The following is a 43,095-nucleotide window of genomic DNA, read 5'->3' as shown; positions in this document are numbered from 1 at the left end:
ATCTGCTCTTCCGTAAAACGCGAACGCTTCATATCCCACCTCAATGTTAGGTAGAATCCTATCACAAAATGGAGGAAGTTATGGGGAGCAGGTCAACCTTAAGGTTGTTGACAAACTCAACCACTTTGCGGTGGAGCTTGTCATTTCGTGTCTTAAAAATGGTTAGAAAAAATCCATGTTTACTACGGCAAATCAAACAACAGCACATTCACGTGAGTTTAGGCCTCAAGAATGATTGAGCTTTCGTTTTCGATCGCAAAACGGCGTTGTTACATAATAGAATATTCTTGCAGATCAAGCGGTAAAAACGCACATTTATCGCGTTAAGGCACGCAACTTTCTGCGAGAAAACTCTGGTTTAGTGTCGTATAATTCTATTATGCAACAACGCCATATTTATTCAACTACTCTATCTTCCTGTCATAACTCTGAACAACAGTAACCGTCCGGTAAAACCGCCACCACAAATTTGGAGTTCGTCCCTGATCCCGGACAGTTCGATTAAACGCGTTATGCCGTCATTTTCCAAGCCCTTTGTTCCAATGGTACTGTCAGCTTGTTCTTTCCATTGATTGATCTGGTTCGCGTGAACATCAAAGTCTTGAGCTAACTCACTCAAGGCTTTCTCGCCGCGAATAGCAGCAAGCGCCACTTTCGCTTTAAAAGCCGGGCTATGGTTCCGACGGGGACGTCTGCTCATGGTGTTCTCCTGTTGGTGGCATCATGCCAGTTTCAGGAGCTAAATCCACTTATACTACCTGTCCCAAAAAACCTGAGCCACCTCTCTTCGAGCATGGCTTAAAGTGGCAGACACCTCACACTCCGACAACAATATCAAATCGCTTTATCGCAACTGCCCCACACTTTTGGGCACTCTCCCTCTCGCCGACATACTCAAGTTAACGTGTCAACTCCGACTGAAGGGTAAAATTGAGAGAGCATCCGCGTAAGCGAACAGCGAGGGTGTTCCACCGGTATTGAGAAAAATAACGTTATCATCATTTTTCCAATGTCCGGTACGGATCAGGGCAATTAGGCCGGCCATTCCCTTTGCGGAATACACTGGATCAAGCGTCAAGGCTTCAAATCGCCCGGCGATCTGAAGCGCGTGGATCGTCGCGTCATTGGGAATCCCGTATGCAGGGCCTGCATGTCCTGCAATGACTTCGATTTGACTAGCATCGAACGGAATTCCTAAAAGTGCTGCCCCTCCGATTGCGTATTCGATAACGTCTCCTTTGACACGCTCCGGCTCCGCGTCAATGTCGATCCCTACAATCTTGCAATCCGGTAAGGCTGATTGTGCGCCCATGGCAAGACCCGCCTGGGTTGCGCCGCTTCCAGTGCAATGAACAACTGAGGTAGGTGTGAACCCATTTTGGGCAGATTGGGCTGCTATTTCGGCAATAGCACTTGAGTACCCTACCGCGCCGAGAGCGTCCGAAACGCCATAGGGAACCACGAAGGGACGCTTCCCTTCCGCCAGCAGTTCTTGGGCAAGTGCTTGGACAGGACCGTTTCTATCACCGGTCCAGGTCTTAGGATGCAGTGTGGCTCCATAGAGGTGGTTGAGGAGGGCATTCCCTGAAGTATTGTATTGAGCAGTCGGCGGGGTTACCCGGCCGTGATAGACCGCAAGATGGCAGTCCAGGCCTAAAATGGCGGCTGCGGCAGCTACCTGCCGCTGACTGTTTGATTGAACAACACCACCCGAGACTAGAGTATCTGCGCCGTCTTGAACTGCGCGATGCAGAACGCGATCCAGCTTTCGCAGCTTGTTGCCACCCATTCCCTGCCCGGTCACGTCCTCGCGTTTTTCCCAGATCATTGGACCGCCGAGATGCTGGGACAGATTTTTGAGAGGTCTCAGCGGCGTCGGAAGATCGCAGAGGCCAACGGTAGGGAACCTTTCTAAGCGGCTCAATAGCAATTCAAGGCTCATTGACAAAGATCCTTTAACAATTGATCTGCTTTATGGACGAGCATGGCGGCATCTAGGGGCAAGGGCAAGATCTGTCAAAAATCGTACGGTAAGACAGACAAACAGAGAACGTTGGAATGTTCAAAAGGATATCTACCTATTTTATGGCCAAGTAATTTATCCCTATCCGTAAACGGACATATTAGGCACCTTACTGACTATAAAAGATAAATTGCTTAGCGTACGCCTGCGAGCAAAACTTGTTCTGGCCCCGAGATGGCAGCGCGTCTGGGCGCTGTTGCACAATTCGAAATTAGCTTGCAGCCTGCCCAATCGCATGCATCTGATCATGCAGAGACCTTCTCGAACGTGGCGCGTCCGAGGGCCTTCATTGTGTTGAGGACAGCGACGCCAAGTTTTGCCTCTGTCCTTTGATTGTTCAACTTTCGTGACCTGAGCGTGGTCCCTATCACTTGCTTAAAGCGGCCCATCAAGGATTCGCCTCGAGACCTTCGGCCATATCCGGTTTGCTTTTGCCAAGACATCCTGCCGTTCTTTTGAATGGCAAGAATATCCCGGTCGCGAGCACTGGGAGCGGTCGCAGCCTCAGGGCTGGGAACAGCTGTTTTGGGAGTTGGAATGATGATTTCAACACCGTCATAACGCTTTGCTATTTCCTGTCGGGTCGTGAAGCCATCATAAGCACCATCACCAAGGAATGTGGCAACCGGACCCTCAATCTGGTCCAGCATATCCGGCACAACGGTTGGATCGGCAACCGTATCCTCAGTCAGTTCAGAGTATACGATTTCGCAGGTATTCAGATCAAGGCCAAGGTGAAGTTTGCGCCAAGTTCTGCGCTTTATCCTGGTTCCATGCTTGGTTTCCTGCCATTCTCCGGCACCAAAGATCTTAACGCCTGTACGATCGATTACCAGCGCTACTGGTTCACAGTTCCTTCGCGGTTTGGGATTTGAAAGTCTCAAGCCATCTGCGCGGCGCGACAGGGTTGAAAAGTCAGGAACCGGTAAAACCAACTCCATCAAATGGAACACAGACCTCACAAACCCTTGTGTCTGCCTCAAAGCAAGACCGAATACGGCCCGGATCTGCAAACAGGTTTCAATGGCAAGCTCTGAAAACTTGGCGGGCCGTCCACGTCGTTGGTTCTGGGGGGCAAACCAAGCCTTGGCAGTGCTCTCTTCAATCCAAACCGTGACATCGCCGCGACGACGCAAGCTTTCATTATACTTCGACCAGTTCGTTACTTTGTATTTGGCTTTGGCAAACTTATGGCGGCGATCAGCATTGGCTTTAAACGGCATTAACTGAATCTTCACTGAAGGAAATATCAGCCCGAATATACGCCTGAAGCGTATTTATGCAACAGCGCCCATTTCAAGTGCCAGCTCTCCAGCTCGACATGTAGCCCTGTCCATATCTCAATTGGCGTAAAAGCTTGATCTTTATGCATTACCAGATCACTTGACAGGAGGTATAAACCATAGGGATTGGCGTTCGTGCGGTCAGCTGTATATTCTGAAACGCGGACCAATCCACAAAATGCAATGAAACTACTCTAGCCCAAATTCTTGCATGAGTTCACGATCATGAAAGTCCCCATCCAATCCTATACGTAGGCAGAGTTCATCATCACTGCAATCAAACGGAAACCGTGCAATTGAGCCATATTCGTCCACAAAAATCAGTTTCCCATCAAGATCTGGCAAATTTTTCCGGAGTTGGTCACAAATATAGTATGCAGCCTCTAAGTTACATGATGGGTCTGAAAAATGCAGGCAATTGCTATCGTCCAAGGTAATCTTGAAAAACAAAATAGGATCAACCAAGCTCTTTAACTGGTAATGACATCCCTTACTTCCATTATTATAAGTTTTGTTTCTTTTATTTACTATTTCCCATTTCTTATCAATCCATTGCTCAAAATGCTCTACTGTTGGGAATATCTTAAGACTCTCCTCGATTACCAGCAGCATAGCTGGATCAAGCTCTCGATTGTATTTCTCAAAATCTATCATTGTAACTCGGTCCCGAAATTTTCATTAAGCTATGTCACCATATTCTGATGGGACATAGTTCCACCAATCGTCTTTGGGATTAATCCTTGGTGGACGTGCCGGTTCATCATCTCCAAATCCCGTTTGTGCCTTGCAAGCATCGCGCATGGGCACGTATTCGATTTTCCCCTCAATATCTTCTGAGCTGTATAAATCTTTGTAAAAAGGAAGGAGAGCGGGGTGAATGATCGCAGTATACAAACCGATGTTCCAACAAGCCTTGCCCGGTGCATCTGGATCTTTCGTTACGATGCCATATCTTTCGTATTCGTTCTCAACCGTTGCTCTAATCTTGGCTGGGATAAAGAAATCAGAAAACGTTCCATCTGGATCGGCCACAAAAGGCCCAATGTGTAGGTCGCTGCGAAAACGGCCACCAGCGAGAACAAACATGAAACAGACCGCAGTTTCTGCGATGATTTGGGAGTTTTATGCTTCTGGTGTTTGTCGCACTACACCTTCTTGCGCACAAACCTGTTGCTTTTAACTCAGATTTTGCAACAGGTTTGTGATTGGATTAAGCCTTTGTTTTATCGAAATATATGGTCTCGTTGCACAAATGATCGTTTGTGTAGCTACGCTCTCAATTTACAGCTTGGCCAAGATCGCAGCGACGCTCACACTGGGCCTGGCAGCTGTTTTTGCTAAGGTGGATTGCGACTCAGTGCGATTCTATGCGCGATTCATGTGGTCTTGTCTCAGATGCTCCCTGCGATTAAACCGTTAAATCGGTATTTGATCGATTTTTACACAAAAACCGTCATCACGAAATTCAAATAGTTATTGGAATAAATCCACGGCGCGCGCTAAGAATGTGTGCCACGGGGATGAAGATATTGCTGTAAATACGGGTGGTTACGCAACATCTGGTATATTGGGTTGTATTTGGCCCGATGTTTCGTCCATGGACGTTAATGAACTCTTAATATTGGTTAATTTGCGTTAACTATAAAGGTGTTGACGCCTCAAATAAATCAGAGAAGGATGCGCTGTGACGGATTATTCGCGCTCTGCACTTCAAAACCGTCATATAGGGTAAGAGGCAATATGCTGCTCGCTGCTGAACATGATGAAACTTCTGCTGAAAAGATTGCACGCCATTCTGACTTGTTGTCACGGCAACTGCAATCCTTAAGGGAGAAGATGTATCCGCCTGAAGCTATGAAAAAGCTGAAGACGTTTTCTTCGCGCGAGGTTGCGGGCCTTTTGGGCATCGCCGAATCGAGTTTGCGGCAGCTTTCGCTCAATGGCGAAGCAGTTATCCCCGAACGGCTGGACAACGGCAGACGCATTTACACCCTTTCGCAAATCAACGAATTACGCCGTTATCTGGCGGAAAAACGCCCTGCAGATTCATTGCGGCTTGATCCGCGCCGACGCCATGGCGAAAAGATGCAGGTTCTTGCGGTGGCCAACTTTAAAGGCGGCTCTGCAAAGACCACCACAACGGTACATTTGGCGCACTATCTTGCGCTTCAGGGCCTGCGCGTGCTTGCGATTGATCTTGATCCGCAAGCCTCGCTATCTGCCATGTTTGGCTATCAGCCAGAGTTTGACGTGGACGAGAACCAGACGCTCTACGCTGCCATTCGTTATGATGACGATGAGCGCGTGCCGTTGAGCCATGTTATCCGCAAAACTTACTTTGATGGACTCGATCTTGTTCCCGGTAACCTGGAACTGATGGAATATGAGCACGAAACACCCCAAGCGATTGCGCAGGGGCTGTCTCGCGGCGACGGAATGTTCTTCCGCCGCATGTCAACCGTGCTCAAAGAGGTCGAAAATGATTATGACGTGGTTTTGGTGGATGCACCGCCGCAACTTGGGTACCTCACCCTTGGTGCGTTGTATGCGGCAACTGGCATCGTCATTACCGTTCACCCAGCGATGCTGGATGTGTCGTCGATGAACCAGTTCCTGTCCATGACATCTGAGCTGTTGGCGGTGATTGAAGAGGCTGGGGGCACGCTGAGCCATGATTTCGTGCGTTACCTGCTCACACGCCATACACCCCATGATGTGCCACAGGTGAACGTTGCAGCGCTTTTGCGCGGTCTTTTTGGAGAGGATGTCCTGGCAGCCTCCATTGTGGAGACCACAGCCATTGCCAATGCTGGCCTTGAAAAGAAGAGCCTTTATGAGGTTGAGCGCGGGAATATGACCCGCGATACCCTTAATCGTGCTCTGGAATCGGTCGATGCAGCTAATACGGAAGTGTTCCAACTGATTAAACAGGTATGGGGTCGTCCATGAACAAAGCAACTGATCGTTCTAAAAAGATGCGTGCGATGTTTGGTGGAGTTGACCCTGCAGAGCTGTCCAAGTCCAGCACACCAGCTCCGTCCATGACGACTGCGACGAAGCAGCGTGTGTCATCGGGTGCGATCAAATCTATGCGCAATACGTTTTCCAACGTTGAGAAGGAAAATGAAAAACTGCGTCAGATGATGCAGGAGGGCAGTGTCGCGCACGAGTTTGATACCGCTGAGCTGGACCCCTCCTTTGTTGCCGATCGCATGATCGTGGCAAATGACCAGGATTTTGAGACGCTTAAAGCCTCAATCTCGACAAGCGGACAGCAGGTTCCAATTCTGGTGCGTCCGCACCCAGAAGCTGATGGTCGCTACCAGATTGCGTTTGGACACCGCAGATGGCGCGCCTGTAAGGATCTTGGTATTCCCGTGCGCGGGTTTATCAAAGACCTGTCAGATGAGGCTCTGCTCATTGCTCAAGGTCAGGAAAACCATGAGCGTAAAAACCTGTCCTTTATCGAAACCGCTTTGTTTGCCTCACGCTTGGCAAAGAGTTTTCCGCAGACTGTTATCTCAAAAGCGATCGGCAAGGATGCGACCACGGTTTCTAAATTGTTGAAGCTGATAAACGCCCTGCCCGAAGACTTTATCCGCGAGATCGGCCCTGCTCCCAAGATTGGGCGCCCCCGCTGGGAAGAGCTTGCCGGACATTTTGTAAATGGCCAGCTGCCAGACCCATTCAAGGCGCGTGTGAATGCGGTCACAATTACGGCAGACTTTGAGCTGTCCGGCAGTGATGAGCGCTTCTCTTCGATCCTGTCTGCTTGTAAATCAGCTGAAACGACGACGACGGCAGCAACTGGCTCGGTTGCCACAGCGGCAAAGAGCTGGCTCGGCAATCGTCAGATCCTGATGAAAGATGGTCCCAATGCGCTGAGCTTTCAAATTGATGCGCGCAAAGACCCGGAACTGGCAGCTTTCTTGAAAAAGCGCCTTCCGGACCTGATGGATGAATTTCGCTCTGACTACCTGAAGGAGGATGCATGACGGTATAACGTCTCTCCCAAAGAAAAACGGCCCTGCTGACGGCAATCAGCAAGACCGAAATCTCTAGGGTACAAACAAACGATAGCGCTCGATGTAACCAGATTTTGCATTTTCAAATTACTTCGAGACGCAGCGCGAATCAACCCTTACCCAAGGTGTTGGAGCGTCTTTCTGCGTGCAATTCGTCGATTTGTACCGTTTATCCTCAGTTTGGGGAGGGCTTTGTACGCCCAGACCCTTGAGAACACCTACTACACTTAGTGGGTGAACGGTGAAGGTATGCAACCAGTTGGTTCCGTCGCGTCCTTTAGAAAGTTGACGCCGGCGATGGTCGCCAGCCAAAAGCTGGCAATGGCCAATGACATTGTGAAGACCACAAAATCCGAAGTTGCGATGGCTTTGAAGAAGGCTGCTCCTGCTTTGGGGATTGATGGTACCACCTACCATATCCTTGATATTCTGATTGGCCTGACTGCGGCGGAAGATTGGGGACAGAACCGGCGTCCGCTGGTGGCAATTTCAAACGAAAAACTTGCCGAATATGTCTGCCGCTCCACACGGACGGTCGTGCGCTCCCTGCGAAAACTGGTTGAAGCTGGTGTGCTGGCTTACAAAGACAGCCCAACCGGGCGCCGCTTTATCTATCGTGCAGGTGAAAAGCGCGAGATTGAGCGCGGATATGGCCTGGATTTCTCACCTTCTCGTCAGCGTGTAGCCGAACTCAAAAAATTGGGTGCTGACTTTGCTGCGCGCCTGGCAAAGGAAAAAGAGGCAAAACGGACTGTAAGCCGTTTGTCCCGAGCCATTGAAGACCTGATCCGCCTTGCTGCTTATGAGCAAATGGATATTGAAGAGATCATCGATGCTGTTGGTTTGTTGAGTGATCAGGCGATGGGGATTGTCGAACGTGCAGAGGCTATGACCATGCTTCATGAGCTTCTGGTAGGTAAGTTTGAAGGGATGGGGTCGGGTGCTGAAGAGGGCCAGCAGGAAATGTCAGAAGTTGATGTTTTTTTTGACAGAAATGAAGAAATGTCATGCGCACCGGACACAGACGTCACCCCATATAATAATACAACCAATCAAGACTCTTGGAAAACTAGTAACAAACATCGGAATGCATCTAACGATGCATTCTTAATCATGACAAAATCCGACAAAGCCGGATTAAATTTGGCTCTTGAAGAAGAAACAAAAAGCGAAACTCGTGCCAGGGCATCAACGCCTAAGCAAGCAGATCCATCCCAATGGAACGAACATTTGCAACCGCAAAAGGCAGAGCAGCTCTCCCCAATGTTGTCGGAGGTCTCGCTGGGTTTGATTTGCGAGGCAACTACTCAGGTGCAACACACTTTGGGATTGGAGCTGAACAGTTGGACGAGTTTAGTTGAATCTGCCGATGATTTGCGAATGTTAATCGGCCTATCCCCGAAAGGCTGGCAAGAAGCCCGTGGACGCGTTGGCGATTATATGGCGGCGGCCGTTTTAATCACGACCGTTGAAAAAGCCTTGCGCGATCCTGAAAATATTGCGCGACCAGCCGGATATTTTCGAGCTTGCATTGACCGTGCGGTTGATGGCAAGCTGGCCTTACATCGCACGCTCTTTGGGCTGAGTGCTTCAAATGGTTTGCGGAGAGAGAACTGAGGGGGGAAACAGGAATGCATGTAGCGTCTTCAACGCGCAAAGATGTTTTAATTGAGCGGTTTAGGGAGAGTGATCGGGATGCGCTTCGCCTTTTTCTCGCAACAGCATGGGAAGTTACGTATTCGCGTGAACTCGGCGATGAGCTGACAAAACAACTTGTAGCACGGTTGGACTCTGACGATCTGGCCGGGGTTGTTCCTGGCAAAGACGAACAGGTCTGGTTGTTACGGTGTCATGGTGAAATTGTTGGATCTCTTGTTTGTGCCCACAGAGCTGAAGTCCTCTATATCTGGGCGTGTTATTTGGCGCGTGATTTTCAACGGGTAGGGCTTGGGCGAATGATCATGAAAGCCGCGGTTGCGGACTACGCAAAAGACTTAGTGGCCTGTGTGCATGTCCTTTCTGTCAGTACTGCGGCGCAGGCGTTTTATAAAAAACTGGGATTTATAGACTGCGGGGTCACGGAGTTCGAAGTCGTGACAGATTCCTTCACACCAGCGCGTATCATGCAGGCCCGGATCGGTCGTCTCATCTTTTAAACGCAGCCAGTTAACGAGTGCTGCTCTAATTTGCTCCTCAGCCGGTTTCAAACTTTCCTTAATAAACGCCCGAAAACGGAGTGCGCAGTTACCGGTGGTGAGCTAAAACAAATTATGCTTTTTGATCTGCCAGAAACTGATGTGCTTTATGAAGCACTTTTGAACCGAGACCCGGCTTATGATGGCCGCGCTTATGTGGGTGTGCGTTCTACCGGCGTTTTTTGCCGCCTCACCTGCCCTGCCCGCAAGCCAAAGCTGGAAAACTGTTGTTTCTTTGAAACGATTGGTGACTGCTTCGATGCTGGCTTTCGTCCCTGCAAACGATGCCACCCTGTTGGTACCTCCGCTGATAATGACGAGACGGTGAAAACATTGCTCACCTGCCTTGAAGAGCGGCCAAACTACAAATGGACAGAGAGCGAGATCGTCAGGTTAGGCTTTGAGCCTTCAACCGTGCGCAGAAGCTTTAAACGACAGTTCGGGATTACGTTTTTGGAAATGGCCCGCCAATCGCGGTTGCGTGATGGCTTTGAGATCTTGTCTGAGGGCGGACGAGTTATTGACGCTCAACTTGCCTCAGGCTTTTCCTCTCCTGGCGCCTTTCGCGAGGCATTTGCCAAGTTGCTTGGTTGCGCTCCCGGTGAATTAAAACAAGACGGATACTTGAAGGCCGATTGGTTCGACACGCCCTTAGGCGCGATGATTGCGGTGAGCGATAAATCCTCGCTGCATCTTTTGGAATTTGCAGACCGCAAAGCCTTGCCGACAGAACTTAGCCGGTTGCGCAAACAGGTAAAGGGTGACCTTGGGCTGGGTCGAACGCAACCTACTGACCAGATGGAAACTGAGCTCCACGAGTTCTTTGACGGAAAGCGATTGGATTTTGAAGTGCCGCTTGCTCTGCATGGAACCGAGTTCACCAAGGATGTCTGGCGTGAATTGCGGCGCATACCTGTCGGTGAGACCCGCAGCTATAGTGAACTGGCAAAACTACTGGGCAACCCAAATTCTACACGTGCTGTGGCGCGGGCAAATGGGGCAAACCAAATTGCCGTCGTCATTCCTTGCCACCGCGTAGTGGGCCTTGATGGGTCGTTGACCGGATATGGCGGCGGATTATGGCGCAAACAAAAACTCATTGATCTTGAATTGAAAATCGCGAAAGCGAGAGGGAATTATTGATGTCTCAGCTTGAGATGGCAAAGCGTTTTGCTAAGCTTCATGTGAAGGGGGAACCACTCGTTCTCTATAATATTTGGGATGCAGCTACAGCGCGCGCGGTTGCAAAGGCAGGCGCAAAAGCGCTTGCCACGGGCAGTGCCTCGGTTGCCATTGCGCATGGGTATGATGACGGTGAGCATATTCCTCTGGAATTGGTTGAAACCATTGCATCGCGTATCGTGGCGAATATTGACCTTCCCTTTTCGCTCGATTTTGAAGGCGCATATGCCAGTGAGCCCGTTGGGGTAAAAGCCAATGCGGCTAGGATCATTAAAACGGGCGCTGTTGGTGTCAATTTTGAAGATCAGAAAGTAAATGGCAGCGGGCTCTATTCCTGTGATGAACAGTGCAAGAGAATTGCTGCATTTCGCGAAGCTGCGGATGAGGCAGGTGTACCCTTCTTCATCAACGCGCGTACCGATCTATTCTTGCAGGAAGCGGATGCCAGCAAACACAGTGATCTGGTAGAAGAAGCGATCTCACGTGGTCAACGTTATGGCGAAGCCGGCGCCAGCGGGTTTTTCATGCCAGCGTTGGCTGACACGCACATGATCGAGAAAATCTGTAGGAACGTGCCTCTCCCAGTCAATGCCTACATGAAACAAGGGATGCCTGAGATTTCAGAGCTGGCAAAACTTGGCGTGGCGCGTGTGAGCTATGGCCCCACCCCGTTTTTCAAGTCTATGAAAGAGTTGGAGCTAAGCGCTCGCGCTATCTATTAGGTTGGCGGGGAGAAGTGTCTCCCCTGCCCGTTTTACGTTTGATTTGAGTTAGTTGGCTTCTTTGAGCCGGTCCATCATCTTTTGGCGGCGCTTTTCGCGCATTTCCTGCTGCATCTGTCGAAAAGCCGTCATCTGTTCGGGTTTTAGAATCTGGGCCATCTCTTGATCTAGCTTTTCTCTTGATTCCTGCATGGGAACCCGCACTTCGGCCAACTCCTCAAGGGAAGGTCGCTTGCCGCGCTCTATGCCTGCATCCTTCAGGATCGCGCGCCGCTCCTTCATGGTCTCTTTCATGAGGGGGAGCACTTTTTCTTTTTGCTCCTCGGTTAAATTCAGCTTCTCTGCCATCTTCATAAACCGCTGGCCTTTATGCGGCTGCGCATGGGCGGCAAAAGATGTGACGAAGAGAAGTGCAAGAGAAAGGGCGATTGCCTTGAACATGGGGGACCTGTTTATTGTTATTTGGTTCAGGTGGAGAAGGGATATTCGAACGTCTTGTGCAGAGCCTCGAAACTAATGGTGCCGACGCTTTGATAATCTGCGTTTCACCGAGGGCTACACTCCCACTGATCAGTTAAGAAAGCATAGAAATTAGGGGTTGAAGTTACCCCGAATTTTCCTAGGGCGATTGTATGTTCATTGACAGTACGAGCGCATAGAGTGCAACCGGACAACACAGGTTTTGGGAGGAGTGTCCGGTTCAACTTGATGATTTTATGTAGCATCATCGAACTTGGCAGATACCGAGTGGGGTGCCCACGGCTCTTAGCAAGCGTGAGTTGGACACGTGGGAAACTCAGCAAGCCCTTACGTCAATCGTGCAGAAATTGATCTGAATTGAGAGTTGGCAGATGCCAAGTTTTTCTGCCAACTCGCGAAAATCAGTGGGCCTGTTGCACGAGGCAACGATCAAGGATTTCTGTTCCGCCCATCAAGTGTTCGCTCAAAACTTCGCGTTGCGTCGGCTCAAGTTTCGCCCATTCAGCGCAGAGGGTCTCAAGACATTTTTTCTGGTATTTGAATATGTCCTGGGTGAACAAACCTTCCGGAAGAGACGCGGTGAAGGAGCTTTCGCCCTTGTCGATTGCTGCCGAATTTGCCGCCAAAAACGGCAGGTAAGTGTCGCCTGCAATCTTCAAAAGTTCAATTAGTGACGGTGTGAGTTCTGTGATCCACTCTCCGTCAAAGCCAGAGGCATCATCTACATGATCGACCCAGCGTGATGTAAACGGAAATTCCTTATTCATCATTGCAGCGGGTGTTGGGTCGTCTTTGAGTTGGTAAAGTTGGCCGAAGATCGCGACATCCGCAAGTGAGGCGGTATCACCAAATAGGAAATGTTGTTTCGACAGCGCCGCAGTTTCAATAACCTGCAATATCCGTTTGGTGGAAGCTTCGATGATGTCTGCTGTATCAGGCGTACAGCCAACTTTCGACATTCTCCCGATTTGCCGGTTTCCGAATTGTTTGCCCATGGCGTTGATGGTTGCTTTGTCTAAACCCAAACATGCATCATACAGCAATCGGTCAGGAACGACTTTCCGGTCAGCCTCATAGGTCCAGCGGTAATGGAACATTGCCTTAACAAGCCACTCGTCCGCCATGTCTTCGATTAACAAACACGCGAAACGAAGCATTGGGTCCGTTGGGAGGATAGACCTTCCCTCCCCGTTCGCTTCAAGTTCCAGTAGCATCGGAGTTGAATCGTTCTTCCAGTTATCTTCGCCGAATTTCACGACGGGAATAACCGGAACCTTAACGTGCTTGGTTGGACTGGTCGGCCCCATTGGTGCACATAGGTGCCATGTATGTGGAACACGCTTTGCGCGAAACGCCGCTCGCACCTTCATCGAATATGGTGACCCCAAGGCACCGTGAATTTCGTAGTTTGTCATTGTCGCCTCCCCTCAATCCTTTCTTGGCAGGTTTCGGCTTCAAGCCGGCACTCTGCCAAATGCATCTTATGCATCCTGCTTGATGACACCCGCTCCTTGCCAGCTAAGCTTTTTACCCTGCTCCATTTGAACCATCATGTTCAAAATCGCTTCTGGATTTTCCATTGGCATGAAGTGCGTATGATCAGGCACGTGGATGTCGGTTGCATTCGGTAGATTTTCTGCCAATTGCTCCCATGTTGGAGATGGCGAAAAGTCAAATGCCGGTTCATCCGGCCTGCGGCGACGTGCTCTAACGATAGTGGATGGAACTTGTATCTGCCCGAGTAGAGGGTAGATCTGGTCGCCATAACACGTGCGGTAAACTTGAGCCTCAGCATCTGGCGGGCACGCCAGTGTGTAACCCTCACCACTATCTGATGGATGCAAGCCGTGCTGGCAGTAGTCTTCAAGGATGTCAGGGACCCAAGTGTTATATGGCTTGCGGTCTTTAAATTTTTCATACATTTCCCCTGCACTGTCCCAATGGGGCCTTCTCCGCGCAACGGGGTGTTCCTCGCGGCCGAATTGTTCGAACATTGGGAGAAGCGACTTTGGAAAGACAACCGGATCCAGAAGCAAAAGTTCTTTGAAAAGGTCTGGAAACTTGGCAGCTGCCAAGAGTGCCAAGTGTCCACCGCATGAATGACCGACCCCATAAATCTGGTTTAGATTAAGCGCTTCAACAACAGCGTAAAGGTCCTCTCCCAACTCTGTCCAGAGTTGAGGCAACTCGGCATTCTCGCTCAACCCGTGGCTTCTCATATCCCATGCAAGGACGTGGCGGTCAGGAAATCGCTTGATGATATAGTCCCAAATGCGCCCGTGAAATCCGGTCGCGTGCAGAAACAGAAATGTTGGTCCACTTCCTTCCCACTCATGTAGGCATATCTTGTGGGACCCTGTATCGACATACTTTTGGTTTGGCGTATCTGAGCGCATAAGGATTCCTTAGGTGATGATGTAGCTTTGAGTTTACCGCTACCCTAAAGGAGAACAAGCTCTACCAAAGCAGAATACCAAAACTACCGAACTGCAAACTTGGCAGCTGCCAAGTTCTTGCTCTGTTGGTTCAGATCCCGGCAAAGCCTGCACCGAGTGGGACATCGACCGAGGGCATGATATCGGACACTAAGACCGACACGGATGAGCTTGATCCAACACCTTCAGATGGTGTGAAGGTCGCGACGCTTTCCCAACCGTTATCGTCGCCGTTGCCATCAAGATCAACACGTAACTCAAAGCGGCCATCCTCGTTCGTCACCACTTGAATGTACTGTTCGGCGCGTCCGTAAATCTCTATGAAACTATCGTCGCTGTAGTCCGCGAACAGTTTGGAAAGGTCGATTGCGTCAGATGAACCGCTTGAGGATGTGTTTAACTCAAGGTCCGTGATGTGGTCCGCTAGCCCGTCGATGAATTCAAAGACATAAGTGTCAGAGCCTGCACCACCGGTCAGCTCGTTCGCGCCGCGGCCTCCCACCAACTCGTCGTCACCGTCATATCCGTTGATCGTGTCGTCGTTATCTGAGCTTCGCAGTACATCGTCCTGCGAGGTTCCTTCAATCATATTTCGTAGGTCAGGCGGAAGCGTGCCTGATCCTGGTGCCACATGTATCGTGGTAATTGAAGGGGCTGAGCTTTCGTCACCAGCGTGCAAACGCACAGAAAGGTTTCTTGTTTCGAGGCTCTCTGATGAGGATGCGAACTGCACGGTGTTCAATAAATCCTGATAGACCGCGGCATCTGCAGCGCCTGAAATTGTGAGTATCAGCATGCCGTTTCCAGCGTCTTCGAGCGTGCTGGTGAGCCCGTCAGCTGGAGTGTAGAGTAGTTCATCTCCGCTTTGGGCATTGTAAAGGGTGAGCGTCATACCCGTGATTTGTTCCTGCGTGTCATCAATCTGAGCCGACTTGGCAATTGCCAAGCCTTCGCTTCCGAGCTGATAGTTGGCCTCATAATGCTGTTGTTCAAGGGCCTCACTATGATCGACTGAGACCACCACGTCCTCGATCTTCAGGATGTCTGCCGATGTGAGGTCGCCGGGAGCAACCACGCGAATTGTGGTTGCTGAGGATATAAAATCCCGAAGGTCGAGGGACAGTGTCTGGCTCTCTTCCGAGTCGTTGAGGCTAGAGATTTCTGCGATACGATGAACCGAACCATCCGCAAGGGTGACTTCGATATAGAACATCTTATCTGGATGAGGATCGGAAAAGCTCGCTGTATAGGTGAGTTCGATCGCTGCGTTTTCAGCACCAGTAAGATCAAAAGTTTTGCTGATACTTGCGTCATTGTTGTCTCCGTCAGGAGAGGACACAGAGCGATCTGAAAGAATGAGGTGTCCGTTTTCTTCATCTATATAGATGTCTGATGAACCATCTCCGGCGGCGAGCACGTCACCATCATCACCGCTTTCTATCCAGTTATCTGATTGTATCGGATCATCGCCCGAGGAGAGGTAGGATGCTTCGTCAAAATCCCATTGAACTTGGTAAGTGCCAGGTTGGCGGGTGAATAAGTTCAGTTGCATGGGATCTGGTACTGGTTCCGAGCCTTGCGTGACTTCTATGTGGAACTCCTGCGTTGCAGTGGCGCCTTGCTCATCTTTTACAAGAATAGCGATCTCGTAGGTATTGTCGCCGTCTTCATCTAACGGCGTGTCATAAGAGACGCTGTCTTTCCAGGTGACTTCGCCGGTTTGTTCGTTGATGTTGAAATGGGCCTGATCAGACCCTTGGAGAAAAAAACGCAAAGGCTCGCCCTCAGCGTCACTTGCGTTGGCCTTGAAAATCTCGCCTTCACGGGTGGCGTTGGTGGTTAGGTGCAGTGGCGTGCTTTGGCTGGCACCGGAAAATACTGGCGCATCGTTCTCTGGTGTCAGCTCAATAGACACTGTCGTGATCTCGCTCCGCTCGCCATTTTGGTCTTCTATGTAGTAGCTGAAACTGTCTGATCCGTACGTGTCCGGGTTGCCAATGTAGTTGAACGTGTTGTCCGCGTTTTGGCTTAAGTGACCCTTGGCAGGTGCCAAGACGATATGGATAGTAAAGTCTTGGGAGCTCAGCGTGTCGTTCGCAATCAGGTCAAGCACAAGAGGGGTGTCTTCAACGCCGGTGAAGTTGTCTGCCACAGCATTGGAGTGGCTATTAGAAATGCCAAGGTCAAACGTTATCGGAATGGCATCGCCATCTCCGTCCGTTGCTGTCGCGGTGAATGTTAGGTTTACATCTGCACTGGTGCTGTGATCGATCGGGGTGAAGAACTCGATCAGATATTGCCCCGTGGCATTCGGGTCGAGCGTTATATTGAAGACAAGCGTTCCGTCTTGCGTCCTGGCTGTTAGCGTGTTGCCATCTGCATTGATGGAGTAGAGCACCTGAGCCCCGTTTACAGTGAAAGGCGCGGTTGCTGCATTCATAGCGCTTGAAAAACTGAGCGATGCTGCAGCGCCATTGCTCGCACTGGTGTCTGCGCCCCACACAATGTTGAGCTGACCGGTTTTTGAGATTGATGCATCGCCACCCATTTGTGCCGCAAAGAGGTCGGTTTCAGAAAGGCTAATTGTTTCCGGTGCACTGCTTTGCACGGGAACGCTATCGCTTATGGTAATTTGAAGCTGGCCTTGCGCTGTGTCACCGTCGGCATCCTGCGCAGTATACAGGAGTTGAAATTGCTCGACCCCCTGCGCATGGCTGAGAGGAGCGTGCTGCTCTATCGTATATTCACCTGTAACGGAATTTAGCGTCGCGGTGAAAATTGCGCGCGAATCTTGATAAACCGTCAGGCTTGCATCGGAAAGGTCCCATTGAAACCCGTCTGGAAGGTCCGAAAGCGCCCAGTTGACGTGCCCATTGTCTACACCAGAAGACACCGGGAGTACACCGTTGATGGCACCAGGGCTTTTGAAATCTGCGGTTTCTTGTGATGAAGAAAGTACGTTGTCGCTCAAGGCAATGTCGATTTGATCGCCCACTGTTGGTGCGTCGTCCTTGATCGAAACGCTCAAGTTTCCCGTCGCTGTATCTCCGTCTCCATCAGTGATCTTATAAAAGAGCTTGATGTTCTGTTCATCCAGACCGCTCGAATGCGTGAGGGGATTGTGTTGCTGTACCGTGTAGGCACCGCTGGCATTGGTGAACTGCGCTGTCAGAATGAGCGTTTCGCCCTGCATCACATTCAAAAGCTGACCGTTGATTATGTAGGTCAGGCCCTCAGCATTTTCCGGCATCTGCCAAGTAATCTGCGCCTCATCAGCACCTGCGGAATGGGGCAGCTCATCTGATGAGTACCTTAGGTTTGCCCCTGCCTCCAGCTGGCTTTCTTCAAAGTTGATCTGGTTTAAGGCGAACGCTTTGGGCGCATCATCTAACGATGTCACCACAAGTTGGCCGTCAACACTTTGCCCCTGCGCATTCGTGGCTGTGAAGCTTAAGTTGAAGACGGCGTCTGCATCCAGGGCGTTCTCAATGGCATTGTGCTGGGTCACAGTATATGAGCCTGCACTGGAGTTGAGAGAGACACTCAGGACAACTGCATTGCCTTGCAAGATTAGAAGTGTTTGCCCCTCCTGAATATAGCTGAATCCGGCTGCGGGCGCAGGCTGGGTCCACTCCAATGTAACGGGGCCCTGTGCCTCATTGATAGGCAGGTCTTGCGTCAATGTAACGGCACCGGAATTTCCATTGGAGCCGCCTGTAAGGTCGGCCTCAGAGACTGTTGCGGTCAGGTTCCATTGACCTGAGATCGGGTCGTCTTCAACGCGTATGTCGAGGTTAGATACCAGCGTATCGCCATCTGAATCTGTTGCAATGAATTGGAAGGATAACAACAGATCGTAAGACCCGTTCAGGTGATCAAGCTGAGCAAACTGCTCATAGCTGTAAGCCCCGCTTGCAGCTGTCGGGTCGAGGACAATCTCAAAAACAAGAGTGCCATCCCCTTTGAGCCCTCTTAAGATATGCTGCCCCTCAGCGCCGAACTGGGATTGAAAAACAAGAGTGTCGCCACCAGAGGTGATATTGAGCGGGGTTCCTTGACCTATGAGGGGCCTTCCAGCGGCATCAAGAGCAAACATCAAGGCCTGCGTACCCTGCCCATCGGCGCCAAAGTCGAGTTCAAGCGAGCCGCTGACCTTAACGCTTAGCCCGGTTTGCAAGGATGTTTCCTGCACGCTGAGTACTGGCGTATCACCGGCTCGCGTAACGCTGCTGTCTGGTTGAGTGTAAAGTTCGCTGGGGCTTATATCTGGGAACACAATGCTCGGTGTTTGAGATGAGAGCGTATTAGCGACCACTGGCTTTAGATAATCATCCTCGTCAACCTTATTGGGCGTGCTTTGGGTTGGCTTGATATTTAACCGTTCCAACAAGGGGGCGTTTAAGGCCGACAGCAGGCTGGAAGGCGAAGGTGGCGGAACGGGTGTTTCATCACCACCTGAGCTTTGTGTAGGGCTGGCATCTTCGTGCGCATTGTCTTTGGCAGGGGAGGGGGCTTCACTTTGAAAGCTGCCAAGTAATGTACCTGTCTCAATTTCAACGAGGCTTAAAAACTGTTGTTGCGTCGTCAACGGGCCAGAAGGCATGAGAATGAAGAACTCGTTGGCAGGTCCGCCAAAGAAGTCCTCTATGACGATGGTTTGGCCATCACCTTGAGATATATGTAACTCGTCCTGATGGCGGGAAAGTTTGGCGGTGCCGACGATCTTGGAGAGGTCGACCAGTTGCCCTTGCTGGCGGGCGATAACGATCGGCGTTTTGGAAGGGGCAGGCGGCACGGCCAGTAATATTGGAGGAAGTGGAACCACCGCAGGTGTTGAGTGCGTCGGTGGACTTAAGTTGGTCACGATTGCTCTCCTCTTACCCTTGACATACCGAAGGGTTCATTTGTGTTTTTGGTGCGCGAAAATTCGCAGCTCGGCATTCGGCTTTCGGGTGAGCAACTTTTCGGAAAGACCAAGGGCCAGAAGGAATGTGGCCTCCTGTATCTTTGGCGTAAAATGCATCTGAATGAGTACAGCTTCGAGCTGCGCCAACCGCAGTTCAGTTTTCTGCCGTTCGTGCAGCGCCGATACAAAACTGGAGAACTCCATCGGGTCCCGGTGCAGTTTCGTGCGCGCTGCATTGAAGGCGCTCTCTAAACGACCAGCTTGCAACGTGGTCTGGCGATAGGTTCTAAGTAAGTTTTGAAACCTTGCCGTTGCCTGTTGGCTACGGGTTCCCTGCAGGGAGGTGCTGTATAAGGCAGGGGTGATCACGGGTTGAAGCTGAGAGGGTCGTTTGCCGGTGAGCTCAGCGTATTTCGCGCGTGCTTTGTAAAGCTGCCTTTGAATGCGATTTTTCTGCTCGTTCATAGCCTCAAGTGATTGAAGATAAATTGCTCTATGCGTTTCCAACGCTTCTGGAGTTCCCGGATCTTGTTTGCTGGAGATACCTTGATAGGCTCCGGTAAATTCAATCATATTCTGCGTAAGGATGGCGTGGGAGCTGCTTTGTTTGTGTAGCTCTGCAAAAGCTTCCAGCACGACCACCATCCAAGTGTCCGTCTCCACCTTATGTGACCCAACGGAATGTTTGTGCTGAAGTTGGTACGCATCTTCTATGGCTTCGCGAAGTGTTGCTGCGTGGCTGGGGGCAATGAACATGGCAATCACCACGAGGGTGCATGACCAACCCGTCAAGACAGGTTTGAGCCGCCAATTTATTTTCTGAAACATGCCCGCTCCCCAAAGCAAGTCGCTAGACCCCGGCAGTACCTCGCCCTTAAAACAATGAAATCGATATCTAGGGAAACGGAAACGGGAGAAACTAACAATTCTGAAATAAGGGTATCGAAAATAACTAGATGAAAAAGACGGGGGTGCGTTTTGGGGAGTTCTTCGGGCCTAGCGAACCTTTACAGTTCAACTGAGTATGTTGATGCAGGTTGAGGCGTGTCATGAAAGTGGTGTTTTACTTCGGGTGGTCATTCGCCGAAACCGGTGGCACGCAGCGCGCTGTTTTAGCTATTGGAAGTGATCTGGTTGCGAAAGGCCATTCCGTTACGATCCTGAGCGATTGCCGGGAAATTGCAGAACCGTTTTATCCTTATGATCGCGCCGTGAAGATCTGGCATTATCTGGAGGAAACAGGGGAGACAGTCTCGCTTGAGAACCGGCACAAAGTGAGCGCGGTGGATGACGCCCAAAAGCGCAAGAAATCTGGGTCAAGGCAGCTTCAAAGAGTTCTTCCGGCCTACCGCCGGCACAGGTGGCAACGCCGCATCAGGGGCAGGCTTCCTGCGCTGCAACAGGCGCTTGAGCAAGAAAACCCTGATGTTTGCATTGTTTTCACGCCAGAATACGCCTCCTTGGTTGCAAATGCCTGTCCGCAGCGGTCGTTTCCTCTCATCCTGTCGTTTCGTAATGTGCCGGAATATCAATTTGACGAGGCAGCAGGCTTCCCAAAGGACCCGGTTGCAGGGGCAAATTTCAAGGACAATATTGGGAACGCAGATGCGTTTTCTGTGCTCATTCCCGAGTTTTCGCGGTTCCTTTCAGCACACCAAAGCAAACCCATCTGCTTCATTCCAAACGGTGTGCAGCTGCCAAGTGATCCAGCGCGGCCAGAAACCAGCCAGCAGATTGTATTTACAAGCCGCTTTGACAGTGCCAAACGACCGAAATGGTTGTTGGAAGCATTTGCAAAGATTGCCCATAAGTACCCACAATGGACACTGCATATGTACGGCTCTGGAAGTAACAGTGAGCAGGCAAAGAACATTTGCGCGGCGCTAGGCCTTTCGCAGCAAGTTAAATTGCATGGTCCTCATAGGGATTTGAGCGAAGCCTACTACAAGGCATCCATATTTTGTCTTCCATCGCGCTATGAAGGGTTTTCAAACTCGCTGGCTGAAGCAATGAGTCATGGACTTGCCTGCGTTGCCGTAGATGATTGCATCTCAAATCGCGCCCTGCTGAAAGAAGGAGTAGGAATGCTAAGTAAGGCAGGGGAGGGTAGTGAGGGCCTTGCAAGCGCATTGGATACGCTTATGGCCAATGACGACCTGCGCGGAGCGATGGGGGCAAGGGCGCGTAGCCAAATCTCTCAGTTCACTCCGCAACGTGTTGCGGATGGCTGGGACGGCTTCTTGAAGTCTGTGGTCGCTGACTACCATCAGATGCACGCAGGCATCAAAGCCTCCTGATGCATGTGAACATTGTGCTTGGCAAAGCAAGCCAGCGCCTTAATCCCTCAGAGAGTGTGCAGCTGAGCGGGAATAAAGCGCCTGTCAGCAAGCGCTAAGCAAACTTACGCCGGGCATCTGCTGCCAGACCCAGGCCAACGGCCCCAAAAACATCACCTTCAACAACAGAAGCGTTTGGCATTAGTGATTTGAAATGCTCGCGTAGCATTGGAATGCGCGTTGTTCCGCCCGTTAAAAACATGCTGTTGATCTGATCTGAGGTTACGCCTGCTTTCTTCAGTGCGTCCTGGATTGTGTCTTCAATCTTGCCGATGGAAGCTGCAATTGCAGCGTGGAAGTCAGCGCTCGTGACCTTTGCCAGAACGTCTTCTTCTTCCAGCTCGATTTTAACCGTTGTGTGGTCTACCGAGGACAGGTCGATTTTGGCTTGTTCTACGCGGGTTGCAAGGGCATGTCCGTGCTTGGCTCTGATAACTTCGCGCAAGCGCTCAACCAGGTGCGGGTTTGATGCCTCGCGCCTTACTTCACCAAGCTCCCGCAAAATATTGGGAGCGTAGAGCTGGTTGATAAACTGCCATGTTGCCAGGTCGAAATAATACTTTGACGGCAATGCACGTTTGCCGTCTTTCGTTAGCGTTTTATAGCCCAGTTGCGGCATGACCTGCGACAGTGACAGCAAACGGTCAAAATCTGTACCACCAATGTGGACACCGGTGTTTGCAAGGATGTCATTGGAGCGATCTGCTGCGTTTTTGCGCTCTGGCGATACCCGGATAACCGAGAAATCGGCCGTACCACCGCCAATATCCAGCACAAGTACAAGCTCTTCGCGCGTGACAGACTGCTCGTAGGCAAGCGCGGCTGCAATCGGCTCATACTGGAAGGCGATGTGCTTGAAGCCTTCTTGGCGTGCGATCCCTTCAAGGGTGTCTTGCGCAGCGCGGTCGGCAACATCATCAGCGTCAACAAAGTGCACGGGACGACCCAGAACCACTTTGGCAACGTCTTCTTGCATATGGTCATCCAGCTTACGCTTCAGCTGGCGCAGATACAGGGCAATGATGTCTCTGAAAGCCATCCTGCCGCCCATAACTGCCGTTTTTTCCTGAATGAGGGAGGTCCCCAGCACGCTTTTAAGCGATTGCATCAACCGCCCTTCGTCGCCTCTGATGTACTCTTCCTTAGCGCGCCGGCCATAAACAATCTGCTCGTCTTCAAAGTTGAAGAAGATTGCTGAAGGCATTTCGGGGTGGTTCGGCTCAAGCATTACAAGCTCTGGGCTTGCACCGGAATATATTCCGACAGTCGAGTTTGAGGTGCCAAAATCAATTCCTGCGAACGCGCTGTTCATTTTTTTGACCTCTCATAATGCGCTGGATCGTGCGAAGCTAAGCTGCGCCAGACGAATGACCGCTAAATAGGGAATTCCAAATTCGGGTTGTCTCACCAAGGACACTTGGGAGGGCGGGCTAATTAACCCGTTCCCAGAGCGATTACCAGCGATTTTTGACAGAGTTTGGATATCCTTGTGGGTGATATGGGAAGCCTCATTTAAAACATCAGGATACGAGGTGCCCAGAGAATGCAGTGGTGTGTTTTCAGAGTTGCGGGAAAAGCCCAAAAGCACCTAGCCTCACCTTCTGGTTCCTCAAAATTCTGAGCGTGCGATGGCCTTGCAAAAAACAGCATTGATAACAGGCGTTACAGGACAAGATGGCGCTTATTTGAGCCGCTTTCTGCTGGAAAAAGGGTACCAGGTGCACGGCGTAAAACGCCGGTCCTCCAGCTTCAACACCAGCCGCATTGAAGGGATCTATCAAGACCCGCATGAGGACGATGCGCGCTTTGTGCTGCATTATGGTGACCTGACAGATGCGACCAACCTGATTTCTATTATGCAGCAGGTGCAGCCAGACGAGGTCTATAATCTCGGTGCTCAATCTCATGTGAAGGTCAGCTTTGAAACGCCGGAATACACAGCAAACAGCGATGCGCTTGGTGTTTTGCGCCTACTTGAGGCAATACGGATTCTTGGGCTGCAAAAGAAAACGCGGTTCTATCAGGCATCAACCTCCGAATTGTATGGGCTTGTACAACAGGTGCCGCAAAATGAAGGGACCCCGTTTTATCCGCGTTCGCCCTATGCCGCAGCAAAGCTTTACGCCTACTGGATAACGGTCAACTATCGGGAGGCCTATGGGCTTCATGCCTCCAATGGCATTCTTTTCAATCATGAAAGTCCGCTGCGTGGCGAAACCTTTGTTACGCGCAAAATCACCCGCGCAGCCAGCGCTATCAGTTTGGGTTTGCAAGATAAACTTTATTTGGGCAACATCGATGCCATGCGCGATTGGGGCCATGCGCGTGACTTTATTGAGGGCATGTGGGCCATGCTGCAACAAGATAAGCCAGATGATTATGTTCTTGCAACAGGCACTGAAACATCGGTTCGTCAGTTTGCCGAAATGGCGTTTGCTGAATGCGGTCTTTCCATCGAGTGGCAAGGACGCGGGGTCGAGGAGAAAGGCATTTGCGTACACACAGGGCGCACGCTGATCGAAATTGACCCTCGTTATTTCCGCCCTGCTGAAGTCAATGAATTGCTTGGCGATGCAAGCAAGGCGCGAGTTAAATTGGGCTGGACAGCACGGACCCCGCTCAGATCCCTTATTGAGGAAATGGTGCAGGCTGATCTTGAGCAGGCACGCAAACAAAGGGTTCTGGAAGATGCATGATCTGACCAGTACCAGATTTGAACTCACCGGCAAAAAAGTATTCGTTGCAGGCCATAACGGGATGGTGGGCCGCGCACTCGTGCGCCGTTTGCAGAACGAGGAGTGTCATTTGTTGACGGCTTCCCGGGCTCAGGTAGAGCTTACGGATCAAAGTGCCACACTGGCCTTTTTGCAGGAGGCAAGGCCCGATGCCGTCATTGTTGCAGCGGCAAGAGTTGGCGGGATTTGGGCCAACAATGAGTACCCGGCTGAATTCTTGTATGAAAACCTTGCAATTGAGACAAATATCATTCGCGGGGCATTTGCAAGCAAAGTGCAAAAACTGCTCTTTCTGGGGTCTTCGTGTATTTACCCCAAGCATGCGCCGCAACCCATTGAGGAAGAAGCGTTGCTCACAGGGCCATTGGAGCCCACCAATGAATGGTATGCGATCGCCAAGATCGCGGGTATCAAACTGTGTGAAGCGTTTCGTGTTCAATACGGCTGCGATTTCATTTCAGCGATGCCCACGAACTTGTATGGCCCCGGAGATAACTTCGATTTGACGAGCAGCCATGTGTTGCCAGCACTGGTGCGCAAAGTCCACGAAGCCAAACTGCGTGAAGCGCCTTACGTTGAAGTCTGGGGCACTGGTGCCCCGCACCGCGAGTTTTTGCATTGTGATGATTGCGCGGATGCTCTCGTGTTTTTGCTCAAAAACTATTCGGAGCAAAAACACATCAATGTCGGGTTCGGCGCGGACATCGCTATCTTAGACCTAGCGCACAAGATCGCGGGTATTGTTGGGTATCAAGGCCGTATTGATCAGGATCTTTCCAAACCAGATGGATCGCCTAAAAAACTCATGAACTCAGATCGTCTCAAACAACTGGGGTGGGCTCCTTCCATTTCACTGGACCAGGGCATTTCCCAAACCTATCAATGGTTCTTAGAGCATAGCGCTGAGACGGAGGTTTTGCACGTTTAGTCAGCCAAGGGTGAAAACTCTTGGACACACGCAAATGTCACAGTGAATTTGCGTGTGGTTTAGGTCATGTTATCTCGCTGAAACTGGGCGTTGTGGGGGAGGATTTTCTGACCCAAGACCCAAAAGGCAAGGGATAGAGACATGATTGAACGTATGCACACCAAGCAGCGGATGAGTAAGATCGTCAAGCACAACGGAACAGTGTATTTGTGCGGGCAGGTGGGCAGGCGCGGCGATAGTATCAAGGCACAAACGGCTGAATGTCTCCATCGTGTGGACGAATTGCTCACGGAAGCTGGCTCAAGCCGTGACCAGATACTACAGGCAATTGTCTGGCTTTCCGATATGCGTGACTTTGCAGAAATGAACGAAGTCTGGGACGCATGGGTACCAGAAGGGCAGGCACCAGCCAGAGCTTGCGGCGAAGCCCGTCTCGCCTCTCAAGAACTTCTGGTGGAAGTCATTGTGACTGCAGCCTACGATTAACAACAGTATGTGCCCTTTGCCTTAGCTTTGAGCGGGCAAGGGGCATACTGTATCCATTTGCAGTGCCTGAAGAACATTGAGGACTTCCGTTTTCCCGTTTTTGTCAATTCTTGCAATAAACTTATATCCCTGAGCACAAGCGGCTCTATGCTTTTTATGTGCTCACGGTATTGGGCAGTGGCGGGCCGTCCGCCACCAGACGTGAGCGGAGTGGAGCTGCTGAGAAGAGGTAACGCATCTTTTCAGAGGTTCGGTGAAGCGCACTTTGAGCAAGGCCGCGTTGTTCAAGATAAATGGGACCGGTCTCAACTGGGCGCTCTGCGGTGACAGGCAACTGGTATTGGCGTCTTTAGAGGCAGAGTTGGTACTTTGCAAAAATGCTCGGGCAGGGCGGGCAGCCGATGCCGCAGATATTAGCTTTGATCAGCAGGCGCACGCACCGCCTGTTCGCCTTGCCACACCCTTTTAAGAGGGAGGCCGTATTAACACCGCTTGGGAGACTGAGCTGTTTGTTTATGTGCCAGAAACTGGATTTAGGCTGCTATAGAGCATTGAAAATATGCTCTGGCATTTTGCGTTGTATGTCGACCTTGCAGGCGAACCCCATATGGGCCAGTACATCGCGTTTGGCTTTGATACCTGGGGCTGTCTCTATCAAAATCAAGCCGTTGGGGCCGAGCTGAAACACTGCACGTTCGGTGATGTAAAGGACTTCCTGACCGTTTTTGCGTGCGTTGACAGCGTTGAAGGTGATATGCTCTGTGCGCTCCACGAACTTTGTGTGTGACCCATTTTTAACAATTTTCAGTTTGTTTTTGCTATATTTGACTTGTGTATCAGCGCCTGTAAATAGCCCGCAGAAGACCAGCTTACGTGTGTTTTGTGAGATGTCGATAAAACTGCCCGGGCCAATGACTTTGCCATGCACCTTGGAGATATTTACATTGCCACGATGGTCGACCTCACTCATGCCTAAAAAGGCAATGTCCAGTCCACCTCCGCTGTAAAAATCGTATTGATCCAATGAGGTCAAAAGCGCCTCCGAGCCGCGTGCCGCCCCATAAAGCGTATCGCCGAGCAGTTGTCCGTTGTGGTGGCCCTGTTCGCAGGAAAGCCATATCTTCCCCACCAGCTCATGATGACGGTCTGTTGACCGCATTCCCGCAGGAATTCCTGGGCCAACATGGACAGCGGCATTTTCAATCAATTCCTGCGCTGCTCGTTGCGCAATAATTGAGCGGGCGAGGTCATGCAGTGGGCTCTGGATTCGAGGGTGAGAGGGTTTGATCGCACCGCTCAAGGCTGGGCTGTAAGGTGTATCATAAGCTATGGTTTGTGCGGGTGCTTCCACCAACGCATCTATGAAGACACCCGGCACTGTAACAGATCGGGCTGGCAGTGTACCCGCTTCGACGATATCGCGTATTTGCGCAAAGCAGTGACCACCACTGTTGTGCGCCGCCATCGCCAGATGAAGGCAATCCAGCGTAACGGCCTCCTCGTTCAGACTAATGTTGCCTTTCAAATCAGCGACTGAGCCGCAGATAAGGGCAAGGTCAACCTTGAACGGCCGATACCGCAGATACTCCCGGCCATGCAGGTGGAGTAACTCGACCAGATCGTGTTTGCACGCCGTACTGCATTTTCCGCCGCTTTGCCTGGGGTCGACAAACGTGTCTAAACCTGTGGAGGTGATGAGCCCTGACCGGCCAGCACCTACCTCGCGAAGTAATTGCTGGATGACGCCAGCGGGCAGGCAATAGGCCTCGATCTTGTTTTGGTAGACCAGTTTTTGCAGGGAGGGGGTCCAGAAAAGCTCGGAGGTGATGATGCCACGCAACATTCCTTTGTGGGCAAACCGGTTCAGCCCGCGTTTACCTCCATCACCAATCGACAAGGCGTTCACGATAAATAGATTTTTGGGATGCCCGGTGGAAAGGAACCGCTGCTCAATTGCTTCCAGTAGGGTTTCTGGTGTGGCCAGGCCCCACCCGCAGCCGCTAACGACAATTGTATCGCCATCTTGAACAAAAGCAGCGATTTCTCGGGCACTGCAAATCTGCATCCTTTTGGTTCCCGGAGCTTGTGAGCATTTGGGTTTGCAAGCAAGAGTATGGCTGAAACACTGAAAAACCGGGTTAAAGTCAAGGCCGAGGAAATATTACTCATTAGAAACAAAACCTTAAGCACATGAGGTAAGATTGGTACTTTTCAAACAAGTTTAATTTGATATGTAAGGGCCTCAAATTTTCAGAAAAGACTGGTTTTAAATTGTCATTGCCGCAGGAAAGTCAAGTATATCAGGTGGGTGAGTTTATCCGTGGTGGCGGATTTCGCGATACTTATGAGTGCGCGACTGACACAACTAAAATGCTGAAATTCGATCGATACGAAGAGGGCACCCGGAAGGTGAAAACCAGAGGGAAACTGAAGGACCTCTTTCGCAAGGTGCGGGCCAGGTTTGGTTACAAGAAACAGCGCTTGCGTGGCAACGAGGATGAATTGCAGGGATGGCAACACATTCGTGATGTTGGGCTGGCGCAGCACAAGTCATTTGCGCAAGTCTACGGCATGGTCGAAACAGATCGCGGCCCTGCGTTGCTTACTGAGAAGATTGTGAACTTCTGGCATCCTGAAATTAAAAGTGTGCGCCAATATATTGGTCGCTACGGGCGTGTTCAGGATGAACAACTTGTTCAGGCACTCATTGAATATTTTAAGGTCCTGCGTACTCACCATGTTTCCTGTTTTGCAGACCGGCCGGAAAATATGGGTATCGTCCTTGATGAAAACGGGAAGATATACATCAAGTGCTTTGATGTTAAGCAGTACCTCAACCATCAGCTCCTTCCGCTTCATAAGATAGAATATTTCAGTAAGAAGAGGATCGTACGACGCTTGGATCGTCATCTGGACATGTTGAGCGGTGAGAACGCTGGCGACGGCAACAAGATTTAAGAGTTCGTTATACCTCTGACCTTCCCAAGATCGCAGTGTAATTTCTTGCAGTACACCTGATCTGAAGCGGTTTGTTTACCTCTCGCATTGAGCTTATCGTGAGCTAAACGCATCAGGGCCTGAACAAATATTATAACGGAAAAATCTTCATCTATAGCTGCCTTGTATTTGGGCTGTAGTCGTTTAAGTTATCGGAATTATTTTTCTTTCCGGCGCTGTGCTTTGAGCGCCTATTTTACTAGTTTTTACATCTCTACGAAATTAAGTAGGTACTAAAATGCAAGGTGATGCAGTAAATACCTCGATTCTTGCCCTATTTAAGCTGAGTGCATTTCGGCGTTTTGTCGGCGTTATTGTTCCAGCCGCATTCGCGGATTGGATCGACTTTATTGCGATTATGGCACTGGTAAGTTACAGCTGGGGAATGGGGGCGAGCGAAGTCTCAGCCGTGCTTATGGCCGTGATGCTGCCGCGCGTAGTGTTTGGGCTGCCTGCGGGCGTGCTTGTTGACCGATTCGGGGCTGGTCCTGTGTTGATCCTGGGCCTGTTTATCCGCGCCGCCGTTATGCTCAGCATGTTCTTTTTTGCGCAGGGTCTTTGGACACTTCTTGCACTGGTCTTTCTAAAGGCAACTGTGTCAGCGACGTTCATGCCTGCCCAACAGCTGGCGATTAAAAAGCTGGTGCCTTCAAATATGCTGACGCAGGCGGTTAGCGTAGACCATTTTGTTATCCAGTCCACCAAACTGTTTGCGCCCTTGGTAGGGGGAGCGTTGCTTGCGATCTATAGCGCTCACCATGTATTTTTGCTGAGCAGCACGCTTTTTTCGCTCGCCGCTTTGATCTGTATTTTCCTGCTAAGTCCACTAGGGCGCGCAAGTGCTGGGGAACAAACAAAAGAAGAGCAAGAACAGGTGAGTATTCTTAAAGAGTCAAAAGCTGCTCTTGTCTTCATCTGGAAAACACCGCGTCTTCTGCTTGGCATGGAAATGATTTGCCTCTTTATCTTCAGCGTCTTTCTTTATGAGGCAGAGTTACTTCTCCTCTTTAAAGAGACCGGGTTGCGAGAGTGGGATGCTGGGCCAATTATCGGTGCTATTGGAGTTGGTGGCCTTGTTGGGACTTATCTGACTGCAAAAATCGGAGATCGCGTCAATCTACAAATGCTGATGTCTATTGGTTTGTGCCTTGGAGGTCTGGCGACAGCTGTTGCCGGTTGGCTTCCATTCAGCCCAGTACGTTTTGGGCTTATTGAGCAGATGGGAATTTGGTTCTTTGGCGGTATGTTCTCCAGCATCATCGCGGTTCCCTATGGCGCAATTCTAGTGAGGCAAACTCCAGAGCGGCTGATAGGGCGGGTTTCGTCAGTGGGCGATATGATGCAATCGGGTCTGACCCTGCTTGCAATTCCTATTGGAGCATTTTTGGCAGAGCTGTGGTTTGTATCTATGCCGTTCTTTGCCGGCGGCATGCTGATGGTAACAGGTGGTGTGGCTGGACTATTTGTAAGTGCAAGCATTGCCAGAAAGCCAGAAGTTGAACAGACGGTTTCTCAAGAGCTGGTGTGATGTATTGGCATTAAAACTAAGACTTTAATTGCGCTCGACCTTGCGCAATGCTTGAGGCATTCTCGTTGCATTGCCAAAAACCTGCAATTTGGGGAAAGCAATATGGGGGGATGAGATGTCAGGCTTTGTTTTTAATACATCAGCCAGTGTTATTTGTGAGCCAGGTGCAGTTAAAAAACTGGATGAACTAACACTGAAAACGGTTGGCAGACGCGTTTTGCTTATCACAGATAAAGGGCTGGTGGGAGCAGGTCTGATTGCACCTGTGATTGCACGGTTGGAAGCTGCGGGCATTGATGTCGCGGTTTTTGATGAGGTTGTGGCCGACCCTCCAGAAGCAATCGTAATAAAGGCGGCGCAAACTGCTAAGAAACAAGGGGCAGAGGGTGTTATTGGCCTTGGAGGTGGGTCTTCGCTCGATGTGGCCAAGCTTGTTGCCTTGCTCGTTGGCGGAAGCGAGCAACTCGCCGACATTTATGGTGTAGGTATGGTTAAGGGGAAAAGACTTCCCCTTATTCTTATCCCAACAACAGCGGGTACGGGATCTGAAGTCACACCCATCTCTATCATCACAACAGGTGAAGCAGAGAAGAAAGGTGTGGTGGCACCAGAATTACTGCCAGATGTGGCTGTTTTAGATGCAGAGCTTACGCTTGGGCTGCCCGCTCATGTGACAGCGGCGACGGGCATTGACGCCATGGTGCATGCAATTGAGGCTTACACGTCAACCTCTGCAAATAATAACCCGCTCTCTAAGGTGCTTGCAAAAGAAGCCCTGCGCTTACTCGGGGCAAACATCGAACAAGCGGTAAATCAGCCTCAAGATAAAGATGCGCGCTCAAACATGCTGCTTGGCTCTATGCTAGCGGGGCAAGCCTTTGCAAATTCACCAGTGGCAGCGGTGCACGCTCTTGCTTATCCAATTGGCGGCATTTTTCATGTTCCTCATGGTGTTTCCAATGCGTTGGTACTGCCACATGTGATGCGCTTTAACCTGCCAGTCTGTGAACAGGCCTATGCAGAACTCGCGCCATTGGTCTTCCCGGAGCTTTCTGAGGTTCCTGCTGAAAAACGGGCAGGGGTATTTATCGACCGTCTAGCAGAGCTTTCAAAAGTGCTTGGTCTGGAAACCAAACTGCGCGAAGTGGGAATTGCAGAGGAACATGTGGTTAAGCTTGCAAGCGAAGCGATGAAGCAAAGCCGCTTGTTGGTGAACAATCCGCGTGAAGTGAGTGAAGACAACGCCTTGCAGATTTACCATCAGGCGCTTTGAACAATGCAGCGAGAAAAAAGAGAGACCATGGCCAAGCCCAGCAAGCCCAGCAAACCAAGCCCGCATACGCGCAATGATTACAAGTTCTTCAGCGACGTTCAAACGCGCTGGGAAGACAATGACATTTACGGCCACGTGAATAATGCAGTCTACTATAGCTACTTCGACAGCACTGTGAATGCGTACTTGATTAAAAACGATGCGCTGAACATTCACGAAGGAGACGAGATTGGGCTGGTCGTTGAATCAGGGTGCCAATACTTCTCCGAGATTGCCTACCCGCAAAAGCTGGAAATCGGGCTTCGAGTGGGCCACCTAGGCAACAGTTCGGTCCGCTACGAGCTCGCATTATTTGTAGAAGGTGAGCAAACCTCTGCTGCCCAAGGTTTTTTCACTCACGTGTATGTTAACCGTGAAAATCGGAGACCTAAAAAGCTCTCTGACCATTTGCGGAATGCACTTGTTAGCCTGGTTGAGGGGCCCGCTACACTTTAATTATTAAAAATATAATGAATAAAGCTATTTAGGGTAAAATTATGTGAAATGCATAAGAGGCTAAAAATTTCAGAAAATCTTCTTTTACTGCCTTATTTACCTACCAATTAACTACTGGTTGAGATTTACACGCATAGGATACCTGTAAGTCATGGGCAACGACTTTTGTTCGGGAGAAATAAGGTCATGAAGCGGGTCCTCCAGCTTTTTACTAATTTACGTTTGTCGATGAAGATCGGTGGCGGCTTCATTATAGTTCTTTTGCTTTTCGCTGCTGCTGGCGGAATTGGTTTCTTTTCAATCTCCCAGCTTACGAAGCAGACTGAGATGACGAACGCGACGATGCGTTTGATGCAAGGCTTGCATGACACGACATCAGCGCGCGAGACGTACCTGCGCAGTTTGAGTAAGTATGATGCAACGGCTGTAACAGATGAACTGGACCTGCTGGATGCAGACCTTCAGGCGCTTCACGAGCAGGTTGTTGCACAAGGGAAAGATGGCGCCGCCTTCGAAAAGACTGATGAGAGCGTACGTTCGCTTAAGGGACTTTTTGGGCGCGTTCGAATGGCGAGCGACATTCAGGAATCTCAGATCGCTAAAATGATGTCGGCTGTTGCCAATCTACAGGCAATTGGCAAAAAGGTTCAGGCAGATATCTCGAAGCTTGCAAGCGAAACAAACGAGCAAGATAATCTGGCCAGAGCGCAGTTGAAGGATGCTGATAAGGCTGGGCGTCTTGTGGCGGGAATTCAAAGCCAAGCGCTGAATATGCGATACTACTTTGTGAAGGCGACTACAACTTCTGAAGAGGGCGCATTACGAAACACGCTCCTTAATGCAGCCAAAGCACGCCGAGACATTAAAAAACTGCAAGCCATCGAGTTGGCCTATCTCGGGCCTGAGGTGATGAAAAGCCTTGCTGATGTATCCGATATGCTTGTTGAGAAGCTGAAGGCACTGGGTGTTTCAGAAGATTTTTCAGAGATGTACTCTCTGCGCCAGGACATAAGCGCCGGGATCGACGTTTTGGCAGATACCGCTCAGTTGGTTATTGGCTACACATACCGTTCTATCAATGACGCCAATGCGAAGCAGAGCGAAGCTGATGAACGCAAACAACAGGTCGATGCAGCCCTTGCAGCCCTAGCAAGCGTGACCCGCCAAACCTATGCCGTTAGTTCTTCCTCACTTTCCTTCCTGCGTGCAGGTTCTGGGGTCAAGTCAGAGGAAGTGACAGCAGAGATCGATCGCCTTGGAGCTGCGGGCCGCGAATTTACGGCTAACATGAAAGAAATTGAAGGCGGCATCAGAGCCTCAAAGGATGCGATGGTGCAAATTTCTGCTATCCGTTCCGGTTTTGGTTCCATGGCAAATGGTAAGAAAGAGCTCGCTAGCCTTATTTCTAACCTGACCGAAGAGTCTGAAACCGTCCAAGGGCAGATCATTGAAATTGCTGCCGTAGAAGCTGAAAATGCGAGCAACGCTGGTGAAATTGCAAAGAACCTTATTGCGACAACAGGCGCGATTGGCCTTGCTCTGGGTGCTTTGATCGCCTTCGGTTTATCTTTGGAAATCGCACGTCCAACCAAACGCTTGACCAGTATCATGGAGCGTCTGGCGCAGGGTGATACGGATGTCGAAATCACTGGCGTACAGCGGCGTGATGAGATCGGTGATATGAGCCGTACTGTTCAGGTCTTCCGTGACAATGCAATAGAGCGCGCACGTTTGCGCAAAGAGCAGGCTGAAGTTGCAGAAAAAGACGCGCAACAGCAACGCGAAATTGAACAGTTAATTACCGAGTTTAGGACCACAGCGACCAACTTGCTTTCATCCGTGAACAATAGCATGGGCGAAATGGGTGAGACAGCAAGCGTGATGGTAAATCTTGCAAGGGGCACGTCTGACCAAACAGAATTGGCTGCAACTTCCTCTAATGATGCGGCTAATAATGTGCAGATGGTGTCTGCGGCAGCTGAAGAGCTGAGCAGCTCGATTGAAGAGATCGCTCGTCAAGTAAGCGCAACCACTTCTGTCGTTGCAAAAGCCACTGAGAGTGCGCATCTTTCTAACGATCGTATTAATGAGTTGGCCGACGCAACCATGAAAATCGGTGAAGTCGTTGGGCTTATCCAAGCCATTGCAGAACAGACGAATTTGCTGGCGCTGAATGCGACCATTGAAGCTGCGCGTGCTGGCGAAGCAGGCAAAGGCTTTGCAGTGGTTGCAGCCGAAGTGAAAGAGCTGGCAAACCAGACATCTAAGGCGACTGAGGAAATCAGTTCCCAGATCTCTGCAATTCAGAGCTCTACGTCTGATGCTGTTACCTCCATTGAGGGCATCTCTCATACAATGGACGAGGTATCGGCGTTTACATCTGCCATTGCAACAGCTGTTGAACAGCAGGGCGCTGCAACGACTGAAATCAGCCGTAACGTGCAAGAGGCCGCCATCGGAACTTCGAGTGTGAATGAAAATATGTCGCTCGTTTCCGAGGCTGTGAACGAAACAAATACTGCATCCTCACGTGTTCTTTCCGCCTCAAGCGAAGTTACTGAAAACACCCGTGCATTGGGCACGAAGGTCGATAACTTCCTGACAGCTGTCGCCAAAGTCAGCTAACAACGGGTAAATTTAAAACAAGAAAGGCAGCTTCAACAATGAAGCTGCCTTTCTTGTTTTAAAGCTCATATTGGGGAAGATGGTTCGTCGATTTTGAAATGTTGCGGCGATTACCTCCTAAACCATGAAGTAGTCGGCCTATTTCATGATTTAGGACGCATATTGAACCTCGATTTCCTATCAAGCGCTTTCTTAAAACGAAGGATGGTAGGATTTGCGAAAGCCTCTGGATTTTCCCCGTCGGGGTTTCTCCGCGTCCTAAAAGGAGGTGAACCGGGCCCTCAAATGCTCATATCAACTTCAAAGACCGCCGGTCTTGATTTGAATGAGTTGGTTTTGGGCGAGAGTTCGGCCAATTGTAGCAATGCTGCTGAAGGAGCGAGTGTCATCTCGATTCCACGTGTTGATATTCAGTTAGCAGCTGGCTGCGGTGCGTTGAGTGGCGATAGCATTGAGAAAGTAGAAGATATACCGTTCACAAAAGACTTCTTGGGCGGAAAACTGGGAAGGTCTTCTACAGATGGCTTGATCATCTTAACAGCGGATGGAGACAGTATGGATCCGGTCATCGCTGACGGGGGGCTGGTTATGGTCGACAAAAAGCGCAATACGCTATCAGATGGCGTCTATGCCTTTGTCTACGGTGGCTTGGCCCCTGCAAAATATACCTTTGCACAACCCTTCAGGGCGATATTGAGTTAAGCAGCCAAAATCCAATACATAAAGATTAGCTGCTTAAACGCGCAGATCTTGAAGATTTTCATATCATCGACAAAGTGGTGTGGCGCGGCCGCCGCTTCAGTTGAGTGGGCTTTTAAAAACACCACTTTCTTTTGTTCATTTTTGACCGTTATAAGCACACCTAAGCGACCATTTTGAATAGATTTTGGGCAGCACTGTGCAAAATGATTTTTCCTATCCAAAACAATATAGTTTAGAAGTTTCAATGGGCTAGTCCAACTTCACCCGCCTGTACCTCTGTGCAGAATAACAGCCCCCACAATCTACCCGTATCTGCTGAGTGATGTGGAGGTTTTAAGACCCAATCAGGTCTGGGCCATCGACATTTCCTATATTCCTATGACGAAGGCTTTCACCTACCTGGTTGCTATCATTGACTGGTACTCGCGCAACGTTCTGAGCTGGCGGTTATCAATCACCATGGAGGGGTAATCCCCATAGGCGCTAACTTAAGGGATAACTGATTGATTTTATGTAGTTTTTTCAATTTTCTTTGGTTATGCTCCGCTGATAAACTATGGTCCTGAAAGGGTGTTCTGTGATCCTTACCTAAGGTTCGACTTGGATCGAGGTACTCCCCAAAAGAGCAAGTTTTCAACTTTTGATCAATCTCATTCAGCATGTCAAAAAGGGCGGCAAGCGGATATTTGCTGCACTCTGCACCAAAGGCAGTACGCGGACAGAGCTGCCTTTCGCTGCAGTGCAGAAACTCAGGTCAACATCAAGCCATTGCTGACGTGGTGAGCCATTACCCGCCATTCGCTGCACCGCGAGGACTCAGGTCAATGAGAGGCTACGGCTGGCGTCGAGGGTCACTACCGGACACCCGAGTGCTTCCATCAGAGGTTGAGCCAGCTCGACCCGAAGGCTTTGACAGTCGCTAGCAAGAACGCTCTGTGATCACTTGAATGGCCCCGAGCGGCCATTTGTTACGCTATCAACTAGTGACGATTCTGCCCAGATAGGGAGTGGAACAAACTGGATGCCGCCGGGTGCTATGAACGGCGAGGCCGGCCCAAAACCGCCGTTCACATCACTTGTTTTCAGGCCTGCGTTCAGTTTCTAATGGCAAAGGCCCAAGTTCGAGAACGCTCAGATACAGAAAAGGCATTGATCGGAAACCAATGCCTTTTCTGTATCTTCTACGCTGTCACGCTTTGGGTCCGCCCTACGAAGCTTGCGCCATTATCGCTTGTCTTAGTTTATCCTCTTCAATCAAAGTGGACATAAAAGCCGGGTGGGCTTTGCCACGCTGATAATACGCGGCCATTTGGGGCCACTTCGCTGCGTCGATTTCATATCCACCATATTCTGCGTTGATAAATGGAGACAGGAGGCTGATATCGGCCACTCCCAATTCCCCGAACAGGAAGCCCGTGTCTGGTACGTGGCTTTCCAAGTAGTCCAGGATCGGCGGAAGTTTTTCGGTGATGGCGTCATCCACTGCCGCCTGATCGGTCGGACGTTTGAAGTAGTAGGGGTTCGCCATCAGTTGAGTGAAGATTGTCCCGCAGGGCGGGAACACAACCGACCCGCCATATTCGGTGAACCAGCGACTTAAGGCACGGTTCTTGGGTCCGGACGGCATCAACGAGGTCTCAGGGAACTTCTCTTCCAGATATTCCATGATGACTGCGGAATCGGAGAACGCAAAATCGCCGTCTTCAAATGCGGGGATCATGCCACGCGGGCTGATTTTTAGGAATTCGGGTGTGTGGGTTCCGGGAAACACCTGGATGTTTTCAAACGCGATGCCTTTGGCATTCAGCGCAACGATCACCTTGCGGACATTGGGTGACATAATCAGGCCGTGGACTTTCATGTTGAGTTCCTTTTTGAGTTGGGGTGTGGTTGGTTCTTGAAAATGGGGTTACTGGCACGCGTTACCTGAATGTTGCGCGGCGGATATTCACCAATCGTCGCGCAGGCGGCGCAGGGTGACAAAGACCGTTTCCGGGTCATCATTCATGTCCGGGAATTGCGCCTTTAGAGTTGTTTTAATTGACGGGCTCTCGCTGCGGAAAAACGGATTGATTTGCTTTTCCATAGCCATCGTGGTCATCTGTCGTTTGTGAGGGCTTTGGGTCTCAAGGTCGCCCAGCATTCGTTTGGCGAGGTCGTTGTCGGGTTCTACGGAAAGTGCAAAACTCAGATTGTTAATGATGTAGTCATGGCCGGGGTAGACGCAGGTCTCGTCAGGCAGAAGGGCCAGCTGATCTACAAAGGTGCGGTACATATCATGCGGGTCTCCGCCGAACTTGCAGTTGCCAGACCCGGCGTTGAATAAAGTGTCGCCGCTGAATAGGGAGGGCGCGCCGATTTCCGACAGAAGGCAAACATGCGCTCTTGTGTGGCCTGGTGTGTGTAGAACATGGAGTTTGACCGTTGTACCAGCTTCGACCGCTTGCCCGGCGAGCAGTGGAACAGAGGCGTTGGGAATGGTCGCCATGGCGGTCATGTGGGCATGGATTTTGGCGCCGGTTGCCGCGACTATCTCCGGATTTCCCTGAATGTGATCGTAATGCTCATGGGTATTCACGATTTTGGTGATTGTTAGGTTTTGCCGCTGCGCCTCAGACAGACATTTGTCTGCATCCAACGGGTCGAGCACAATCGTCTCGCCCGTCTCTTCGCAGGCAATCAAATGGCAATAGTTGCGCAGGCTGTTGCCCATATAGAGGCGCGTAATTTTCATCTGTTTCCTCGTTCGCTTGCCGCCAGACCGTTGATGATCGCGTGGCCTTGCAATTGAACTTAGAAGGTGGAAAATATCTTCGTAAGCGCTATTTTTGACAAAAAAGGTCTGATTGAGACAAGGCTGACAAAAAAAAAAGTTGTAATTCTTGCGGCAGAAAACAGTGTGCCGTCGTCGATCGCGTCACCGATGGACATTTTTTTGCAAGCTGGCGTGTTGTAGAATGTGGCGATGGGAAATCGACCGAGCCCCTTGTTCGAGGTCGAGGGTGTAACTGCGGATGGAAAACCGGTCACGGCGATCAATCATTTTCCGGTCATCCCGAGCCGTGCCATGGATGACGTTGACGACGTCGATCTGGTCATCGTCCCGTCACAGGGGTTTTTCTTTTATCCGGCAACAAAGGATCACGGGCAGCGCATTGATTGGCTGAAAGATATCCACGGACGTGGTGCAGATCTCGCCAGCGTGTGTGCCGGAGCGTTTACCTTGGCTTCCACGGGATTGTTGGACGGTAAAACCGCCACCACACATTGGAGCATGTCCAAACAATTTAAGAAGCAGTTTCCAAAGGTCGACCTGTGCACCGACTTACTAGTCACTGATGAGGGGCACCTATTTTGCGGCGGCGGCATTTCGGCGGAGTTCAATTTGTCGCTCTATCTCATCGAAAAGTATTTTGGTCGCGAGATTGCCCTGCAAAGCGCAAGATGCACATTGGTTAATTTGGATTGCATCACTCAATCGCCATTTGCCGTATTCACCCCGGAAAAGAACCACAGCGATAAGCTGATACTGGATGCGCAGGACCACATTGAGCGGAGCTATCAGAGCGTCGTGGACGTGGAGGCTATCGCCTCTGGGACGGGTATGAGCGTGCGTCAATTCAATCGGCGCTTCAAAGCAGCCACCGGTGAGGCATTTAACGGTATTTGCAACTTTTTAGGATCGAAGCCGCCAAAATCGATCTGGTCAACACCACTCTTCCTTTGAGGAAATTTCAATCAAGGCAGGCTACGAAAACGTGAGCTTCTTCAGAAGGCTATTCAAGAAAAACACAAGCATAACTCCTGCCGAATATCGGCGCAGGTTCGAAAATCAATGAGAGCTTGTGTGGCAAATCGAACTCCGAATTTTCTGGCTCCGGCCATTGGAGCCGACTGCCCCATACGATTGCTATCCACTCTCCGTGCCGGCGGCTGGCAGGCTTAGTAATCACTGAGCGCGTTTAGGGATGGCTGCAAAATCCTCCCCACAAAATCATACAACTCTTGATGGAACCGCCTGAATGTCAGCTCCTGGCTCTGATTACAAGCTGGTTAAGGTCAATCCTAGATTGACGTCTGGCTCTGGATGGGGCTGATCCGTGACTAGGCCAACGACAGCTTTGGTAACACAGCGCCATGCTGCACCAGCCAGGAGCTACTCTCCGATTAGTGAGTAATGTGAGCGGGACGCGTTGATAGCTGCAACAGCGTTAGTACATGGAATGCTCCTTGTAACGCGAAACACAACGTAGGGTTCTAAGTGAACTTTGATGTACCTAGTTGTTAGGTCCCGTGAAGAGATGGTCTGGATGCTTTTTAAACCTTTCGGGTTCCTTTATCCATTGCTGAGCGATGAATTGGGCTGGGGTTAGCCCTTTGAGTGTCTTGAGGCGTTTGGCAAAGTTGTAAGCGCTGACAAAGGCAGCCAGATGGGTTCTAAGCTGGTCGTGGGTCTCATAGTAATAGCGGCGCACAGTGGCTTCCTTGATCGTCCTGTTCATGCGCTCCACCTGCCCGTTGGTCCAGGGGGGGGTCGGCTTTGTCAGGCGGTGGTCAATGTCATTTTCGGCGCAAACCAGATCAAAGCCCACGCATAAAAACCGTTCCTCTCGCGCCAGCATGTCGTTAATCTGCGCAACGCTCCATCCTTCCCCTTTGGGATCGGTGAAATGAACGCCGTTATCGCTCAACACTGTGTGGATTATGTAAGGAACAGCCTCAATCAGGCGCTGCAAAAACTCCTTGGCAATCCGTCTCGTCGCCCGCTCATGTAATTCCACGAAGACAAATTTCGTTGTCCGGTCAATGGCAACGAACATATGCAGTTTGCCTTGTGCAGTGCGCACCTCAGCGATATCGATATGAAAATAGCCAATGGGATAAGACTTGAAGCGCTTCTTCGGCTGATCACCACCAGCTGTCGGCAGGCGGGAGATCCCGTGGCGCTGGAACAGCCGGTGAAGTGACGAGCGCCTCAAATGAGGGATTGTCTCTTGAAGCGCATAAAGACAGTCGTCAAGCGGCAGCAATGTATGCTTGCGAAAGGCAACGCACAGAGCCTCTTCCTCCACCGACAGAACCGTTGAGCGTGGTGTCCTGGGCCCCATGGGCAAGTCTTCTACACTGGCGCGGCTGCGCCACTTCATGACCGTTTTCGGGTTGAGGTCGTACTGCTTGGATAGTTCCGTGATCGTAGCTTGCGATCGCTGTATTGCCGCTCTGACAGCGTGAGTGGTCGTGGCGCTGCCGTGTAATAGCTGTCCCATAATCCCTCCCGAGTTGATGAAACGCACTCTAAACTGATTCCATCTCTCCTCGGGACTAAACTCCTAGCAAACAGTAGCAACGATTCGTGCCCCTGCGGTTCCGGCAAAAAGTGCTTTGGTGCAAATCCCATGTTTTGTTGACCTGTTCGCAACTAATGTAAGTCGGGACTTATGATTGCAGGCCCAACCGATTATGTTTGCATGTCAGCACAGATAGCGCGTTTTCTTTAAGGCATTAGTGCAGAATGCTGAAAATCTGCACTAATGGTGAGTAGGTTCTGCAAACCGGGTTGGCACAACGGTTTGCATGAAACACTTTATTGCAAATCATCAGTTTACAGCTCTGGGGTTTGGTCTCGCCTCAGCCATTCTAGCCTTTGAGCCAGCGCTGTGGCTGATCAGAACCTGGTTCGATCCATCCTATTCTTCATCGGGGGCCATCTATCTTTTTGTGATAGGTGGTTTGCTCCTGTGGTCTTTGAGTAGCCCAATTGAACGAGACACAGGCAATCATCGCCAGACTGTTGTACTTTTGTTGGTTGCATCCGCGTTTATCCGGCTGATCAGTCAGGTCTTTGCCATCAATGTTGTCGGAGGGCTAGCACTTGCTATTGATGTTTTTGCTATTGCTACTCTACTTAGAGTAGGAGAGCGCCAGCGAGCGTTATCTCCGCTATGGCTCTCAGTACTGTTTCTATTTTCACTGCCAATTGAACGCATTGTGCAGCGCTTACTGGGCTATCCTTTACAAGAGCTCTCAGCAGATATCTCCTGCCTTCTGCTCAACGGGATTAGTGGCAACCTTTCCTGCAATGGTGTACGGCTCACGCTCGAAGGCAAAGATGTCCTGGTCGATTTGCCATGTTCTGGCACCTCAAGCCTAATGTTGAGCATGGCATTTATTGTGGTGCTCAATGGAGTTTATCGCCCACGGTTGCGCACTGCGGTGCTTTGGAGCTTTTTGACGCTTGCTTTCAGTGTTCTGGGGAACTCCATTCGCATTAGTGCGCTGGCTATGGGTATTGCCTATCCGCAGGTGGTCTTCGGCCATGATGTGATGCTGGAGCCTTTGCATAGTATTGTTGGCTACCTCACCCTAGCGCTTACACTATTGCCTATACTTATCTTTTATCGGCCTAAAGCCTCTCATCGTGTTGTGTCTGGCGATGCTGCTAAACCTCTGACCATTCCAGCGGTGTCTCACAGGTATCTCGCGCTTGTCTTTGTTGCAGTCGCAGTGCTGGTTGTCAGTCTACCCAGACAGGCCATTGATGTGGCGAAAGCCACTGAGGCACCTTCTTTGCCCATCTTCCTAGATGGAGTGCTTGGACAGGATGAGCCGTTACTGCCTGTCGAAAAGCGTTATCTTTCTGCTTACGGAGGATACGCTGTCAAAAAACGCTATGGCGCACATGCGCTGACACTCGTGCATACCAGTTCTCCGTTGCGCCATCTGCATGCGCCTGATGATTGCCTGCGTGGACTAGGGTACAAGATTGAATTTCTCGGGTCACGTTTTGACCCCATGCCAACGGCTCTTTATCGAGCAACGAGCAAAGATGGTCAGCAATGGCAAGTCTCCGTCTCGTTCGTCTCAAGCAACGGCGATGTGACCCATAACGTTGCTGAAGCAATCTGGATCTGGCTGCAAGCCCCCTCCGTTTCATGGACCAGCATCCAACGTATTTCTCCATGGCAGACCGCTGCTTCCACCGAAAAACAGTTTGAGGCAGCGGTTGTCGCTGCCCTCGATTTCCCAAGACCATGAAATTTGAGGATGATCTTATGTTTAAACCTGCTCGTTTTATTCCTGTCTTTCTTGTTTTCGTATTTGGCTTTGCTTCATCCAGTGAGGCTGCTCGTCCTGATGCGCTTGCGCAAAAGGCAGGAACTGTTGTTGCAAATCTCAATGGACGGAAGATTGAGTTACCGTTGCTTTCTGCTCACTACGACGTAGATATTGTCGGTGACATTGCTCACGTCACACTTTCGCAGACGTTTCTCAATCCAAACAGTATGCCACTTCATGCAACCTATCTGTTTCCAATGAACCAGAAGGCTGCCATTCATGCGATGGAAATGGAACTGAATGGCATGCGTATTCAGGCGCAAATCATGGAAAAGAAGGAGGCAGAAGCGACATTTCAGCAGGCGAAAGCTGAAGGCCAAGCTGCGTCGCTGCTCACTCAACATCGGCCTAACATGTTCACGCAAAATATCGCCAATCTGATGCCGGATAGTCAGGTCACTGTACATTTGCAATACACGCAGTCCGTACCGAAGGTTGATGGCGCTTATGAGCTGGTGGTGCCGATGGTGGTTGGACCACGTTACGAGGGCACCCCTAACAATCCGGTTCTCCCTGTGGTGAATCCAGGGTGTTATCAAGTTAACTTTGGCTCCAGCTCCGATTGGTAGTTGGGCAACATGACTTGTGCTCCGATCAGTTACAAACGCCATCGTTTTCCACCC

General features: G+C 50.5%; 36 protein-coding genes and 2 pseudogenes. 22 read left to right on the top strand and 16 right to left on the bottom strand.

The features are described 5' to 3' along the window. Window positions 1–556: 556 nt before the first annotated feature. The 5 genes and pseudogenes from BMZ51_RS21625 to BMZ51_RS21605 all read right to left on the bottom strand — a co-directional run. A pseudogene (locus tag BMZ51_RS21625) lies at window positions 557–700 on the bottom strand (transposase); the annotation flags it as partial. A gap of 207 nt (window positions 701–907) precedes the next feature. After that, a complete protein-coding gene (locus BMZ51_RS21620; protein ID WP_068008542.1) occupies window positions 908–1,942 on the bottom strand; it encodes a D-cysteine desulfhydrase family protein in 1,035 nt (344 codons plus the stop codon). 326 nt (window positions 1,943–2,268) lie between these two features. Continuing rightward, window positions 2,269–3,246, bottom strand: coding sequence for an IS5 family transposase (locus BMZ51_RS21615; RefSeq protein WP_074882326.1), 978 nt, complete (start codon window positions 3,244–3,246; stop codon window positions 2,269–2,271). Between the two features lie 249 nt (window positions 3,247–3,495). Next, window positions 3,496–3,960, bottom strand: coding sequence for a hypothetical protein (locus BMZ51_RS21610; protein WP_068006418.1), 465 nt, complete (start codon window positions 3,958–3,960; stop codon window positions 3,496–3,498). Window positions 3,961–3,984: 24 nt separating this feature from the next. Beyond that, window positions 3,985–4,392: a hypothetical protein gene (locus BMZ51_RS21605; protein WP_068006419.1), complete on the bottom strand. Its 408-nt coding sequence runs from the start codon at window positions 4,390–4,392 to the stop codon at window positions 3,985–3,987. A 654-nt stretch (window positions 4,393–5,046) separates the two neighbouring features. Between BMZ51_RS21605 and repA the strand changes: the two genes are divergently transcribed. The 6 genes from repA (at window position 5,047) to BMZ51_RS21575 (ending at window position 11,430) form a co-directional block, all read left to right on the top strand. Next, window positions 5,047–6,255 carry a plasmid partitioning protein RepA gene (gene repA, locus BMZ51_RS21600; protein WP_068006421.1) on the top strand — a complete coding sequence of 403 codons (1,209 nt, stop codon included), beginning with the start codon at window positions 5,047–5,049 and terminating at the stop codon, window positions 6,253–6,255. Next, window positions 6,252–7,301, top strand: coding sequence for a plasmid partitioning protein RepB (gene repB / locus BMZ51_RS21595; RefSeq protein WP_068006423.1), 1,050 nt, complete (start codon window positions 6,252–6,254; stop codon window positions 7,299–7,301). The genes repA and repB overlap by 4 nt, the downstream gene beginning before the upstream one ends. Window positions 7,302–7,580: 279 nt before the next feature. Beyond that, on the top strand, window positions 7,581–8,948 hold the full coding sequence (gene repC, locus BMZ51_RS21590; RefSeq protein ID WP_068006469.1) for a plasmid replication protein RepC: 1,368 nt from the start codon (window positions 7,581–7,583) through the stop codon (window positions 8,946–8,948). 14 nt (window positions 8,949–8,962) lie between these two features. After that, window positions 8,963–9,487 carry a GNAT family N-acetyltransferase gene (locus tag BMZ51_RS21585; protein ID WP_068006424.1) on the top strand — a complete coding sequence of 175 codons (525 nt, stop codon included), beginning with the start codon at window positions 8,963–8,965 and terminating at the stop codon, window positions 9,485–9,487. 114 nt (window positions 9,488–9,601) lie between these two features. Further along, window positions 9,602–10,669 (top strand): bifunctional transcriptional activator/DNA repair enzyme AdaA, encoded by a 1,068-nt coding sequence (locus BMZ51_RS21580; RefSeq protein ID WP_068006426.1) that lies wholly within the window; start codon window positions 9,602–9,604, stop codon window positions 10,667–10,669. Further along, complete coding sequence (locus BMZ51_RS21575; RefSeq protein WP_068006428.1) at window positions 10,669–11,430, top strand: isocitrate lyase/PEP mutase family protein; 762 nt, start codon at window positions 10,669–10,671, stop codon at window positions 11,428–11,430. The genes BMZ51_RS21580 and BMZ51_RS21575 overlap by 1 nt, the downstream gene beginning before the upstream one ends. A 48-nt stretch (window positions 11,431–11,478) precedes the next feature. Here BMZ51_RS21575 and BMZ51_RS21570 read toward each other — a convergent pair whose 3' ends face one another. The 5 genes from BMZ51_RS21570 to BMZ51_RS21550 form a co-directional block, all read right to left on the bottom strand. Next, window positions 11,479–11,871, bottom strand: a complete 393-nt coding sequence (locus tag BMZ51_RS21570) for a Spy/CpxP family protein refolding chaperone (RefSeq protein WP_068006430.1) — start codon at window positions 11,869–11,871, stop codon at window positions 11,479–11,481. 440 nt (window positions 11,872–12,311) lie between these two features. Beyond that, window positions 12,312–13,325, bottom strand: coding sequence for a glutathione S-transferase N-terminal domain-containing protein (locus BMZ51_RS21565; protein ID WP_068006431.1), 1,014 nt, complete (start codon window positions 13,323–13,325; stop codon window positions 12,312–12,314). A 66-nt stretch (window positions 13,326–13,391) separates the two neighbouring features. Continuing rightward, on the bottom strand, window positions 13,392–14,306 hold the full coding sequence (locus BMZ51_RS21560; protein ID WP_068006433.1) for an alpha/beta fold hydrolase: 915 nt from the start codon (window positions 14,304–14,306) through the stop codon (window positions 13,392–13,394). A gap of 130 nt (window positions 14,307–14,436) precedes the next feature. Continuing rightward, on the bottom strand, window positions 14,437–19,209 hold the full coding sequence (locus BMZ51_RS21555) for a DUF5801 repeats-in-toxin domain-containing protein (protein ID WP_068006434.1): 4,773 nt from the start codon (window positions 19,207–19,209) through the stop codon (window positions 14,437–14,439). Between the two features lie 36 nt (window positions 19,210–19,245). Beyond that, window positions 19,246–20,079, bottom strand: coding sequence for a hypothetical protein (locus BMZ51_RS21550; RefSeq protein WP_068006436.1), 834 nt, complete (start codon window positions 20,077–20,079; stop codon window positions 19,246–19,248). 221 nt (window positions 20,080–20,300) lie between these two features. On the opposite strand from BMZ51_RS21550, the gene BMZ51_RS21545 reads away from it, so the two are divergent. Then, entirely contained in the window at window positions 20,301–21,548 is a 1,248-nt protein-coding gene (locus BMZ51_RS21545) for a glycosyltransferase (protein ID WP_068006438.1), read from the top strand. Between the two features lie 94 nt (window positions 21,549–21,642). Here the strand turns inward: BMZ51_RS21545 and BMZ51_RS21540 are convergent, their stop codons facing one another. Continuing rightward, window positions 21,643–22,899: an Hsp70 family protein gene (locus BMZ51_RS21540; protein ID WP_068006440.1), complete on the bottom strand. Its 1,257-nt coding sequence runs from the start codon at window positions 22,897–22,899 to the stop codon at window positions 21,643–21,645. Window positions 22,900–23,221: 322 nt separating this feature from the next. Here BMZ51_RS21540 and gmd point away from each other — a divergent pair, with 322 nt between their 5' ends. From gmd to BMZ51_RS21520, 4 genes are all read left to right on the top strand, one after another. Next, window positions 23,222–24,283 (top strand): GDP-mannose 4,6-dehydratase, encoded by a 1,062-nt coding sequence (gene gmd, locus BMZ51_RS21535; RefSeq protein WP_068006471.1) that lies wholly within the window; start codon window positions 23,222–23,224, stop codon window positions 24,281–24,283. Further along, on the top strand, window positions 24,276–25,250 hold the full coding sequence (gene fcl / locus BMZ51_RS21530; protein WP_068006442.1) for a GDP-L-fucose synthase: 975 nt from the start codon (window positions 24,276–24,278) through the stop codon (window positions 25,248–25,250). Before gmd ends, fcl begins: the two co-directional genes overlap by 8 nt. Window positions 25,251–25,391: 141 nt before the next feature. Continuing rightward, window positions 25,392–25,736, top strand: a complete 345-nt coding sequence (locus BMZ51_RS21525; protein ID WP_068006444.1) for a RidA family protein — start codon at window positions 25,392–25,394, stop codon at window positions 25,734–25,736. Between the two features lie 253 nt (window positions 25,737–25,989). Then, on the top strand, window positions 25,990–26,205 hold the full coding sequence (locus tag BMZ51_RS21520) for a hypothetical protein (RefSeq protein ID WP_068006445.1): 216 nt from the start codon (window positions 25,990–25,992) through the stop codon (window positions 26,203–26,205). 72 nt (window positions 26,206–26,277) lie between these two features. On the opposite strand, the gene BMZ51_RS21515 is transcribed toward BMZ51_RS21520, so the two are convergent. Further along, complete coding sequence (locus tag BMZ51_RS21515) at window positions 26,278–27,801, bottom strand: CoA-transferase (protein WP_068006447.1); 1,524 nt, start codon at window positions 27,799–27,801, stop codon at window positions 26,278–26,280. A gap of 239 nt (window positions 27,802–28,040) precedes the next feature. Here BMZ51_RS21515 and BMZ51_RS21510 point away from each other — a divergent pair, with 239 nt between their 5' ends. The 6 genes from BMZ51_RS21510 to BMZ51_RS21485 all read left to right on the top strand — a co-directional run bounded on the left by BMZ51_RS21510 (window position 28,041) and on the right by BMZ51_RS21485 (window position 35,356). Further along, window positions 28,041–28,694 (top strand): YrbL family protein, encoded by a 654-nt coding sequence (locus BMZ51_RS21510; RefSeq protein WP_208979622.1) that lies wholly within the window; start codon window positions 28,041–28,043, stop codon window positions 28,692–28,694. 277 nt (window positions 28,695–28,971) lie between these two features. Continuing rightward, the gene (locus tag BMZ51_RS21505) at window positions 28,972–30,261 is read left to right on the top strand and encodes an MFS transporter (RefSeq protein ID WP_068006450.1); all 1,290 of its coding nucleotides are present in this window, start codon (window positions 28,972–28,974) and stop codon (window positions 30,259–30,261) included. 115 nt (window positions 30,262–30,376) lie between these two features. Beyond that, window positions 30,377–31,534, top strand: a complete 1,158-nt coding sequence (locus BMZ51_RS21500; RefSeq protein ID WP_068006451.1) for an iron-containing alcohol dehydrogenase — start codon at window positions 30,377–30,379, stop codon at window positions 31,532–31,534. A 27-nt stretch (window positions 31,535–31,561) separates the two neighbouring features. Then, a complete protein-coding gene (locus BMZ51_RS21495) occupies window positions 31,562–32,029 on the top strand; it encodes an acyl-CoA thioesterase (protein ID WP_068006473.1) in 468 nt (155 codons plus the stop codon). Between the two features lie 186 nt (window positions 32,030–32,215). Then, complete coding sequence (locus BMZ51_RS21490) at window positions 32,216–34,654, top strand: methyl-accepting chemotaxis protein (RefSeq protein ID WP_208979621.1); 2,439 nt, start codon at window positions 32,216–32,218, stop codon at window positions 34,652–34,654. Between the two features lie 285 nt (window positions 34,655–34,939). Beyond that, complete coding sequence (locus BMZ51_RS21485) at window positions 34,940–35,356, top strand: S24 family peptidase (protein ID WP_068006452.1); 417 nt, start codon at window positions 34,940–34,942, stop codon at window positions 35,354–35,356. Here BMZ51_RS21485 and BMZ51_RS21480 read toward each other — a convergent pair. Next, the gene (locus tag BMZ51_RS21480) at window positions 35,353–35,601 is read right to left on the bottom strand and encodes a hypothetical protein (RefSeq protein ID WP_074882322.1); all 249 of its coding nucleotides are present in this window, start codon (window positions 35,599–35,601) and stop codon (window positions 35,353–35,355) included. The two genes, BMZ51_RS21485 and BMZ51_RS21480, sit on opposite strands and share 4 nt — an antisense overlap. 55 nt (window positions 35,602–35,656) lie before the next feature. Here BMZ51_RS21480 and BMZ51_RS23960 point away from each other — a divergent pair. Continuing rightward, a pseudogene (locus BMZ51_RS23960) lies at window positions 35,657–35,821 on the top strand (DDE-type integrase/transposase/recombinase); the annotation flags it as partial. A gap of 742 nt (window positions 35,822–36,563) precedes the next feature. Here BMZ51_RS23960 and BMZ51_RS21470 read toward each other — a convergent pair. Both BMZ51_RS21470 and BMZ51_RS21465 read right to left on the bottom strand, forming a co-directional pair. Continuing rightward, window positions 36,564–37,217 (bottom strand): glutathione S-transferase family protein, encoded by a 654-nt coding sequence (locus BMZ51_RS21470; RefSeq protein ID WP_068006456.1) that lies wholly within the window; start codon window positions 37,215–37,217, stop codon window positions 36,564–36,566. An 87-nt stretch (window positions 37,218–37,304) separates the two neighbouring features. Beyond that, window positions 37,305–38,090, bottom strand: coding sequence for a hydroxyacylglutathione hydrolase (locus tag BMZ51_RS21465; RefSeq protein WP_068006457.1), 786 nt, complete (start codon window positions 38,088–38,090; stop codon window positions 37,305–37,307). 231 nt (window positions 38,091–38,321) lie between these two features. On the opposite strand from BMZ51_RS21465, the gene BMZ51_RS21460 reads away from it, so the two are divergent. Together BMZ51_RS21460 and BMZ51_RS24815 are read left to right on the top strand one after the other, a co-directional pair. Next, window positions 38,322–39,083 (top strand): GlxA family transcriptional regulator, encoded by a 762-nt coding sequence (locus tag BMZ51_RS21460; RefSeq protein ID WP_068006459.1) that lies wholly within the window; start codon window positions 38,322–38,324, stop codon window positions 39,081–39,083. Between the two features lie 31 nt (window positions 39,084–39,114). Next, window positions 39,115–39,195, top strand: coding sequence for a hypothetical protein (locus tag BMZ51_RS24815; RefSeq protein WP_420848495.1), 81 nt, complete (start codon window positions 39,115–39,117; stop codon window positions 39,193–39,195). Between the two features lie 438 nt (window positions 39,196–39,633). On the opposite strand, the gene BMZ51_RS21450 is transcribed toward BMZ51_RS24815, so the two are convergent. Next, on the bottom strand, window positions 39,634–40,623 hold the full coding sequence (locus BMZ51_RS21450) for an IS481 family transposase (protein WP_068006460.1): 990 nt from the start codon (window positions 40,621–40,623) through the stop codon (window positions 39,634–39,636). Between the two features lie 307 nt (window positions 40,624–40,930). On the opposite strand from BMZ51_RS21450, the gene xrtT reads away from it, so the two are divergent. Next, complete coding sequence (xrtT, locus tag BMZ51_RS21445; protein ID WP_068006462.1) at window positions 40,931–42,391, top strand: exosortase T; 1,461 nt, start codon at window positions 40,931–40,933, stop codon at window positions 42,389–42,391. A gap of 17 nt (window positions 42,392–42,408) precedes the next feature. After that, window positions 42,409–43,041, top strand: coding sequence for a VIT domain-containing protein (locus BMZ51_RS21440; RefSeq protein WP_161941217.1), 633 nt, complete (start codon window positions 42,409–42,411; stop codon window positions 43,039–43,041). The last annotated feature ends 54 nt before the right edge of the window (window positions 43,042–43,095 follow it).

The organism is Pseudovibrio axinellae (assembly GCF_900110875.1).
In the GTDB taxonomy this organism is placed as follows: domain Bacteria; phylum Pseudomonadota; class Alphaproteobacteria; order Rhizobiales; family Stappiaceae; genus Pseudovibrio; species Pseudovibrio axinellae.
This window is presented reverse-complemented; position numbering and strand designations above follow the sequence as displayed.

Bases quoted from the DNA above. Each gene is read 5' to 3' on its own strand.
- BMZ51_RS21525 (WP_068006444.1), top strand. From the start codon at position 25,392: ATGATTGAACGTATGCACACCAAGCAGCGGATGAGTAAGATCGTCAAG.
- BMZ51_RS21580 (WP_068006426.1), top strand. From the start codon at position 9,602: ATGCTTTTTGATCTGCCAGAAACTGATGTGCTTTATGAAGCACTTTTG.
- BMZ51_RS21545 (WP_068006438.1), top strand. From the start codon at position 20,301: ATGAAAGTGGTGTTTTACTTCGGGTGGTCATTCGCCGAAACCGGTGGC.
- BMZ51_RS21615 (WP_074882326.1), bottom strand. From the start codon at position 3,246: ATGCCGTTTAAAGCCAATGCTGATCGCCGCCATAAGTTTGCCAAAGCC.
- BMZ51_RS21570 (WP_068006430.1), bottom strand. From the start codon at position 11,871: ATGTTCAAGGCAATCGCCCTTTCTCTTGCACTTCTCTTCGTCACATCT.
- BMZ51_RS21550 (WP_068006436.1), bottom strand. From the start codon at position 20,079: ATGTTTCAGAAAATAAATTGGCGGCTCAAACCTGTCTTGACGGGTTGG.
- BMZ51_RS21485 (WP_068006452.1), top strand. From the start codon at position 34,940: ATGCTCATATCAACTTCAAAGACCGCCGGTCTTGATTTGAATGAGTTG.
- BMZ51_RS21460 (WP_068006459.1), top strand. From the start codon at position 38,322: ATGGGAAATCGACCGAGCCCCTTGTTCGAGGTCGAGGGTGTAACTGCG.
- BMZ51_RS21560 (WP_068006433.1), bottom strand. From the start codon at position 14,306: ATGCGCTCAGATACGCCAAACCAAAAGTATGTCGATACAGGGTCCCAC.
- BMZ51_RS21565 (WP_068006431.1), bottom strand. From the start codon at position 13,325: ATGACAAACTACGAAATTCACGGTGCCTTGGGGTCACCATATTCGATG.
- BMZ51_RS21585 (WP_068006424.1), top strand. From the start codon at position 8,963: ATGCATGTAGCGTCTTCAACGCGCAAAGATGTTTTAATTGAGCGGTTT.
- repA (WP_068006421.1), top strand. From the start codon at position 5,047: ATGCTGCTCGCTGCTGAACATGATGAAACTTCTGCTGAAAAGATTGCA.
- BMZ51_RS21575 (WP_068006428.1), top strand. From the start codon at position 10,669: ATGTCTCAGCTTGAGATGGCAAAGCGTTTTGCTAAGCTTCATGTGAAG.
- BMZ51_RS21465 (WP_068006457.1), bottom strand. From the start codon at position 38,090: ATGAAAATTACGCGCCTCTATATGGGCAACAGCCTGCGCAACTATTGC.
- BMZ51_RS21540 (WP_068006440.1), bottom strand. From the start codon at position 22,899: ATGAACAGCGCGTTCGCAGGAATTGATTTTGGCACCTCAAACTCGACT.
- BMZ51_RS21610 (WP_068006418.1), bottom strand. From the start codon at position 3,960: ATGATAGATTTTGAGAAATACAATCGAGAGCTTGATCCAGCTATGCTG.
- BMZ51_RS21495 (WP_068006473.1), top strand. From the start codon at position 31,562: ATGGCCAAGCCCAGCAAGCCCAGCAAACCAAGCCCGCATACGCGCAAT.
- BMZ51_RS21450 (WP_068006460.1), bottom strand. From the start codon at position 40,623: ATGGGACAGCTATTACACGGCAGCGCCACGACCACTCACGCTGTCAGA.
- BMZ51_RS21605 (WP_068006419.1), bottom strand. From the start codon at position 4,392: ATGTTTGTTCTCGCTGGTGGCCGTTTTCGCAGCGACCTACACATTGGG.
- BMZ51_RS21500 (WP_068006451.1), top strand. From the start codon at position 30,377: ATGTCAGGCTTTGTTTTTAATACATCAGCCAGTGTTATTTGTGAGCCA.
- BMZ51_RS21470 (WP_068006456.1), bottom strand. From the start codon at position 37,217: ATGAAAGTCCACGGCCTGATTATGTCACCCAATGTCCGCAAGGTGATC.
- BMZ51_RS21620 (WP_068008542.1), bottom strand. From the start codon at position 1,942: ATGAGCCTTGAATTGCTATTGAGCCGCTTAGAAAGGTTCCCTACCGTT.
- BMZ51_RS21490 (WP_208979621.1), top strand. From the start codon at position 32,216: ATGAAGCGGGTCCTCCAGCTTTTTACTAATTTACGTTTGTCGATGAAG.
- repC (WP_068006469.1), top strand. From the start codon at position 7,581: ATGCAACCAGTTGGTTCCGTCGCGTCCTTTAGAAAGTTGACGCCGGCG.
- xrtT (WP_068006462.1), top strand. From the start codon at position 40,931: ATGAAACACTTTATTGCAAATCATCAGTTTACAGCTCTGGGGTTTGGT.
- repB (WP_068006423.1), top strand. From the start codon at position 6,252: ATGAACAAAGCAACTGATCGTTCTAAAAAGATGCGTGCGATGTTTGGT.
- BMZ51_RS21440 (WP_161941217.1), top strand. From the start codon at position 42,409: ATGTTTAAACCTGCTCGTTTTATTCCTGTCTTTCTTGTTTTCGTATTT.
- fcl (WP_068006442.1), top strand. From the start codon at position 24,276: ATGCATGATCTGACCAGTACCAGATTTGAACTCACCGGCAAAAAAGTA.
- BMZ51_RS21515 (WP_068006447.1), bottom strand. From the start codon at position 27,801: ATGCAGATTTGCAGTGCCCGAGAAATCGCTGCTTTTGTTCAAGATGGC.
- BMZ51_RS21505 (WP_068006450.1), top strand. From the start codon at position 28,972: ATGCAAGGTGATGCAGTAAATACCTCGATTCTTGCCCTATTTAAGCTG.